Raw genomic sequence first — 57671 nt, 5'->3', positions numbered from 1 at the left:
GGGAACAGACTATAAAGTTAATATAGATGGTAAAGATTATACTCCGCAAGAAATATCTGCAATAACTTTACAAAAATTAAAGGCTGATGCTGAAGCTTACTTAGGTCAACCAGTAACAGAAGCTGTTATAACAGTTCCAGCATACTTTACAGATGCTCAAAGACAAGCAACTAAAGATGCAGGTAGAATAGCAGGTCTTGATGTTAAGAGAATAATAAACGAACCAACTGCAGCAGCTCTTGCTTACGGTATGGATAAGTTAGATCAAGAAAAGAAAATATTAGTGTTTGACTTAGGTGGAGGAACATTTGACGTTTCGATACTTGAAATAGGAGATGGAACATTCGAAGTTTTAGCTACTGCTGGTAACAACAGATTAGGTGGAGACGACTTTGATCAAATAATAATAGATTATTTAGCTGAAGAATTTAAAAAGGCTGAAGGTGTAGACTTAAGAAATGATAAAATGGCTCTTCAAAGATTAAAAGAAGCTGCTGAAAAAGCTAAAAAAGAATTATCATCTACAATGTCTACAAATATAAACTTACCATTTATAACAGCTACAGCTGAAGGTCCAAAGCATATGAATTTAGACTTATCAAGAGCTAAGTTTGATGAATTAACTTCTAACTTAGTTGAAAAAACTATGGAACCAACAAGAAGAGCATTACAAGATGCAGGATTATCTACATCTGATATAGATGATGTATTATTAGTTGGAGGATCAACTAGAATACCAGCTGTTCAAGAAGCAGTTAAGAAGTTTATAGGAAAAGAAGCTCATAAAGGAATAAACCCAGATGAATGTGTTGCTGCAGGTGCTGCTATACAAGCGGGTGTTTTAACTGGAGAAGTTAATGATTTATTACTTCTTGATGTTACTCCTCTATCTTTAGGAATAGAAACTATGGGTAACGTAATGACTAAGATAATAGAAAGAAATACAACAATACCAACTAAGAAGTCTCAAGTATTCTCAACTGCTGCAGATAACCAAACTGCTGTTGATATACATGTACTTCAAGGTGAGAGAAGTATGTCTTATGATAATAGTACTTTAGGTAGATTCCAATTAACAGATATACCACCAGCACCAAGAGGAATACCTCAAATAGAAGTTACTTTCGATATAGATGCTAATGGTATAGTTCATGTTACTGCTAAAGATCTAGGAACAGGAAAAGAGCAAAAGGTAACTATAACTTCAGGAACTAATTTATCTGAAGAAGAAATAGAGAAAAAAGTAAAAGAAGCTGAAATGAATGCTGAAGCTGATAAGCAAAAGAAAGATAAAATAGAAGCATTAAATCAAGCTGATTCTACAATATATCAAACAGAAAAAACATTAAATGAATTAGGTGACAAAGTAAGTGCTGACGATAAGTCTGCAATAGAAACTGCCATATCTAATTTAAAAGCTGTTAAAGAAAAAGAAGATGCAACAGCTGAAGATATCAAGAAAGCTATGGATGAAGTAATGAATAAATTCCATAAAGTTTCTGAACAAATGTATCAACAAGCTGGGGATGAACAACAAGCTCCAGGACAAGAGCAAGCAGGATCAGCACAAGATGATAATGTAGTAGATGCTGACTTTACAGAAGTAAATGATGAAAAATAATTTACACAAATAGAAGTATTTGTATATAATAATATATATTAAAAGAAAAGAGTATCTTTTCTAAAGCAATAATTGCTTAAATAGAGATAATAGCTTGTAGTTTGATATTCTACAAGCTATTGTTTTGTAAAATGAAGGTGGTGGCAAAATTTGAGTACTAAAAGAGATTATTATGAAGTCCTTGGCGTTGATAAAAATGCAGACGCACAAGCGCTTAAAAAAGCATATAGAAAAATGGCGATGAAATATCATCCAGATAGAAATCCTGATAATAAAGAAGCTGAAGAAAAATTCAAAGAAGTAAATGAAGCATATGAAGTTTTATCAGACGATACTAAAAGAAGAACTTATGATCAATTTGGCCATGAAGGTGTAAATGGTCAAGGTGGATTTGGCCAAGGTGGATTTAGTGGTCAAGGATTCGGCGGATTTGAAGATATATTCGGAGACATGTTTGGTGATATATTCGGTGGAGGATTCGGCGGAGGAAGGGCTAGAAGAAGAGGTCCAGAACGCGGAGCTGATATTAGACAAGACGTAAATATAACTTTTGAAGAAGCTGCATTTGGTAAAAAAATGTCTATAAAAATAAATAGAAGTGAAGAGTGTAGTGAATGTAGCGGAAGTGGAGCTAAACCTGGAACATCAAAGAAAACTTGCCCTACTTGTAATGGAGCCGGTGAAGTTAGAACAGTACAAAGAACTCCATTTGGAAATATAGCAAGTTCTAGAACTTGTAGTGAGTGTAATGGAGAAGGCGAAGTAGTTGAATCTCCATGTAGTAAATGTAATGGACAGGGAAGTACTAGAAAAGTTAAGACTATAGAAGTTGATATACCAGCGGGTATAGATGATGGTCAAATGATAAAACTTTCAGGTCAAGGTGAACTTGGGAGTAAAGGTGGACCAAGAGGAGACCTTTATATAGTAGTAAATGTTAAATCTCATCCATTATTCACTAGAGAAGGAAATGATATCTACTTCGATATGCCAATTACATTTGTTCAGGCAGCATTAGGAGATGAGATAGAAGTTCCTACATTAGATGGAAAAGTTAAATATACAGTACCAGAAGGAACTCAAACTGGAACGGTATTTAGATTAAGAGAAAAAGGTATACCAAGACTAAGAGGAAACTCTAGAGGAGATCAATATATAAAAGTAGTTGTTGATACACCAAGAAAATTAAATGAAAAACAAAAAGATATATTAAGAGAATTCGCTAAAGAGTGTGGAGAAGAAGTTCATGAGAAGAAAAGAACTTTTGGTCAAAAAATCGAAGATATGTTTAGAAAAAAGTAAAAAGAAGTTCTAGGATATTTTCCTAGAACTTTTTTACACTTAAGGAAACTAAATTACTTCAATAACGATAAATAATTACTACACATAAGTAATATCCACTAACTTGGGGAGCGTAAAAAAGCTTTAGAGTAACGGATTAAGATGAAGTGTAGCGCCAACACAGTAGCTTAAGCGAAGCGAATTTTTTATATAAAGGAATATGTTACTCTACTAAATCATAATATATTTTAAGATGCTATTTTAGAATATAAAGGTGGGGGATGTATGGATACTTTATTTATAGAAGGTAAAGAAATTAAGACAAAGGAAGAACTTCATGAATTTTTAAAAAATAAATTAAAACATGAGTGCAATATAGAATTAAGTGAAGTTAATAATGAAGATTATTCTAGAGGAAAAAAACATAAGAACGTTCAGCACCAAGGACCTAAGCAAGTTTGTCTAAAATATATGTTTCCATATAAAATAGAGTTAAATCCAGGTGGTAAGCAGATGATATTTGGAGTATTAGTAGATGGCCATGGTCATCCTGTAAGAAATGCTATAATAAACTTTGAACTATCCGATTACGACTTAGGAACAATGACTTTTAGCCCAGCAATAAGTTTTGGAGATGGATGTTTTTTTACAACATTTATAGCTGAATGTTCTGGTAGCGGATGTATAAAAATAACTGCCCACGGAACAAATCTAGATAAGGTTATTCCTATCAAAGTAGAATATAACAATTGTTATTAAAGTGCTGATAATATATCAGCACTTTAATTTTTATATACTAAAATATGATTTTTTCGTTTATTGTTATACTTTGAGGTGATGATTTATTAGCTATTAGATTATGTAAAACTTTACCCGAAGCATATCCTATTTCATGAGGATTTTGCTCTATTACAATAGGCTTGCATGGAAGAAAATCCATGTATTGCTCAAATTCATTGTCATATAGAATAAGTTCTATATCATCAGGACACTTAAGACCTAGAGAATAGATTATTTTAATTAAGCTAAGTCCTGTCATTCCTCCATCGCAAATTATAGCTGAGATATCTTTATTTTTAGATAAAAAATTTTTTAATAGTTGAGTTCTATTTTCTAATTCGAATGGAAGAGTTAATTTTAACTGATCTCTTAATCCAACACTAGAACTTAAAGCTTTTTCATATCCATGTATTCTTTCACATACAGAGGATGCAATTTTAGGACTAGGACTAATAAAACCTATATTAGTATGGCCTTTATTAATTAAATACTCAGTGGCATTAAAAGCAGAATTAAAATGATCACTAGCAATATAGCTTATATCTAAACCTTCTAATTTTCTATCTATTAATACTGTAGGAAACTTATTAAGAGAAAGTTTTAAAATTTCAGGATTATATATTTGGTTATCACTAGGGAAAATAATTAAACCTCTACAATTCATATTTAAAGCTGTTTTTATAAGTTCTTTTTCTTTATCTTGGTCTGTATCGGTAATCATTAATACTAACTTAAAATCATTAGATTCAAGATATTCCTTAGCTCCATTTATTATATTTATAGCAAATCTACTATCTATCCATGGTATTAACATGCATATAATATTCTCATTTTTAGAATTAGAAATCTTAATAGAGTCTGTTGTATTTTTTAAAGATTTACAATGGGAATTTATATTATGATTTATAAAAGTTCCTTTTCCTTGAAGCCTGTAAACTAGACCTTCATTTTGAAGGGACTTTATTGCGTTTTTAGCTGAAATTCTACTTGCATCAAATTTAAGAGCTAATTGATTTTCAGATGGAAGTTTATAATTTGGAATATCTTTATTTTTATCAATAAGATCTAGTAAATATTCCTTAATTTTCATATATAATGGAGAATTTTTATCATTCATTAGCAAAGTTACCTCCTTGATATATACCAACAATATCAACTTAATATACAACTTTAAAAAGCATTATTGACTATAAAAAACATTGTTGATACAGTGTAATTAAGATAATTATACATGTATATTATTAAAGAATAAATAAATAAAAATATATCAAGTATATCAACTTGTATAAATTTTAAGTAGAAACAATAAAATATGACACTTAAAAAATTAAGTGCCATATCTGATAAATCAAAAAGTTTTTATTATAAAGATATAAAAGATAGAGTTTGGATTTGGCTAAGTATAGCTTGAGATAAGTTATCTATTTTATATTTTTCAATATCCATATCTTTTAAAGCTAAAAAAGTCAAAAATGCATTTACAGTAATTTTTTCATAGATATAAAAGTAAGTATTTTTATCTTTTAAATAGTCTTTATTTTTAATAGACTCATTTATAAGAATTAATTCATCTATAGTTGTAAGCATAACTGCTTTAACTGTAGTAGATTCCATATCCATATTACTTAAGCTTAAATTTTTATATTTATCACTAGCGAAATTATTAAGCTGAAGAAGAGTTTTATAAATATCTTTAGAGTTTGAATTTTTTAACTCTTCCCTAGTTTCTTTAGATATAAGATGAGCTCTTTCTTTTATTTGATTAATGTTTGATTTATAAAATTGAATTAAAGAATTAAATTTTTTATTGTCTTCTAACTCTTTTTCATTATTTTTTAATTCTAAATTACTATATTTTTTTGATACTTGTTGTAAGTCATTAAATAGTTTTATTGATTCAAGCTTATTCATACTAAATACCCCCAATGGTTGATTCGAATTAATGTTTATAGTAATTAGTATAAGGTATGGATTAAATATAATAAAGAAAATGTTTTCATAAAACTGTAGATTTTAAAGTTGAATATAAGATAAGTATAGAAAAAGTTAGATATTTGAACTTTTACTATTAAAATCATTAATATAATATAGAATTAAGGAGTTAATCAAAGAATTAAATTACTTTTCTAAAAAGTGATATATAAATAAATTAAAATATGATAAAGTTAAAAGTTTTTAAGGAGGAAAATATGTATTTTGTTGGAGTTGACATTGGGGGAACAGGGATTCAAGCTGGAATAGTTGATGAGTTTGGTAAAATTCTTTTTAGAAAAGAGTGCAAAACTGATATCGATGGTGGATTTGATAAGGTAATGGATGATATAAATACTCTAGTAAGGAGTTTATTAGAGGAGAATAACTTAAGTATAAACACTATAGAATCCATAGGTTTTGGTGTTCCAAGCTTTATAAACAAAACGGGATTAGTAACCTGTGTAAATTTAGGATGGTTTGAAGTTGATTTTATGGGTGCTTTAAAAAGAAGATTTCCTGAAGTTAAAGTTAATGCTGAAAATGATGCTACAGTAGCTGCACTTGGTGAAGCTAAATTTGGAAGTATGAAAGATGCTAGCGTTGCAGTTATGTATACTCTAGGTACTGGAGTTGGTGGTGGAATAATAATAAATGAAAAAGCATTTACAGGGGCTCACGGTATGGGATCTGAAATAGGTCATGCAATAATAGGAGAAAACTATTTTGATTGTAACTGTGGAAATAATGGATGTCTAGAAACTTTTTGCTCAGCAACTGCAATTATAAAGTATGCTAGAAAGCTAATAAAAGAAGGTAGAAAAAGTATAATACTAGATTTTGTTGAAGGTGATCTAGAACAAATAACTGCTAAGATTGTATTTGATGCCTATAGACAAGGTGATGAAGTAGCCATAAAGATAATTACTAGATTTAAAATGTATTTAGCTAAAGCGATGGCTAGTATTATAAATATATTAGATCCAGAGATTATATCTATTGGCGGAGGAGTATCTAGAGCATCTGATATCATACTTAAAGATATAGAACTAATTATAAGAGAGTATGTACTTTATAGGAATGAAGAGTTTGCAAAAGTTGTATGTGCTACTTTAGGGTCTGATGCGGGAATAATAGGAGCAGCATTTCTATAATATAAATATTTAAACTTGAGAAACGTGTTGGCGATATGAGCAAAGTAAACTTTATAATAAACAGCTATACTCATATTATAAAAACTGCACTAAATAAGTATATATGTGTAGAAAATTGACATTGAAAACGTTTCTAAATTATAATCGAAATATGAATAAGAAAACTTATATAAAAAGGTTTTAGGGGAGGACAATATGTTTTATACAATAGATAAACTTAGAAATAGAATACATGAGTTAGATAATTATAGATATAGAGATTTAATAGAGCTTGAATACTTTAATACTAAATTAAATGGTGATAGAGATATAAATCCTGAAATACCAACAGAATTTGATGGAGTAATAAGAACAGGGGAAACTTGGAAAGGTAGAGATTTATACCTTTGGATGAATAAAGTTGTAGAAGTACCTAAATCTTGGGGAGAAAATAAGGTAGTTGGTATATTTGATTTTGGGGAAACAGGAGCGGGTAACAACTCAGGGTTTGAATCGTTATTTTATTTAAATAATAAGCCATACCAAGGTGTTGATAGCAACCATAAAGAAGTATTTTTCCCAGAAGGGACTTCAGGAACTAACTTAGAGTTAATGTTTAGACTATGGACAGGACTTGAAGGTGGAGGAGTAAAAAGAGATCAAGAACATCGTATAAATAGAGCACAAATTGCATGGCTAGATGAAAAAATGGATGATTTATATTATAATGCAATGGTAATTTTAGAAACAATAGGGGAGTTAGATGAGTACTCTGTAGATAAAGTTAATTTAACAAAAATACTAAATGATGCTTTTAAATTTATAGATTGGTCTTACCCAGGAAGTGAATCATTCTATGAATCAGCTCATAAAGCAGCAGATTATTTAAATGAAGAAATAGATAAAATAGATAAGCACTCAGTAGTTAATGTAACTTGTATAGGTCATACTCATATAGATGTTGCATGGTTATGGAGATTAAAACATACTAGAGAAAAATGCGCTAGATCATTTTCTACAGTACTTAGGCTTATGGAAAGATATCCAGAGTATGTATTTTTACAAACACAGCCACAATTATATGAATATGTAAAAAATGATTATCCGGAATTATATGAAGCTATAAAACAAAAAGTAGCAGATGGTTCATGGGAGATTGATGGAGGTATGTGGTTAGAAGCAGATTGTAATATACCATCAGGAGAATCATTAGTTAGACAATTATTAGTTGGTTCAAGGTTCATAAAAGAAGAATTTAACAAAGATGTTGAATATTTATGGTTGCCAGATGTATTTGGCTATTCATGGGCTTTACCTCAAATATTAAAAAAATCAGGTATAAAAACATTTATGACTACAAAAATAAGCTGGAATCAATACAATAGAATGCCACACGATACATTTAACTGGAGAGGTATAGATGGTTCTGAAATATTAACTCACTTTATAACTACTCCAGAACCATGGAGTCAACCGGGATCATGGTTTTACACATATAATGGAAGGCTTACACCAAAAACTGTAAAAGGTGTATGGGATGCTTATACAGATAAAAACTTAACTAAAGATCTTTTAGTTTCTTATGGATTTGGAGATGGCGGTGGTGGTGTAAACCGTGAAATGCTAGAGTATAGAAGAAGATTAGATAAGATGCCAGGACTTCCAAATGTTAAAACAGGAAAAGCAGGAGAGTATTTCAAAGCTTTAAGAGAAAAAGTAGAAAATACTAACGAATATGTTCATACTTGGGATGGAGAATTATATTTAGAGTATCATAGGGGAACATATACAAGCCAAGCTTATACTAAAATGATGAATAGAAAATTAGAACTTTTATATAGAGAAACTGAATGGTTAGGAGCTGTAAATTCATTAATAAATAATGATTGGGCATTATATCCAAGTACTAACTTACTTAAAGGATGGAAAACTATACTTAGAAATCAATTCCATGATATAATACCAGGCTCTTCAATTACAGAAGTTTATGAAGATGCAAAAATAGAATATAAAGAAGCTGAGGATTTAGCACTTGATGCGAGGGATGAATTTAATAAAACGCTAGTGAATGAAAAAGAAGGAACTTTTACAGTTATAAATAATGCTAACTGGGATAGAACTGAAGTTGTAGAAATAGAAACTGATTTAGTAGGTAATTTCTATGATGAAGATGGAAATAAGTTAGAAGCACAAAAAGAAAAAGGAAAGTATATAGTAAAGGTTAAAGATGTTCCTTCAACAGGATGGAAAAGAATAACTTTAAAGGAAGAAGCTATAGAAGAAAATGGAGAAGTATTTAAATATAGTAAGTATGAAATAACTACTCCTAACTATAAAATAAAATGGAATGAAGTTGGTCAATTAACTTCTATATTTGATAAAACTAATAATAGAGAAGTATTAGCTAAAGGACAAAGAGGAAATGTTCTACAAATGTTTGAAGATAAGCCAATGGCACATGAAGCTTGGGATATAGATATCTATTACCAAGAAAAAATGAGAGAAGTTACTGATTTACAAAATATAGAGTTAATAGAGTGTAAAAACCTAAAAGCAGTTGTAAGATTTAGCTACAAATATATGAATACTACTATAAACCAAGACATGGTAGTGTATGCAGATAATAGAAGAATAGACTTTGTAACTAATGTTGACTGGAGAGAGCAAAAGCAATTATTAAAAGTAGCATTCCCAGTAGATGTAAGAAGTACAATGGCAACTTATGATGTTCAGTTTGGTAATGTTAAGAGACCTACTCATTGGAATACAAGTTGGGATATGGCAAGGTTTGAAACTGTAGCTCAACAATGGGTAGACTTATCTCAAAGAGATTATGGAGTAAGTTTATTAAATAACTGTAAGTATGGTCATGATATAAAAGATAATGTAATAAGATTAACATTATTGAAATCAGCTACTCATCCAGATCCAGTACAAGATCAAGGAGAGCAAAACTTCACTTACTCATTACTTCCACATAGCAAAGACTTCATTGAAGGTAATACAGTTAAAGCAGCTTATGAATTAAATCAACCATTAACTTATATAAATGGATGCATAAGAGAAGATATACCAAATAAGATGTTTAACTTCAATGATGCGTATGTATTAGTTGATGCTATAAAGAAATGTGAAGATGAAGATGCAGTGGTTATTCGTTTGCATGAATATGCAGGAAGTAAGCAATATGTAAATATAACTAGTGGATATGAAATAAATGCATGGCAAGAAACTGATTTAATGGAAAGAGCTATAGAAGAGTTAAGAAATGAAAAAGAAATAAACTTAACATTAACTCCTTATGAAATAAAAACAATAAAGATAAAAATGAATAAATAAGCTAACTATTTTAAATTTTATATATACTCCAAAGGTAACTTTCTTACTTTATACTAACTACGGTAAGGAAGTTACCTTAACTCTATAAAATAACAAAATTCAAATAAATATTATAAAATGGGGGACTAAAATAATGAGAAAAAAAGCGCACATAATATCTCATACACATTGGGACAGAGAATGGTATTTACCATATGAAACTCATCATATGATGCTTATAAAAACTATGGATACACTTTTAGATACTTTTGAAAATGATCATGAATTTAAATATTATCACTTAGATGGTCAAACTGTTTTATTAGAAGATTACCTAGAAGTAAGGCCACAGAGAAGAGAATTATTAGAAAAAGTAATAAAAGAAGGAAAATTAAAAATAGGTCCATGGTATGTATTACAGGATGAATTTTTAACTAGCAGTGAATCGAATATCAGAAATTTACAATACGGTCATAAAGATGCAGGAAAATATAACAAAGACGTAGCTAAGGTAGGATATTTCCCGGATTCTTTTGGAAATATGGGGCAAGCTCCTCAAATATTAAAACAAGCTGGGATATATACTGCAGCATTTGGAAGAGGTGTAAAGCCAACAGGATTTAATAATGAAGTAAGTGCAGATGATAAATTTGAATCACCATATTCAGAAATGTATTGGGAATCACCAGATGGATCAAGAGTATTAGGTATATTATTTGCAAATTGGTATTGTAATGGAATGGAAGTTCCTGTATATGCTGATGAAGCAAAGGAGTATTGGGATAAAAGACTAAATGATGCATCAAAGTTTGCATCTTCTAATCAATTATTATTTATGAATGGGTGTGATCATCAACCAATACAAACAGATTTATCTAAGGCAATAAATACTGCAAAAGATTTATACGATGATATAGAATTTGTACATTCTAATTTTGATGACTATGTAAAAGAATTAAGAGAAAATATGAATGATGATTTACAAGTTATAAAAGGAGAGCTTAGAAGTCAACAAACTGATGGATGGTATACATTAGTAAATACTGCTTCAGCTAGAGTTTATTTGAAACAGTGGAATCAATTATGCCAAACTTTATTTGAAAAAGTAGCTGAACCATTAGCAACTATGGCACACAGCTTTGGATTTGAATATCCTCATCACTTATTTGAATATGGGTGGAAATCTTTAATGAAAAATCATCCTCATGATAGTATATGTGGTTGTAGTGTAGATGAAGTACACAGAGAAATGGTAGCAAGATTTGATAAAGCAAAAGACGTTGCAAAGTATATAATAAATGAAAGTTTAATGTATTTAGGTAGTCAAATTAATACAGAAAAATTTTTACAATTAGGTGAAGAAGTACATCCGTTTATGGTAGTAAATACTACAGGATATGATAGATGTTCAGTAGTAGCTACTGATATTAAGCTTTATAAAAAGTATTTCAGAGAAGGTCATCCTAATGAAATAGCTAAGGAAATGAGGAAGGTATCATTACCTAAATTTAAAGTAGTAGATATAGATGGAAATAAAATAGATGCAAAAATAACTGATTTAGGAATAAAGTTTGATTATGATTTACCAGATGATAAATTCAGACAGCCATACTATTGTAGATTAGTTAGAGTAGAACTTGAAACTAAAAATATAAAATCATTTGGATGGGATACATATGCTTTAGTAAAAGATGATGAAAGTATAGACAATGAATCTAAAAATTCATTAGTAAACGAAAATACATTAGAAAATGAAAATATAAAAGTTAAAATAAATGAAAATGGATCAGTTAATATACTAGATAAAAATACTAATAAAGAATTTAAAGACTTATGTATATATGAAAATACTGGTGATATAGGGAATGAATATATTTATATGAAACCAGTTGGAGAAGTGCCTTTAACTACAAAAGATATAAAAGCAGATATAAAAGTAGTTGAGGACTTACCTTATAAAGCAGTAGTTGAAATTATTCATAATTTTGAAGTACCATCTAGTGCAAATGAATTATTAAATGAAGAGATAGAAGAAGTTTTAGAATTTAAACATAGAAAATCTCAAAGACTTAAAGAAACTGTAACATTAATAATAAAGACAACTTTAACGTTAGAAAAATCATCTAAAGGATTAAAAATAAAATCATCATTTAATAATATAGCTAAAGACCATAGAATGAGAATGTTATTTGCTACAGATATAAAATCTGATGTTCATTTTGCAGAATCTATCTTTGAGGTAGCAAAAAGAAGTAATACTACTTATGAAACTTGGGAAAATCCAAGTAACTGCCAACATCAACATAGTTTTGTAAATGTTCATAATGAAGACTATGGTATTACAATAGCAAACAAAGGTTTAAACGAGTATGAGATGTTAAATGATAAAAGAAATCATATAGCTGTAACTCTTCTTAGAAGTGTTAGAGAGCTAGGAGACTGGGGAGTGTTTGAAACTCCCCAAGCACAGTGTCAAGGACAATATGAAGCAGAATTAGAAATTATAACTCATGGACGAAATATGTATGAATCATTTAGAGAAGCTAACATGTTCCAAGTGCCAGTAATCACTAAACAACTAGATCTTAAGGCAGATGGAATAAGTCATAATTATAATTTATTAGACATTGAAGGTAAGGAGATAATGTGGTCTACATTAAAGTTAAATGAAAATAATAAGACAATACTTAGAGTATTTAATGCATCAGATGAAGATTCTTCATTAAATATAAATAAGTGTGAAATAAAAGGTAAAAAGTACAAAACAAATATATTGGAAGAAGATATGAAAAATATCATAGAAGATTCAATTAGTTTAACAAAATCTGAAATAGCAACGATAGCTATAGGAAATTAGTAAAAGGCTGTCTTAAAAGGCAGCTTTTTTATATACTATAAAATTTAAGAAATATGAGCAAGATTAATTTTAAGGAGATAATATGTTTATGGAACCATTATTTTTAAAGCCTTTATTTATGTATAGAATATGGGGCGGAAGCGAGTTAAAAAATAAATTTAATTACGATATTCCATCTGATAATACAGGGGAATGTTGGGCTATAAGTTCTCATGAAAATGGAGATTGTGAAATACAAAATGGAAAGTATAAAGGAAAAACATTATCTAGAGTTTGGAATGAAAATAGAGAATTATTTGGGAATATAGGAGGAGAAAAATTCCCTTTACTTACTAAAATATTAGATGCAAATGATAATTTATCAGTTCAAGTTCATCCAGATGATAAATACGCTAAAGTAAATGAAAATGGAGAACTTGGAAAAACAGAATGTTGGTATATTATAGATTGTGATGATGATGCAGAGATGATATTTGGACATAATGCTAAAAATAAAGAAGAATTACAAAAAATGATAGAAAACGATGAGTGGGATAATCTTCTTAGAAGAGTTAAAATTAAAAAGGGAGATTTTTTCTATGTTCCAAGCGGAACTATACACGCGTTATGTAAAGGAACCTTAGTTTTAGAAACTCAACAAAACTCAGATACTACATATAGAGTTTATGATTATGATAGAGTTGATAATGATGGAAATAAACGTGAATTACATGTACAAAAATCAATAGATGTTTCAACAGTTCCTCATATCGAAGATAATAATAACTATAGTGTAGTTTCAAAGGATACATATAAATGTACAACTTTTATAAGTAATGAATTCTTTAGTGTACATAAGCTAGATATATTTGGAGAATGTAAATTTACACATGATAAACCATTTACGTTATATAGTGTCTTAGAAGGTAGTGGTAAAATACATTTAGACTCTAGAGAATATTTATTAAATAAGGGAGTTAATTTTATATTACCATTTGAGATAAAAGACTTTAAAATAGAAGGTAATATGGAAATAATTTGCTCTCATATTTAATATTTGAAAATAAAGGTTTTAAGTTTATTATAAAATAGGCTTAAAACTTTTATTTTAATATATTATAATGTAACTAGGGAAAATGTTTTATACTGAAATGATAATAAACAAAAATACAACTGGGGTGATTTTATGAAATTAGATGGAATACTAATCAATTTTTGTGAGTGGATTTACAGATTTTTAATACTCAACTTTCTATGGGTTGCATTTACCGTAATGGGAGGTGTAGTACTAGGTATTATGCCAGCAACAGTAACAACATTTTATATACTAAGAAAGTGGGTTCAAGGCGAGTTAGATATACCTATATTTAAAACATTTAAAGATGTATATATAAAGGAATTTAAAAATACTAATAAATGTGGTCTGTTTTTTGTTGGTGTATTTATATTTTTAGCAATGGATCTTAATATTTTATATAAAATGGAAGCTTTATATTCAACAGCGCTATATATATTAGTAATGGCAGTATTATTCTTTGTAAGTGTAGCATTTATTTACTTCTTCCCTACATATGTGCACTTTGAATTGAGTATAAAAGATTATATAAAGAACTCATTTATACTAGCATTAACTAGTCCAATGCAAACAGTCCTAATAGGAATAGGATTTGGATTAATTTATTATTTTGTAAAAGGTAGTCCAGGATTAATTCCATTTTTCTTTATGGTTATACCGTCTTATTGGGTAATGCATATATTATACAAGAGATTTTTACATTTAAAGAAAACTCTTAGCGCATAGGGAGTGGCGACTTGAAAAGACTATACACTAAGTATATAAAAAATAAATTATTCAATAAAATGTTACTTATATATTCAGCTATAACCATAATATCTATATTTTTACTAGCAAATATATTTTTAAGTTACTATATAGAAAATGAAATTCAAAATGAGCTAAATATCCATTCAGAAGTAATATTTAATATAGAAAAAAGATTTGAAGAACAAAATACAATCAGTAATTCAATTATAAATGGTGTAAATACGCAATCGGATGTAACAAATGAAATTCAGGTTTTAACAACATCATCATATGAAGAATATTTAAGTTATAAATTAGACAGATTCTCAATTAGAAGCAAAACTCCAATTGATTTAAAGTACTTGCTAGATACGATGCTATCTAATAGAAGTGATGTTTTAGCAGTAGTAGTTAATGATAAGGATAAGGAATATAAAAGTGAGATAGTCTTAAATCATAATAAGTGGTACAACTTAAAAAAGCAAAACTCATCGATGAGAAAAATTACAAAGCCTATAAAAAATGTAGATTCTATGTATACAATAGGGTATCTGGATATATATTTTGATATAAATGAATTAAATAAAATACTAAAAAACACAAACTTAAAGGGAGATTTAGTTATTTGTGATGAAAATAAAGATATAGTATTTAGTTCAGATAAAAATATTAAAAAAGATTACATTAAAAAAATAGGACAAGAAAGTTATTCGCCAAAAAATAATACTATACATGTTAAAACTTTGCTTGATAATGAGCCTATAATTAGCCTTAAAGAGGATGCTCAAACCAAACTTAAATATATAAGTTTAATAAATAATGAAGCCTTAGGTATAAAAAGTATTGTATTAAAAATAGGAATTATATCTTTAATATGTATTCTAACAATAATATTAATTACTTATTTTATAATACAAAGATATTCATTAAAATTAAAAAAAATGATGCGATGTATAGACGAAATTAAAAAAGGGAACTTAGATGCGAGATTTAATATAGAAAAAGAAGATGATGAGTTAGACATGATAGCTATGGGAATAGATAAAATGAGTGAAAGTCTACAATATAATATAAATAAAAATTATATATCTCAGGTTAAACAAAAGCAAGCAGAAATAAATGCACTTCAAGCACAGATAAAGCCTCATTTTTTATATAACATGTTAGAAGTTATAAGAATGTGTGCACTTTCTAGTAAGAATACAGAAGTAGCAGGTATGATATACAGTTTAGCAGGTATGTTTAGGTATTCTACTTATAACAATGGAAGTATGGTCTTATTAAGTGAAGAAATAAAATATTGTAAGATGTATTTAAATCTATGTTGTACAAGGTATAAAGGAATATTTGACTATACTATAAATATTGATGAAGAATCAATGGATTATATAGTACCAAAATTTATTTTACAGCCAATAGTTGAAAATGTTATAAACCATGGTATAAGAAAAGATCGAAGCGATAATAAGATACAAATAGACGTAATAAAGTTAAATGAAGATATTGAAATCGTTATAAAAGATAATGGGGTTGGAATAAATGAAAAAGTCTTATTAATGATTAAAGAACAACTTGTAAAAAACCTACAAAAAACAAATTCAATAGGATTAATGAATATAAATAACAGATTAAAATTAAAATTTGGAGATAGCTATGGGTTAGAAATCAGTAGCAAAGAGTTTGAATGGACTATTGTAAAAATCAAGCTACCAATTTTAAAGGATGGGGATGAAGATGTATAGTGTATATTTATTAGACGATGAGCCATTTATATTAGAAGGATTAAGATACATCGTTCCTTGGGAAGAATATGGTTTTAATATTGTTGGAAGTGCAGGTAATGGAGAAGATGGATTTAATGAGATAATAAAATGTGATATTGATTTAATAATAACAGATATAATGATGCCTAAAATGACAGGTTTAGAATTAATTAGTAAATTAAAAGAAGAAAATTATGATACTAACTTTATAGTACTTAGTGCATTTCAAGAGTTTAAATACGCTAAACGTGCTATGAATATGGGTGCAGAAAATTATTTACTAAAACCGATAGATACAGATGAATTATCTGAAAACTTAAAAAATGTATACAAAAATATAAAACTAAAAGAAAAAAATATACTAGATAAAAGCATAGTAAAAAATAACCTACTATTAAAATTATTAACTGAAGAATACGAAGAAAGTACTACAAGTGATTTAGAGGAATTAAATATAGTATTTAAAGAAGATAATTATTGTGTAGCTATGATAGAGCTAAGTGACATATCTTGCGATATAAGCATCATATTAAAAGAAAAAATAAAAAATAATAAATTTATATACTGTATAAAATCTAAATCTAGAGCTTTACTAATTGTTAATGAAAAAAATAAAGATATATTAACAAGTGAATTATCTCAACTTAAAGCCGATATAATGAAAGAAAGCAATTCTTTAGTTTATATAAGTGTAGGCAAATATGTAGATTCAGTTAAAGATATATACAAAAGTTATAAAGCTTCATTAGAAATTAATGAATATAAAATGATATGTTCAGATAAATCGTGGGTTAAAATTTATAAAGAGCAGGGATTAAAACAAAATGATACGTATATAGAGTTTGAAGAGTTAAAAAAAATGTTAGTAAATAAAGATATATCTAAAACTTCAGACTACATTAATCAAATTTTTAGAGAACTAAAAAGTGAAGAAGATTTAACTCCAAAACAAATTAAAATGAAATCAGTAGAAATATTTTTAAATGTCTATAATTATTTTAATGAATCTAAAATTATAAAAGATTTGCATAAATATTTTGAATGTATAGTAAATAATCATAGTACTGTAGATGAAATAGAGCTTCAATTAATTAATATGCTTAAGCATATACAAACTAAATTAGAACAAGCAAACGAAAGCATAAGCCCTGTTATATTAAAGTTACTAGAGTATATAGAAGATAATTATAAACATGATTTAAATTTAAAAGAAATAAGCGATAAATTAAATATTAATGCTATATATTTAGGCCAGTTATTCCAAAGAGAAACGGGAACATTATTTTCAGATTATATAAATAACTTTAGAGTTAATAAAGCTAAAAAATTATTATCAGATACAACTCTTAAAGCTAGTGAAATAGGGATTTTAGTGGGGTATACCAATAAAAATTATTTTTATCGTAAATTCAAAAATATTGTTGGAGTAACTCCAAGTGAGTGGAGAAAAATTAATTTATAATTATAAATTAATTAAAAAAGGTTGGTAATAAGTTATTACTAACCTTTTTTATGTGTTTTATAAAAAATAGTTTCGGAAAACGTATACTTAGTAAGATTTGTGTAGCTAATCTAATAATTGTAAACTTTAGAAAACATTTGCCTGATGGTAAAATATAAGTAAAGAGAGGGGTGGATATAGTGAAAAAATTTCTAAAGAAATTATGGAAAAACAAATCATGGCTATTGATGGTTTTACCAGGAACTATATGGTTATTAATATTCTCATACTTACCAATGTTTGGTACAGTATTAGCATTTAAAGACTTTAAAATAAGTTCGGGTGGATTTATAGAAAGTTTAATTAATAGTAAATGGGTAGGGTTTGATAACTTTGAATTCTTATTTAGTAGTGGAGATGCATTTAGAATCACTAGAAATACTGTTGTATACAATTTAGTATTCATACTATTAGGACTAATATTTGCAGTATTTGTAGCTATAGCACTTAGCGAAATATCGAATAAAAAATTGGGGAAAATATATCAAACTAGTATGTTATTCCCTCACTTCTTATCGTGGGTTATAGTAAGTTACTTTGTATTTAGTTTCTTAAGCTTTGATAAAGGAATGCTTAATTCAGTATTAGGCGCATTTGGGGTAGATCCTGTGTCTTGGTATAGTGAACCGAAACATTGGCCAGGAATACTTGTATTTATGAATATATGGAAAGGTGTTGGATATGGAAGTATAGTTTATTTAGCGGCAATAGTAGGTATTGATAAAACTTATTATGAAGCAGCGACAATAGATGGAGCTAGTAAATGGCAACAAATAAAAAATATAACTATACCTTTAATAGTACCTTTAATGATAATACTTACAATAATGGCAATCGGAGGAATATTCAGATCAGACTTTGGATTATTCTATCAAGTACCAAGAAACTCAGCTGTTTTATATCCTGTAACAGATGTTATAGATACATATATTTATAAAGGACTTATGAATATGGGGAATATAGGAATGAGTACAGCAGCAGGTTTATATCAAGCTATAGTAGGATTTATATTAATAATGGCTACAAACTTTGCAGTTAAGAAAATAGATCCTGAATATGGTTTATTCTAAAATAGAAGGGGGAGAGGCATTTATTTGCCGATAAAATATGGATTCACAAGCAATTAAAAAAGATGCAAAAAAGCCAGTACGCTCTTCTAAGAAAAAGAAAAAGGCTTATAATGAAGGGTTTACAGGTATAACAAATATAATAACAAACATAATATTAGCGATATTCTCAATAGCATGCATATTCCCATTTGTATTTGTTATTGTAATATCTTTAACATCAGAACAATCGTTAATACAACATGGGTATTCTATATTCCCAAAAGAGTGGAGTTTAGATGCTTATAAATATTTAATTGAATCAGGTGGGCAATTAGCTCAATCTTATATAGTAACAATAATTGTAACAGTATTAGGAACTTTAATAAATGTAAGTATGGTATCTACATATGCATATGCAATATCTAGACCAAACTTCGCATTTAGAAAACAGTTTATGTTCTTAGTATTCTTTACTATGTTATTTGGAGGAGGTATGGTTCCTTCATACATAGTTATGACTCAAGTATTAGGTCTTAAAAATACTATATGGGCATTAATATTACCGCTAGCATTTAATTCATTTAACATAATAGTAATGAGAACATTCTTCCAAAAGTCTGTTCCAGAGTCAATAATAGAGTCAGCTAGAATAGATGGTGCAAGTGAGTTTAAGATATTTATAAAGATGGTTATACCACTAGCTCTACCGGGTATAGCAACAATAGCATTATTCTCTACATTAGCATATTGGAATGACTGGTTTAATGCAATGCTATATGTTGATTATCAAGAATTAGTTCCACTACAACACATGCTTATGAAGATAGAAAAGAATATGGAATTTATAAGGCAAAATGCAATGTTAAGTGGACAAGTTATGTCAACATTACCTCAAGAATCTGTTAGAATGGCAATGGTAGTAATATCAACATTACCAATAGCATGTACATATCCATTCTTCCAAAAATACTTTATAAGCGGATTAACTATAGGTGGGGTAAAAGAGTAATAAAATATACATTAAAAAAATAATAAGTGGGGGATTTTATTATGAAATTCAAAAAAATATCTAGTTTATTTTTAGCAGTAACAATAGCATCATCAGCGATACTTACAGGATGCTCAAGCACTAAAAAGTCTGATGAAGCTAAAAAAGGTAATGGAGACAATGTTGAATTAGTGTGGTATATGATAGGAACTCCACAACCAGACCAAGCAAAGGTTATGGAAGAAGTAAACAAATATACAGCGGAAAAAATAGGTGTCACATTAGATTTAAGAATGGTTGACTGGGGTGATTATGGTCAAAAAATGCAAGTTATAACTTCTTCAGGTGAACCATTTGATATAGCATTTGCAAGTGACTATGCATTAAATGCTCAAAAAGGAGCTTACTTAGAAATAAGTGATTTATTAGAAAAGAATGGAAAAGAATTAAAAGAAGCTATAAATCCTTTATTCTTAGAAGGAGCTTCTATAAATGGAAAATTATACGGAGTGCCAGCTAATAAAGAAGTTGGACAACAAATGGTTTGGGCTTACAATGCAGATATGGCAAAAGAGATTGGTGTAGATATGACTAATGTTAAAACATTAGAAGATTTAGAAAAAGTATTAGAAGTAGTTAAAGCTAAAAAGCCAGACTTAAAAATGCCTATGTCAGCAGGATCAACTTTTGTACCATATATGCCATATGATTTATTATTAGGAGAAAATTTACCATTTGGTATAGCTTTAGAGGGTGATACAACTAAGGTTGTAAATATATATGAACAAAAAGATGTTAAAAAGACTTTAGATACATTAAGAAGATTCTACCAAAAAGGATTTATACATACACAAGCTTCAACAGATACAGATCCACATGAAATGAGTGTTCAAAACTGGTTTGTTAGAAAAGAACAATATGCACCAGGTGCAGGAGAAATGTGGTCTTCAAATGCAGGATATCCAATTAAATATAGTGAAATGCATGATCCTTTAACTATAAATAACTCTGTTACAGGTTCTGTAATGTCAATATCAGCAGCATCTAAACATCCAGAAGAAGCTATGAAATTCTTAAACTTATTAAATACAGATGAGTACTTAAGAAACTTAATAGATAGAGGAATAGAAGATGTTCACTACAAGACTAATGAAGATAAAACTATAACTAAAACTGAAGAAGCTAAAGCTTATAACATGCCTTCTTGGGCTTTAGGAAATGTATTTTTAACTAAAAACTTCGATACTGACCCTAAGGATAGAATAGAACAATATGAAAAATTCAATGAAAAAGCAGTGGCATCTCCAACATTAGGATTCTATGTAGATACAACTGATATAAGTACAGAATTAGCAACTATATCTAATATAGTTCAAGAATTTAAAGCTCCATTATTCACAGGATCTGTAGATACAGATAAATACTTAGGAGAATTAAATAAGAAATTAAAATCTGCTGGGATTGATAAAGTTATGGCTAATATACAAGAACAATACAACAAGTGGATGGCAGATCAAAAAAAATAATAAATAACTAATAAAATAACATTAAATTTATATATCAAGGTATTCTTCTACAAAATAGTAGTAGAATACCTTGATTAATATAGGGGGACAAAATGTATAACTCAATAAATGTATTAGTACAAGAAGTGAAAGATAAGCTAAAAGATGATGTAAAACTAGGAGAAATGTTTGAAAAATGTTTCTTAAATACTATAAATACAACTGTTAAAAGAATGAATGATGGTACAACATATGTATTAACAGGGGATATACCAGCTATGTGGTTAAGAGACTCTGTATGCCAAATTAGACCATATTTAGTTTTAGCTAATGAAGATGAAGAAATCGCTGATATGATAGAAGGGTTAGTTGAAAGACAATTTAGATATATACTAGTTGACCCATATGCAAATGCATTTAATGAAGATGCAAATGGTATGGGGCATCAAAGTGATTTAACCAATATGAAGCCTGAAATATGGGAGAGAAAATATGAGATAGACTCTTTATGCTTCCCAATACAATTAAGTTACTTATTATATAAAAATACGGGAAGAACAACTCAATTTAATGAAACTTTTAAAAAGGCAGCACATACAATAATTGATTTGTGGAAAGTGGAACAAAATCATGAAGAGAACTCTCCATATATATTTGAAAGACTTGATTGTCGTCAATTAGATACATTAGCAAGAAGTGGTAAAGGGCCAATGCATAAAGAAACAGGAATGACTTGGTGTGGGTTTAGACCAAGTGATGATGCGTGCCAATATAGCTACTTAGTACCATCTAATATGTTTGCAGTAGTAGTACTAAATTATATCGATGAAATCGCTAAAGAAATATTAAATGATGGTGAACTATCTAAATGCGCAAGAGAATTAAGTGATGAAATAAATGAAGGAATACAAAAGCATGCAGTATATAACCATCCAAGATGTGGAGAAATATATGCATATGAAGTAGATGGATTAGGCAACTACAACTTAATGGATGATGCAAATCTTCCGAGTTTATTGGCGATACCATACTTAGGGTATGCAGACTTAGATGATGAAAAATATGTTAATACAAGAAACTTCATACTAAGCACTGAAAACTCAGAGTTCCATATAGGAAAATTTGCATCCGGTGTAGGAAGCCCTCACACTCCTGAAGGTTATATATGGCATATATCACTTGCTATGCAAGGCTTAACAACTAATGATATGAATAAAAAGAAAGAATTATTAGAAACTATGAAAAATACAGATGCAGGAACATATTTAATGCATGAAGGATTCCATCCAGATGACCCAAGTAAATTCACAAGAGATTGGTTTTCTTGGGCAAATATGATGTTTTGTGAATTAGTATTAGATTACTGTGGGATAAAAGTTAAAAAATAAAAGTTATAAAAGCTATATAGCTATAGGTATAGTTATATAGCTTTTTTTATAACATAGATCGATTAAGTTAATTAAGAGAATTTTATGGAGGAGTTAACATGAATTATAAATTTCCAAATGATTTTTGGTGGGGAAGTGCATCATCAGCAACGCAGATGGAAGGTGCATATAATATTGAAGGAAAAGAACAAAATATATGGGACTACTGGTATGAAATAGAACCAGAAAAATTTCACAATAATATAGGTCCTTATAATACTAGTAATTTTTATTATAAATATAAAGATGATATAAAGTTAATGAAAGATTTTTCACATAATTCATTTAGATTTTCTATAAGTTGGTCTAGGCTTATAAATGAAGACCAAAGTGTAAATGAATACGCAGTTAAATTTTATAATGACGTAATAAATACTATGATAGAAAATAATGTAGAACCATTTATAAATTTATTCCATTTTGATATGCCTATGTATCTACAAAATATAGGAGGGTGGGAAAATCGGGAGGTTGTAACTTGTTATCAAAATTTTGCTAAAAAATGTTTTGAGTTATTTGGAGATAGAGTTAAAAAATGGTTTACTCATAATGAGCCGATAGTTCCAGTTGAATGTGGGTACTTAGGTCATTACCACTATCCATGTGTAGTTGATTTTAAAAGAGCAGTACAAGTTGGATACCATATAATGTTATCTAGTTCATTAGCTATTATGGAATATAAAAAATTAAATCAAGGCGGGGAAATAGGAATAATAATAAACTTAACACCATCATACCCAAGAAGTAATAGTGAAGAGGACTTAAAAGCGTCTAATATAGCTGATTTAATACTAAATAGGTCATTCTTAGACACATCTGTCTTGGGAGAATTTCCTGGGGAATTAATAGAATTTGTAAAAGAACAAAATCTGATGCCTGATTTTACAAAAGAAGATTTAGATATAATAAAACATAATATAGTAGACTTATTAGGAGTAAATTACTATCAGCCAAGAAGAGTAAAGGCTAAGGAAAGCAATGTTGAAGAAGGAGAACTTTTAACACCAGAATCATTCTTTGATTTTTATGATATGCCTGGAAAGAAAATAAACCCTCATAGAGGTTGGGAAATATATGAAAAGGGAATTTACGATTTATCTATAAATATTAGAGACAATTATAATAATATTCCATTCTTTATATCTGAAAATGGTATGGGTGTAGAAGGTGAAGATAAATTTAAGACAAATGGAAAAATAGAAGATGATTACCGCATAGAGTTTATAAGTGAGCACTTGAAATGGGTACATAAAGCACTTGAAGAAGGATGTAATTTAAAAGGATATCATTTATGGACATTTATGGATAACTGGTCTTGGTTAAATGCTTATAAAAATAGATATGGATTTATAGAGGTTGATATAAATAACGATTTTAAAAGAATACCTAAAAAAAGCGCTTATTGGTTTAAAGAAGTTATAGAAAATAATGGATTTTAATTTTGAAAATTTACAAAACATGGGGGAATTATGTACTATATAGTTTTTGATATTGGAGGAACATCTATAAAATATAGTTTAATGAATAAAGAAGGAGATATGATAGTTTCTAATTCTTTAAAAACACCTAATCAAGGTAAAGGGAAAACGCAAAAGATACTTGTAGATATAATAAATGAATATAAAAAATTATACAATATTGAAGGTGTAGCCATGAGTGTTCCTGGAGGTATTGACGATGATGGATATATTCATTTTATGGGACAAGTAACAGACTTTCAAGATATGTATCTTAATAGGTACATAAAAGAACATACCGGACTTCATTGTGCTTACGATAATGATGTTAACTGTGTAGCAATGGCTGAAAAATATATGGGAAATGCAGTAGATAATAAAAACTTTGTATGTATAACTATAGGGACAGGAATTGGTGGAGGTGTATTTATAAATAACCAATTATATAGAGGATACAGAGGTATGGCTGGAGAATTTGGGATAAATATATTAGAACATAGAATATCAGAATTAGAAAATTTAGAGTATAAAACTTTTAGTAGATTAGGTTCAACATACAATCTAGTATCAAAAGTCAATAATCTTAAGGGGACTAACCTAGATGGCAAGGAAGTTTTTGAATTAGCTGAAAATGGAGATGTAGAAGTCCAAAAGTTGATAGAAGATTTTTATTTCTCGTTAGCAGTTGGTATTTATAATATTGTTTATAGTTTTGCGCCAGAGAAGATTTTAATCGGTGGAGGATTAAGTGTAAGAAATGATTTAGTTGAAAATATAGAGAAAAAATTAGAACTTTTAAATAAAGATATTCTAAAATTTGTCAAAATTGATACTTGTAAATTCCAAAATGACTCAGGTAAAATAGGAGCTTTATATAATTATATTAATAAATATAAGATAGAAACTTCAAGTAGCTAGGTTTATCTATAAAAAATACAATAGAAATAAGTTGCTGGTTTTAAGTTAGAAAAAGCGAATTATAAATGATAAATATAATTCGCTTTAATATATAAAATAATCAATATGGGGAGGAAACCTATGAAACACAGAAAGTTTATTTCATCAGCAATAGCTGCAATGATGCTTTTTAGTGCTATACCAAGTACAAGTTATGCAATATTAGAATCAGATATAGAAGTACAAGAAAAAACAGGACAACCATTTTCATCGTATTGGTATCCAAATGAATTATTAAAGTGGAACCCACAAACTGATAAAGACGCAAAGTTTAACGTTGGAACAGTACCTCTTCAAGAAAGAACAGATGGAGAAAAATTAAAGAACTCACAAAGTGAAGATGCTAAAGTTATATCTTTAGCTATAGCTAATAAAACAACTAGCTCTACTCCATCTCAAGGAAAAGATAAATTTGATGGATACAATTTTAGTTATTGGCAATATATAGACACACTAGTTTCATGGGGAGGATCTGGTGGAGAAGGTCTAATATTAAGTCCAAGTGCAGACTTAATAGATTCAGCTCATATTAATGGAGTTCCAGTTTTAGGAACTGTATTTTTCCCACCACTAGAGTATGGAGGAAGATATGAGTGGATGGAGGAGTTTTTACAAAAGAGTAAAGATGGAACATTCCCTATGGCTGATAAGCTAGTTGAAGTAGCAAAGTACTATAATTTTGATGGATGGTTTATAAATCAAGAGACAGGTGATAGAGAAACTATTAAACCTGAGCTAGCAAAATTAATGAAGGAATTTTTAGCATATTTACAAAAGATAAAATCTGATAATATGGAAATTATTTGGTATGATTCTATGATTGATGATGGAAGAGTATTTTGGCAAAATAGGTTAAATGATTATAATAAGGATTTTTTAGGAACTAATAAGAAAACGTTATCAGACGGGATGTTCTTAAACTTCTGGTGGACTAATGAAAAGTATGGAGCTGTAGATCCTGAAAATACTCAAAATAGAATTCCTTATACTGTAACGGGTAAAGAGTTAAAAGAATCAGCTAAGCTTGCTAAGCGAATGAAAAGAAGCCCATACGACTTATATGCAGGAGTTGATGTACAAGCTGACGGATATAATACAAAAATTAAATGGGATTATTTATTCCCAGAAGGTCAAGATGCAAATACATCTTTAGGATTATACTGCCCTTCATGGACTTATGATTCATCAAAAGATTTTGACGAATTTTTGGCAAAAGAGAATAAGTTCTGGGTAAATGAAAGTGGAGATCCAAGGGAAAAGGGTGAAGACGATTGGAAAGGTATATCTAACTACATAGTAGAAAAATCTCCTGTAACATCTTTACCATTTGTAACAAATTTCTCTATGGGTAATGGTAAGTTCTTTAATGTAAATGGAAAGCAAGTTTCAGATGATGAATGGAACCATAGAGGCATGATGGATGTAATGCCAACTTATAGATGGGTAATAGATAATAAGAAAAATAACTTAAGTGCAGATGTAGATTATACTGATAGTTTCTATGGAGGAAATTCTATAGCGCTTAGAGGTAAGTTAGAAAATGGTGGAAAAAGTACTATAAAACTATATGCTTCAGAAGTAGATTTAACTTCAAACACAGAGATATCTTTAAAATACAAATCAACTAATGATAAAGCTAAGCTTAAGTTAGAATTAGTTATTAACGGTAAAAAGAAAACTGTAAACCTAGATACTAAGCAAACTGGAAATTGGAGTGAATCTAAAGCCTCTTTAGGTAAATTTGCAGGTGAAGAATTGGAGGAAATATCTCTAGTTATAGAAGGTAGATCTAGATCAACTAAGTACAAACTTAATTTAGGAGAATTGTCTATAACAGATGGAAATAAAGGTAATGATGTTTCTAAAATATCTAATTTAAAAGTAGAAGATTTTAAAGTTATAGATAATTATTATGGAAATGTTAGATTAACATGGGATAAAGGAAGTAATGATGTAAGTCATTATGAAATATACATAGAAGATAGTAAAGGAAATAAAGAACTAATAGGAGCAACTCCAACAAATGCATTCTATGTAAGTAATATAGAAAGAGAACTTACATTAGATACACAGTCAACTTTTATAGTAAAACCAGTAAGTAAGCTTAACCAAACTAACCTACAACACGAAGCAAAAGTAAATGTTAAGTGGCCAAAACTTGAAACTCCTAAAGCTAATTTTGAAATTAGCTCACAAATTGTAGCACCAGGAGAATCAATAACTTTAAGTGATAAGTCATTAGCTAAAGATAATGTTAAGTGGAAAATTGAAGGACTACATAAAAATGAAGAATTAAGTGGTGAAAAAATAACTGTTAAGTTTGATAAACCAGGAGTATATTCTGTAACTCAAATAGTATCAAATCCAGCAGGAGAAACCATTAATAAAAAAGATGATTTTATAGTTGTAAGTAATCAAGCTAAAGGTGGGCTTTCAAACTTAGCCCTAAATAAAGAAGCAAAAGCCAATGCCCAAGTTAATGATGGGGAAGCTGCTAAATTTGCATTTGATGGAAAATTAAGTAGTAAGTGGTGTGCATTTGGAGAAAAAGGTAACTGGATAGAAGTTGACTTAGGGAAAGAAATGACTATAAAGGAACTAAGAATGAGCCATGCACAAGCAGGTGGAGAAGCTAGAAATTTAAATACATCTGAGTATACTGTAGAAGTTAGCAAGGATTCAAAAACATGGACTCAATTAAAAGATATAAAAGGAAATACTGATGCAGTATCTAAAGATGATTTAAACTATGAATTAGCAAGATATGTAAGAGTTAAAATAAATAAATCAGAACAAGGATCAGGTGGAGCAACTAGAATTTATGAAATAGAAGTATTAGGTTTAGACGCTAATAAAGTTACGGTTATAGATAATAAACAATCTTTATATAAATTGAATGAGACTATACAAAAAATAGAGGAAGAATATAAAAATTTAGGAATAAAAGATGAAAGCTTTGAATCTATATTAAGAAAAGCTAAAGAAGTGATAGATAAAGTGGAAGTAGAAAAGGAAGAAATATTAAAAGTTGAATCTGATTTAAAAACATCTTTTGAAAATTTAAAAAATCCGAAAGTAGTAAATGAAAAAGTTGAAATAGTAAAAGAGAATTAAATAATTTAAATATTTAAGTAAGCTGATGTATATTATGCATCAGCTTATAAGGTTATATAGTGGAGGGATGACATGTTTGGAAAAATAAAAGATTATAACATTAAAGATAATATTGTAAATATAAAATTTGAAAATATTGATGTAAAAATAGAAATTATAAATTCTTATATAGTAAACTTTTTTGTGCCTACATTAAGGGAGAAGAGAAAGTCTAAAGCAATTGAAGATTTTAAGATAGAAAAATGCAAATTTAAAGTTACAAATAAAGAATTATATATAGAGATAAAAACTAATGATTTAATTATAAGGGTATATGATAACTTTAAAACAGATATATACAATAAAAATGGAAAATTGATATGCGAAGACTATAGGGGAGATAGGGAACCATTTATAAAAAACTGTGCGGGTAGATTAGATATAGCCATGCAGGAAGGCCATAAACCAACAGATCATGTAGAATACAAGGTATTTATCCCTAAAAAATTAAAAGAAGAGATGTATTTTTATGGATTTGGTGAAAGAACGGGTCATTTAAATAAGAGAGGGTGTCATTATATTAATTGGAATACAGATGACCCAACTCCTCATGGTGAAACATATGAAAAATTATATAAATCAATACCATTTTTTATAACTTTAGAAGATAAAGAAGCTTTTGGAATTTTCTTTGATAATACTTTTGAATCTCATTTTGATTTAGGAAAAGAAAATTCGAATTATTATTACTTTGCGTCATTAGATGGAAACATCGATTATTATTTTATATATGGACCAAGTGTCGATAAAGTAATAAAAGGATATACATATTTAACTGGAAGTACTCCACTTCCTCAGCTATGGACTTTAGGATACCAACAGTGTAGATGGGCGTATTGTCCTGAAAGTAATGTAGTTGATATAGCTAATAAATTTAGAGAAAAAGATATACCTTGTGATGCACTATACTTAGATATAGAGTATATGGATGATTTTAGAGTATTTACATGGGATAAAAATAAATTTAAAAATCCTAAAAAAATGATAGAAAATCTTAAAGAAAATGGATTTAAGTTGGTTACAATAATAGACCCTGGTGTTAAGGTAGAAAAAGGTTACTCTATATATGATGAAGGTCTAAAAAATGGATATTTTGCAACAGATAAAAATGGAATAACATATACTAACTGGGTATGGCCAGGTAATTCTGTTTTTCCAGATTTTATGAATAGTAAAGTTAGGAACTGGTGGTCAAATAATCAAAAAATACTTCTTGAGGATGGAGTAGCTGGAGTTTGGAATGATATGAATGAACCAGCAAGTTTCAATGGGCCACTTCCAGATGATATCAAATTTAATGAAGATGGCGATATTTTAGACCATAAAGAAATTCATAATGTATATGGACATATGATGAGTAAAGCTACATATGAAGGAATAAAAAAACATACAGATAAAAGACCTTTTGTAATAACAAGAGCATGTTATTCAGGAACGCAAAAGTATTCCACAGTTTGGACTGGAGATAATCAAAGTACTTGGGAACACCTTAGAATGAGTGTGCCAATGCTTATGAATTTAGGTCTTAGTGGAATGTCATTTTGTGGTACAGATATAGGTGGGTTTGGATATGATGCTACATCGGAGTTACTTAGTAGGTGGGTTCAAGTTGGTGCATTTACTCCATTATTTAGAAATCACACAACAATTTATTCAAGAGATCAAGAACCTTGGGCATTTGATAAAAAGACAGAAGATATTTATAGAAAATATGTAAAGTTAAGATATAAGATACTTCCATATATATATGATAATTTCTATAAAGGAGAAAAGGATGGACTTCCTCTAATAAGACCTGTTTTACTACATTATCAAAATGATGAAAAAACATATGAAATAAACGACCAATTCCTTTGTGGTGAAAATATAATGGTAGCTCCAATACTTGAACAAGGTAAAAAGGCTAGAATGGTATATTTACCAAAAGGGAGTAGATGGATAGATTACTGGACAAAAGAAGTGTATGAAGGTGGAAAGTATATAATAAAAGAAACTCCCATAGATATATGTCCAATATATATTAAATCAGGAAGCATAATACCAAATTTCCCTCAAATAAATTATATAGGTGAAAAAGAAATAGATACTTTAGTTTTAGATATATACTTAGATGAAAATAATTTTGAGTATACTCATTATCAAGATGATGGAGAGTCATTTGATTATAGAAATGGAAAATATAATTTATACAAGATATCTGTAGAAAATAAAGATAAACTAATTATTAATATTGAACTAATTAATAATGGATATAGTAAGAAGTATAGTAGCTGTAATATAAACATCAATGGAATAGATTATGGTAAAATTATATTAAATTATAATGAAAAGCTAATGAACTTTAGTATTTCTAAGAAATAAAATAATATAATATAACAACTATTTAAAAAGCTATAGATTAATAATATATAAAACTACTTTTCTTGTATTTTAAAGGAAAAAGGTAGTTTTAATTTTAAAGTATTTATATTTATATGCTACATTTAGAGTTATAATTGTAGGGTATTGTAAAATAGATTAAAGAATGATATTAAAGACAATAATAATTATGATATAATAAAATTTATGAAAATAAGACAATTAAACATAAGGATGGTGCTTAATAAATGAAATGGGCTGAAATAACAATAAAGACTACAACTGAAGCAGTTGAAGCCATAACTAATATATTATATGAACAAAATGTAGGTGGAGTATCAATAGAAGACCCTAAAGACTTTAAATTCCAAAAGAAAAATGAGTATGACTGGGACTTTGTAGAAGAAGAGATATTCAATAGTGGATATGATGGAGTTATAATAAAAACTTACATAACTGAAGAAAGAGACGTAAGTGAAGACTTAAATTTAATAAGAGAGAAGATACAAGGACTAAAAGAGTTTGGAATAGATATAGGAGATGCAATAGTTGAGCTTTCTCAAGTTGATGAAGAAGATTGGGCTAATGAATGGAAAAACTACTACAAACCAACAAAAGTAGGTCAAAGAGTAGTTGTAAAACCAACATGGGAAGAATATAAAGCTGAAGAAGAAGATTTAATAATAGAATTAGATCCAGGTATGGCTTTTGGTACAGGAACTCATGAAACTACAAGTATGTGCATACAACAATTAGAAAAATATGTTAAAAAAGATTCAAAGGTATTTGATATAGGTTGTGGAAGTGGGATACTTGCAATAGCTGCAGCAAAATTAGGAGCAAAGGAAGTAACAGCCGTTGATTTAGATGAAGTAGCTGTAAAAGTATCTAAAGAAAACATAGAATTAAATAAAGTAGAAGATAAAGTATTCGCACTTCATGGAAATTTAACAGAAGTTATAAAAGATAAAGCAGATATAGTAGTTGCTAACATAATAGCGGATATAATAAAAATATTAGCTAAAGATGTTGCTAACTTTATGAAAGATGATGCAGTGTTTATATCATCAGGTATAATACATGCTAAAGTTGATGAAGTAAAAACTAGCCTAGTTGAGAATGGATTTGAGATAATTGAAGTTCAATCTTTAGGTGAGTGGAATGCTATAGTATCAAAACTTAAGTAGGTGAAATTATGGATAGATTTTTTGTAGAAAAGAAAAATATAAGTATTGAAAATAACACATGTATCATTGAAGGTGAAGATGTTAAACATATATCTAAAGTTTTAAGATGTAAAATCGGAGAAGAATTAGAAATATGCGATAATGATAATAAGGAATATATATGTGAAATAACTAATATAGATAAAGATAATGTTACTTTAGATATATTAAAACATATTGATATAAAAAGAGAATCAGATTTAAAGGTTAAATTATATCAAGGATTACCAAAAGGTCCTAAAATGGAAATGATACTTCAAAAACTTACAGAAATTGGAGTAGACGAAATAATACTAGTTCAAACAAAGAGAAGTGTAGTTAATGTTTCTGATAAAAAGGAAGATAAAAAAATTGAGCGTTGGGAAAGAATAATATACGAAGCGGCTAAACAAAGTAAAAGAGGGAAGATACCTAAGTTAAGAGGTATATTAAGTTTTAAAGAAGCTTTAGAAGATATGAAGGAAAATGACTTAAATATAGCTCCTTATGAAAACGAAAGAACAAAATCGATTAAAAAAGCTTTAAAAGGTGTAGATATAAATAATATAGGTATTTTTGTAGGTCCTGAAGGTGGATTTGAAGATAGTGAAATTGCATCTATAGAAGAAATTAAAGGACAGGTAGTCTCTCTAGGGCCAAGAATATTAAGAACAGAGACAGCGTCAGTAGTAGCGTCGTCAATAGTTTTATATGAACTAAGTGACATAGGAGGTAATGAATAAAGTGAAAAAGGTAGCTTTTTATACACTAGGGTGTAAAGTAAATCAATATGAAACAGAAGCAATGCTTGAAATGTTTAAAAAGGAAGGATACATTCAAGTTGACAGTGAAGAATTTGCAGATGTTTATGTAATAAATACATGTACAGTAACACATATGAGTGATAGAAAATCACGTCAATATATAAGAAGGATGAAAAAGAAAAATCCAGATGCAATAATAGCTGTTGTTGGGTGTTATTCTCAAGTATCTCCAGAAGAAATATTAGATATTGAAGAAGTAAACTTAGTAATGGGAACTAATGAAAGAAGAACAATAGTTGATGAAATTAAAAAAATAGATGCAAGTAAAAAAGTAAGTACAGTTGATGATATAATGAAGGTTAGAGCTTTTGAAGAAATAGAAATAAGCCAATCTAATGGAAAAACTAGAGCATTTATGAAAATACAAGATGGATGCGATAGATTTTGTAGCTATTGTATAATACCTTATGCTAGAGGCGGTAAGGTAAGAAGTAGAAGTTTAGAGAGCATATTAGAAGAAGTTAACAAATTAGTAAGTAATGGATATAAAGAATTTGTTTTAACAGGAATACATGTTGCTTCTTATGGAAAAGACTTAAGAGATGAACAAATAAATTTATTAAATGTAATAAAAGAAATAAATAAAGTTGAAGGTGTAAAGAGAATAAGACTAAGCTCAGTTGAGCCAGTTTTATTTACTGATGAGTTTGTAAGCGAAGTTTCGAAAATGGAAAAAGTGTGCCCACACTATCATTTATCATTACAAAGTGGATGTGATGAAACTTTAAAAAGAATGAATAGAAGATATACTACAGAGGAATATAAAGCTATAGTAGATAGATTAAGAGAAAATATACCTAATGTGGCAATAACTACTGATGTAATTGTAGGGTTTCCGGGAGAAACTAATGATGAATTCAATAAGACTTATGAATTTTTAAAGGATATAGAGCTTTCTCAAATGCATATATTCAAATATTCTCCAAGAAAAGGTACACCAGCTGCAACTATGGAAAATCAAATAGATCCACAAATGAAACAATTTAGAAGTGATAAGCTTTTAAATTTAAACAAAGAAAACTTTAATAAGTTTGCATCTAAGTTTATAGGTGAAGAACTAGAAATACTATTTGAACAAAGTGTAGTTGATAACATGTATGAAGGTTTAACTACTAACTATATAAGAGTAGTTGTTCCAAGTGAAAAAGACATACAAGGTGAAATACTAAAAGTTAAGATAATTAATGTTAAAGACCAGTATGTAGAAGGAATATTAGTATAGTATATAGAACTATAGAGAAATTTTATATGGGGAGGAATTAAAATGAGTTGTATATTTTGTAAAATAATAGAGGGAGAAATTCCGTGCAGTAAAGTCTATGAAGACGACTTAGTTTTAGCATTTAATGATATAAATCCGATAGCGCCATATCATATATTAGTTATACCAAAAAAACACTATGAAAGTGTAGTAGATATACCTGAAAATGAAATGGAAATCATGGGACATATTCATAATGTAATTAATAAAATAGCTAATAAAAAAGGATTTAATAAAACTGGATTTAGAATTATAAATAACTGTGGAGAAGATGGCGGACAGGAAGTTAAGCATGTTCACTACCATATATTAGCTGGCAAAAAGCTACCTATGTATGAAATAGAGAAAAAATAGTCTAAATTTAAAAATTAAAATCTTATTAAATAAAAATACTTGAAAAAAATAAAAGATTAGTTTATAATAAACAAAGTGTGAGGTTGTAATGCATATTATGCAGATATAATCGTAGTTACAGTCCCAGCATAATTCGCGCTATCGGAGGGAGGGAAAAAGAAATGTCAGAAGTAAGAGTTAGAGAAAATGAAACATTAGACAGCGCTTTAAGAAGATTCAAGCGTTCATGTGCAATGTCTGGCATCATGTCTGAAGTTAGAAAAAGAGAGCACTATGATAAGCCAAGCGTTAGACGTAAGAAAAAAGCAGAAGCTGCAAGAAGAAAAAACGCTAAGAAATAGTAAAAAAGAAATAAAGAGGTGAAGGGAATGTCCCTTAAAGAAAAGTTACAAGAAGATTTAAAATCTTCAATGAAGAACAAAGATACAGTTAAAAAGTCTGTAGTAACTTTAATAAGAGCTTCTATAAAGCAATACGAGATTGACAATAGAGTTGAACTTGGCGATGAGGAAATTATTGATATAATTTCTAAGCAATTAAAGCAACGTAAGGATGCTTTAACTGAATTTGCAAAAGCTAATAGAGAAGACTTAGTAAAAGAAACAGAGGCTGAAATCGAAGTTTTAAAAGAGTACCTACCTCAGCAATTAAGCGAAGAAGAATTAAATGAAATAGTAAAATCTACTATATCTGAAGTTGGAGCAACTTCTATGAAAGATATGGGAAAAATAATGTCAGCTATAAAACCGAAAACAAAAGGAAGAGCTGATGGCAAACTTATAAATGAGTTGGTTAAAGCTAACTTACAATAGATTAAAAGTCTAGAGAGAAATCTCTAGGCTTTTTTATGTATTACTAAATATTTTAGCGAATATGTAAGTGATATGATAAGGTATAGTTTTATAGTAATTAAATTTATAAATAATGAAAGTAAAACTTGGAATAATGATATAGTCTTGTACATATTTATTAATTAAATAAGAATATGAAAGAGGGGAAAATTTTGATTATATCAGTAAAAGAAGTTAGAAATTTTCTAATAAGTATATTAATACCACTAGCAATTGGTTATGCTAGTAGTTTTATATCACAAATACTTTCAGGAGTCGATATAGCTACATCTTATTCTCAATTAATAAAGCCAGGATTTGCACCTCCAAGTTTTATTTTTCCTATAGCTTGGACTATAATTTACATACTAATGGGGATATCCTCATATATTATTATGAAAAAAGATTATAAATCTACCAAAGTTAAAGACGCTATGTTTTATTATTGGCTACAACTAGGTCTTAACTTCTTATGGAGTATACTGTTTTTTGGACTAGATTTAAGGTTTACAGCGATGGCAGATTTAATTATTATGATTGTAATAATAATAACAATGATTTTTAAATTTTACAAATTAAATAAAAAAGCTGCATATTTAAACATACCATATCTTCTATGGACTTTTTATGCATTATTTTTAAATTACTTTATATGGACAATAAATAGATAAAATAAAAATACTGAGATATGCTCAGTATTTTTATTTTTAAGTAATTAATAATAGTTTTGTAATTATATTTAAAATAATGATATTTCCTTTATATTAAGATATCTAGCATCCACTGTAATATACAGACCCTTATTAAGATTTATCTTACCCTTATCACCTTTATAATTATATTTAAGTTTATAACTTTCAATTGTATCCATATATGTTGAAGTATTTGTATAGCTATCATCAAGCACTAAATCAGAGTACACATCTTTAAATTTTTCTTTAACGTAATCATTAGCAAAATTTATAGCGTCATTTTTATCTATAGATGGAGCGATTTCAACAAAATTATCTGAAATTTGGGACATATAAAAAACAGATGGATCTTTATCCATAACTCTAATTTTAAAAGATTTATCATTTGATTTAAAAAAGAATTGATAAAATTTATTTTCGGGATTATTCTCAAAAAAAATTTCGTATTGTTCAGAAGAGATTATATTATCTAGTAAAGAGTAATCAAAAAAGAAATCAATAGCATCTATTGAAATATCTCTAATAAAGTCTATTGAAATATCTTTAGGTATATTTTCATTATTGTATTCACTTACCATATAAAAAAAGCGGTAATTAAGTATATGAGAATCTATCTTAAAATAAGGTGTAGTATTGTTTATTTCAAAGTTACGTTTTTCGTTTTGTGTAATTGGACAAAAGCAGTGTATAAAGGATATGAAATTAAAATAACTATTAATTAATCCTTGTACAAGTCTAAAAGAATAAGGATTAAAAGAGCATTTCTTTAAGTCTTCAAGCTCAGATAATATATTAAAGTTAAATTTGAGCAATTTGTGTAGTCTATCTTCATTGGATTTTTCGAGTTTTAAAGGCTCTATATCATCTATACTTAACCGCTCATATGAAATATATTCGTACAAATGACATATAACCTTAATGTTTCTTAAGTTCTCACTTTTCATATCAGATAAGAAATTCAAGTATTGATATGAGTTTGAACTTATTAATGTATTTAGTAAAAAGTCTACGCATATACATTTTTGAACTATATTCACAAAGGTGTTTTTCATGTAACCATCCTTTCTAATAAAATTTATTGATATATTCTTATTTTATTCTAAACATATATATAAGTTTACACACATATTTAAATAAGAGAGTATTATAAAAAATAGTAATTAGTAAGCTATCATTTAAATAAAATTTATAATATATAAAAAATATAATAAAGATGTAGTATATATCAATTTTAAGGATTAAAAAGTAATTTAAGAAAAATTATGAACATAAAATATATTAAGGGGGGATATGGATATGGTAGATATATCAACTGACCTGCAAGTAAACCAACCCACAGTAACTATTGTAGGTAATACATTTGTAAGTGTGGAAAATTACTTATCTATAATAACTTATGAAACTGATTTAATAAAAATAAAAACTAAAGTAAAGTCAATTAAGATATCGGGAGATAAACTTTCACTAAAATATATTACTGATGGGGAAATAGGAATAAAAGGAATTATATATAGTGTAGAGTATACAGATTAGGAGGAGATTGAATTGATAAGTTACATAAGAGGATATTATGTAATAACTGTAGAGGGAATAGGTGTAGAACGTTTTTTAAATCACCTTATGAGAAATGGAATAAAGGTATATGATGTTACCAGAATAAATAGTAATAAAATTCAGTTTAGTGTGGATAGGCAGGATATGAAGGAGTTTAAACAAGTATATAGAGGTAGTAACTATGATGTTAAGGTCAAACAAAAAACAGGTTTGCCATTCCTAATAAAAAGAATATATAAGCATAAAGGTTTATGGGTTTTCGCTATTATATCTTTAGCACTTTTAATTATGACATCTCAGTTTGTAACGGATATATACATACAAGTTCCAGAAGGTATAAAAAAAGAATCATTAAGGAAAGAACTATACGATGCTGGACTTAAGCCTGGTGTCTATAAGAAGAATATAGATAGAAAAGAAATAAGGGATCAAATAATGTTAGCATTTGATGAAGTAGCATATGTATCTATAAATGTTAAAGGGACAAATATATTTGTAACTGTAACGAAAAAAGCTGAGAGTTTAAAGTCAACGGATGAATCAAATTATTGTAATATAATAGCTCAAAAAAATGGTATAATAGAAAAGGTAATACCAAGAAGTGGAAGTCAGATTGTAAACGTTGGAGATATAGTTCAAAAAGGTGATGTTCTTTTAAATGGAGCAAATACAAAATCAGTACCAGAAGTATGGGCAAGCACATTTTATGAGGTTTCAAAAAGTGCAAGCTATGAAGATGTAGAAAAAGAAAAAACTGGAGAAAGTAAAAAAGTATATAGTATAAGTTTTTATGATAAAAACTATACAATAAGAAGAAATATAAACTATAATAATTATGTTATTGAAAATAAAGAACATAAACTTTCTATTGGAGACTATACTTTTCCTTTAAAAATAAAAGTAAGTACTTTCTATGAAACAAAGAATGTTAAAGTTAAAAAAGATAAAGAAAAACTTAAAAAAGAACTTTCTGAGAATGTATTAAAAGAACTAGAATACATAATACCAGCTTCTGCAAGAATAATAGATGTAGATCACGATTATAAAGTTAATAAAAATATATTAGAGTATAGAATTACAGTTCAAGCGTCTGAAAATATAGCAAAACTTTATCCTCTTAGTAAGTCAGAGGCAGAACAGATAATAAAAGAACAAAATAATTCTACTGATACAGAAGAACCACTTCCTTCAAATCCGGGGAAAAGACCAATAAATGATATAAGAAATGAATTTGAGGATAAAAATAATAGTAAAGAGCAAAATGATACTAAAGATGAAAATTAATTATCTTATTCAAGGAGGCATACTAAATTGATAGTACAAAAGAAGTTTATAATTTCAGAAGAAAAATTTGAAAGAGAGCTGTTTGGAAATTTTGATGAAAATATAAAATTGATAGAAGAAACTTTAAATATAGATGTAATACTAAGAGAAGGTAATATAGTTTTAATGGGGCAAGAAAAGAACGTAGATGAAGCATTAAAGCTTATGAATGAGCTTCACCAAACTGTATCAAATGGAAAAAGCTTAGATAAGCAAAGTATATCATACTCATTATCTTTATTATTAGAAGGAAAAGAAGAACAACTTAAAGAACTTGAAGATGTTATAGTTGTAACTAAAAAAGGAAAACCGGTTCAACCTAAAACATTAGGGCAAAAAAAGTATATAAATCTTATAAAATCAAATGACATAACTTTTGGTATTGGACCAGCAGGAACGGGAAAAACATATTTAGCTGTTGCGATGGCTGTAAAAGCATTTAAAAGAGATGAGGTAAGTAAAATAATATTAACTAGACCAGCAGTAGAAGCAGGAGAAAATTTAGGTTTTTTACCAGGAGATTTAAAGGAAAAGGTAGATCCATATTTAATACCATTATATGACGCTTTATTTGATATGCTAGGTCCAGAAAAATTTGTTAAGTACTTAGAAAGAGGTACTATAGAAGTCGCGCCTCTTGCTTTTATGAGAGGAAGAACATTAGACAATGCATTTATAATATTAGATGAAGCTCAAAATACAACGCCAGAGCAAATGAAGATGTTTTTAACTAGGCTTGGATTTGGATCAAAGGCAGTAGTAACTGGAGATTTAACTCAAACAGATCTACCGAATAAGAAAAAAAGTGGACTTTTACAAGCTACAGCAATATTAAAAGATGTAGAAGGAATTGGATCTATAGCTTTAAGTGACAAAGATGTTGTAAGACATGAGCTAGTTCAAAGAATAATAAGAGCTTATGAGAAGTTTGATAAAGAAGAAGAAAAGAAAATGAGTAAAAAATAATATAAATTTTAAACAAAGGAAGAAAAATATGGAACTTATAATAGATAATAGACAAGATAAAATACAGGTAAGTGAAGAGTTAATAGAGAAAATAGAAGATATAATTGTAGAGTGTTTAGACTATGAAGGATATGATGATGATTATGAAGTTAGTTTATCATTTGTAGATAATAAAGAAATACATGAATTAAATAGAGAATATAGAGGCGTAGATAGAGCTACGGACGTGCTATCATTTCCCCTCTTAAGTGATGAATTTGATATAGAAGTCGAAGAAGAGTCTCTAGGTGATATAGTAATATCTTTAGAAAGAGCTTTTGAACAAAGTGAAGAATATAATCATAGCTTTGAAAGAGAAGTGTGCTTTTTAGTTTGTCATAGTACATTCCATCTTTTAGGATATGATCATGATAATGAAGAAAATACAAAAGAAATGAGACAGAAGGAAGAATATATATTAAACAAGCTAAACATAACAAGGGAGTAATTTATGAAATCTAAAAAAACTCGTCAGGGGATAATTAAAGCATTTAATGCGGCAATAGAAGGTATTATATATACCTTTAAATTTGAAAGAAATATGAAAATACATTATTTTGTTGCCGTATTAGTGTTTGTAGCAAGTTTATTTTTTGATTTATCAAGGGTAGAAATGCTTATATTAATATTTTCTATAAGTTTAGTTGTAATATCAGAAATGTTTAATACAGCTATAGAAAAAACCATTGATATGATAACCGAAGAATATAATGTGCTTGCTAAAATTGCTAAAGACGTTGCTGCTGGTGGAGTACTAATTGCAGCGCTAAATTCTGTTGTAGTTGGATATCTATTGTTTTATGATAAAATAACTGATATATCAGTACGACTAATGTACACTATTAGAGAATCGGAACCTCATATAACATTAATATGTATTGTATTAGTACTTATAGCTGTAGTAGTAGTGAAGGCTATGACCTCAACAGGTACTCCTTTAAAAGGAGGAATGCCTAGTGGACACGCAGCGCTTGCATTTGCTATGGCTACAGGAATTACATTTATGACTGAAAGAGTAGTTGCATCAACACTAGCCTACTTAATGGCAGTGTTAGTTGCTCAAAGTAGGATAGAAGGAAAGATACATACTTTTTGGGAGACTGTAGCAGGTGGGATTTTAGGAACTCTAATAGGGATATTAATATTCCAAATGAGTGTTTTTTACATAAAATAATATATAATATTAAATTTAATGAATTATAATAGAAAAAGAGTGTATAATGTTTATAAAAGAAGTCTTTAAGACTTCTTTTTATGTTATAATGGAACGTACTAGATAAAAAGATTAATATTAAATTATATTAAATTAAGAATATTTATTATCTATTTTTTATAATATAAATCTATAGATAATAAAATGAATATAAACTAGATAAATATAAATCAGATAATAAAAAATTTATAAGACACAAAAGAAAATGATAGGAGAAGCGACAATATGTTTAAATCAGGATTTGTTAGTATAGTAGGAAGACCAAATGTAGGGAAATCTACTTTAATGAATAATGTAGTTGGAGAAAAAATAGCTATAATGAGTGATAAACCTCAAACTACAAGAAATACAATACAGGCAGTTTATACAGATGAAGAATGCCAAATAGTATTTTTAGATACACCAGGAATTCATAAGCCTAAAAATAAATTAGGAGAATTTATGGTAAAATCTGCTACTGATGCATTTAAAAATGTAGACTTAGTATTATATGTAGTAGATGATTCTAAAAAAATAGGACCAGGGGATAGAAAAATAATAGATGATCTAAAAAATGTAAAAACTCCTGTAGTTTTAGTTATAAATAAAATGGATCAAATTGAAGAACAAGATTTATTTGATATGATGAAGATGTATCACGCTGAAGGTGTGTTCAAGCAAATAGTACCTATATCAGCACTAAAGGGAAGAAATGTTAAGGAGCTATTAAAGGTAGTTCAAAATCATTTAGAAGAAGGACCTAAATATTTCCCAGATTATATGATAACAGACCAACCAGAAAGAGTATTAGTATCAGAATTAATAAGAGAAAAAGTTCTTCATTATATACATGATGAAATACCTCATGGTGTTGCTGTTGAAATTGAAAAAATGAAATCAAGAAAAGATAAAGAAATAGTAGATGTTTCTGCAGTAATATATTGCGAAAGAGACTCTCATAAAGGTATAATAATAGGTAAAAATGGTAGAAAACTAAAAGGAATAGGTAAATCAGCAAGAGAAGACATGGAATTACTTTTAGGATCTCAAATAAATCTTCAATTATGGGTTAAAGTTAAGGAGAATTGGAGAAATTTACAAAATTACGTAAGTAATTTTGGATATACTGATAAATAAAGGTGGATTATATGGATAGGAAACAAGAGGCGTCCCAGGACTTATTGAGTGAAGTCAAAATATTAATTGAAAATAATAAAATATTAGAATTAAGAGAATTACTTGAAGAGTATCATATAATAGATATTTTTGACATAATGGAACATTTAGAGGAAAGTATGAAAATAAAATTATTTGAAGTCCTTCCTCTTGATATGGCAGCGTCTATACTAGAAGAAAGTGATGTTGAGTTTTTTAGCACAATACTATCAAAAATAGATGTAGAACATAGAAAAAATATACTAGAATTAATGTCTCTGGATGATATGGCTGATATATTAAGTCAGCTTGAGGAAGAAGAAAGAGAGAGAATAATGGAACTTTTAAGTAAAGAAGATGCAGATGACTTAAAAGAACTACTAATATATGAAGAAGAATCTACTGGTGGAATAATGACTACCGGATATATAGAAATAAATGAAGAAATGACTGCAAAAGAAGCAATAGAACACATGAGAGAAAATGCCGAAGATGCAGAAACTATTTATTATATATATGTAGTAGATAACGATGAAAGACTAGTAGGAGTATTATCTTTAAGAGAATTAATAACTTCTAGAGATTCTAATATTATAAAAGATTTGATGAGTGAGAATATAATATCAGTTTTCGTAGACGAAGATAGAGAGGAAGCTGTAAGATTAGTATCGAAATATAATTTAATAGCAATACCGGTAATAGATAGAGATCAAAAATTAAAAGGTATAATAACTGTAGATGATATAATTGATGTTATAGAAGAAGAAGCAACAGAGGATATGTATAAATTTGCGGGTTCTTCAGAACATGAAAGAGATACAGTGGAAAAAGTAAACCCAATGTTAAAAGACCAAATTTCATCATCAGTTAGAGGAAGGATGCCATGGCTTATAATAACACTAATTGGAGGATTATTATCTGCAATGATGGTTTCTAACTTAGACTTTATAATGAATCCTACTTATGCAATTTTAGTATTTTTCATACCAGTTGTTATAGGTATGGGTGGAAATATAGGAACTCAATCTTCTGCACTTACTGTTATGGCATTATCAAATAAAGATTTAGAATTTAGCAATGTTATAAGGGAAGGTATAGTAGGTCTTATTACAGGAGTTATATGTAGTATAATACTTGCTATTGTTGTATTTATATTTACTAAAGATATAGATATTGTCCTAGTTGTATCTTTATCATTATTTATAAATATGATAGTTGGAGCAATGATAGGAGCGTTTATACCAGTATTTTTAAAAAAATTAGATTTAGATCCATCAATAATTTCAGCACCAGTTATAGCTACAGTCCTTGATATAACTGGGATAGCAATATACCTTGTCATAACTACTGTATTATTGTCAAAAATTGTTTAATAACTTTATGTATTATTTACCCTCTTCTTACTAAAAATATAGTATAAATGTAAGGAGGGGGTTTTTAAAAATGAACAATTTATGTTGGGAAGTTTTTAAAAAGACGGGTAGTATAGAAGCATATATGTATTTAAATGACTTCAAAGGCCTGCATGAAGAAAATGAAGATATAAGGGAGATAGATACCGACTATGATAATCTTGAACACCCAGGGGATAGTACTTAAAGCGGTAAGATATGAAGAGAATGATGTAATATTAACTTTGTTTACTAGAAAGCTTGGAAAAGTAGCTGCTTTAGCGAAAGGAGCTAAGAGAAATAAAAGTTCTTTCCTTTCATCATCGCAGCTCTTCTCTTATTCTAATTATACTTTAAAAAAACAAGGTAATATGTATAGAGTAAGCCAAAGTGATATAATAAAAAGTTTTTATGATATATCTTATGATATAGATGCATTTTCATACGCTACATATATTACAAAACTAGTAGAAGGATCTACATTAGAAAATCAGACAAATAATAGACTGTTTATACTACTGGCACAAACCCTACATTTATATACTCAAAATGATGTAGATAAACAATTTATAACTAGAGCTTTTGAGATAAAGTTTTTAGATTATATAGGATTTAAACCTGTAGTAAATAGGTGCTGTAGTTGTGGAAGTAAAGATTTAAAGACACCTGTTTTTAATGTAGACGAAGGTGGCACATTATGTGGAATATGTAGTGAACATACTGAAAATAATTTAAAAATTGACGTAACTACTGTGAGGCTTATGGAATATATATTAAGTAATGATATATTGAAGTGTAGTAAGGCAAAAGTTTCAAAATATATAACATATGAATTGGGAAAGATATTAAATAAATATCTAAATACCTATATTGATAATGTAAATTTAAAATCATTATATCTATTACAAAATATTCAAAATAATAAGGGAGTTGATACGGATGAATAGTAATATAACTATTGAACAAATGGATGCAGTAATATCAAGAGTTCCAAATGCTACTTATGCGCAGGTTAAACAAGCACTTATAGATTCGAATGGAGATGTAATAGAAGCAGTTATTGCGTTAGAATCTATAAACCCAATAAGTAAAAAAACAAAGCAAGCTAGACAAAAAATTGAAGAGGTTTTTAATAAAGATAACGAAGACATGAAAGAATTTAAGGAACAATTTGGAGAAGATTTTGCTCATGTAAAAGAACAAGTAAAAGAGTTACTTAAAAAAAGTAGTGTTATAAGAGTTATGGTAGAAAAAAATGATAAGATTATAATGAATATACCTTTAACAGTGGGAGTTGTAGGTTTAGCACTAGGACCATTAGTGACTTTAGTAGGATTATCAGCAGCAGTGTTAGGAAAATATAGAATAAAAATTCAAAATGAAGATGATGGAACTATTGTTGACTTAGGAGAATTAAACGAAGAGAAACTTAATATGCTAAAGCAAATGTTAGCGAACACAGCAAAAGATGTAAAAGATGTTGTAGTAGACAATAAAAAAGATGACAAAGATATAACAGATGAGCTTATCAAAGAAGACAATAAAAAAGATATAAATAATTAAATAGAGTATAATTTACTTACTTATATCTACATTGACAAAATTTATAGAATTTGATATTCTAAAAGTTAGAAAAGAGCTATTTAAAGGCCTTTCGTGTAGACGAAAGGCTTTGTTATATTATAGGAAAGTGAAATTTTTATTATAGGAGGTATTATTATGAATTTTCAAAATATGATACTTACGCTACAAAACTACTGGGCTAATCAAGGATGCATAATGATGCAACCATATGATGTTGAAAAGGGTGCGGGAACGATGAACCCTAACACATTTTTAAGATCATTAGGTCCAGAGCCTTGGAAAGTTTGTTATGTAGAGCCATCTAGAAGACCAGCTGATGGTAGATATGGAGAAAACCCTAATAGACTATATCAACATCATCAATTCCAAGTAATACTTAAGCCATCACCAGATAATATACAAGAATTATATCTAGGGAGTTTAGAAGCTATAGGAATAGACCCAAGTGAACATGATATAAGATTCGTTGAAGATAACTGGGAATCAACTACTGTTGGAGCTTGGGGACTTGGATGGGAAGTATGGTTAGACGGGATGGAAATAACTCAGTTTACATATTTCCAACAAGTTGGTGGTATAGAGTGTGAGTTAGAAACTGGAGAAATTACATACGGATTAGAAAGACTTGCAATGTATATTCAAGAGGTTGATAGCGTATATGACCTTAAATGGAACGATGAAATAACTTATGGTGATGTATTTAAACAATCTGAATATGAAAACTCTATGTATGCATTTGAAGAATGTGATGCAGATATGTTATTTAATCTATTTGATACATATGAAAAAGAAGGATTAAAGCTTATGGAAAGAGGACTTGTAGTGCCAGCATATGATTATGTATTAAAGTGTTCTCATACGTTCAATACATTAGATGCCAGAGGAGCTGTAGGTGTTAGTCAAAGAGCCTCATTTATAGGAAGAGTTAGAAATATGGCTAGAAATGTTGCAGCTGCATTTGTAAAACAAAGAGAAGAATTAGGATATCCTCTTTTAAAGGAAGGTGATAGATAATGAACAACTACCTTTTATTTGAAGTTGGTGTTGAAGAATTACCATCAAGATTTGTAAGTAGTACTCTACAACAAATAAAAAATAACTTAACAAAAATGTTTAATGAAAATAGAATTGAATTTAATGAAATAAATACTTATGGAACTCCAAGAAGATTAACTTTTATAATTGAAGGAATAAGTGAAAAACAAAGTAATTTAGAAGAAGAAGTAAAAGGTCCATCTAAAAAAATAGCATTAGATGCTGATGGAAACTTTACAAAACCTGCACTTGGATTTATGAAGAGTAAAGGTCTTAAAGAAGAAGACGTAGTGTTTAAAGTTGTAGGTAAAGATGAATACATATTTGGAACAATAAGACAAGCTGGCAAAGAAACTAGTGAAGTTTTAAAAATTATATTACCAGAAGCTGTAAAAAACGTAACATTCCCTAAAGCTATGCGTTGGGGTGGTAAGAATATGAGATTTGCTAGACCTATAAGATGGATGGTTACTTTATTAAATGATAATGTATTAGAATTTGATTTAGAAGGTATAAAGTCATCTAATATTACTAAGGGTCATAGATTCTTAGGACAAAATGAATTTGAAGTTAATTCGCTACAAGATTACTTAAATAAATTAGAAGAAAACTTTGTAATATTAGACCAAGATAGAAGAAAAGACATTATAAGAAAACAATGTATAGAAGTTGCTAATTCATTAGGTGGAGAAGTTGAATTTGATGAGGATTTACTTGAAGAAGTAACTCATTTAGTTGAATATCCAACAGCATTTTATGGAGAATTCAATGAAGACTATGCAAAACTACCTAAAGAAGTTGTAACAACTCCAATGCAACAGCATCAAAGATATTTCCCTGTTGTCAAAGATGGTAAGTTATTACCTAACTTTATAGCAGTTAGAAATGGTAATGATTATAGAATAGATAAAGTTAAAGAAGGAAATGAAAAAGTTTTAGTTGCAAGACTTGAAGATGCACTATTCTTCTATAAAGAAGATACAAAGAAGAGCCTAGAAAGCTATAGCGAGAAATTAAAGAGTGTGGTATTCCAAGCAAAACTTGGAACAGTGTATGATAAAACTTTAAGAATAGAAAACTTAAGCGCTAATATAATTGACTTATTAAACCTATCAAATGATAAAGAAGATACTAAAAGAGCAGCTGCATTATGTAAGTCTGACTTAGTTACAGGAATGGTATTTGAATTTACTGAGCTTCAAGGTATAATGGGTAGAGAATATGCTAAAGTTAGTGGAGAAAATGAAGCAGTTAGTGAAGCTATATTTGAACACTATTTACCTAGATTTGCAGGAGATATACTTCCTAAAACTAATGCTGGTATAGCTTTATCTATAGCAGACAAATTAGATTCTATAGCAGGATTCTTTGCAATAGGAATACAGCCAACAGGTTCACAAGACCCTTATGCTTTAAGACGTCAAGCATTAGGTGTTTTAAATATATTAATGGATAGTAAATTAGATGTTAATTTAGCTGATTTAGTTGAATTAGCTCTTAATAATTACTCTAACTTAGAATTTAATAAAGAGGAAGTAATAGCTTCTATTATGGAATTCTTTAAAGAGAGAATAAAGAACCTATTCAGAGATTTAGGAATAAGATATGATGTTATAGATGCAGTATTAAGTTCTAAACTAAATGATATATCAGATATGCATTTAAGAGCAGAAGAACTTAATAATTGGCTAGATAAAGATGAATTAGTTGAAATGTTAACAGCATTCAATAGAGTATCTACATTAGCCCAAAAGGCTGTATCTAGTGAAATTAATGAAGAACTGTTAAAAGAGGAAGCAGAAATAGCTTTATATAAAGAATTTAATAGTACAAAAGATAAAGTTGAAGAATTATTAAAAGACAAAAAGTATAGTGAAGCTCTAGATTCTTTTGCATCATTAAGACCATCAATAGATACTATGTTTGATAGTGTTATGGTAATGGATAAAGATGAAGCTATAAAAAATAATAGATTAGGTTTACTTAAACAAATATACGATACTATGTTAAGTATATGTGATCTATCTAAAATAGTATATAAGTAATAAAATAAGATCTAGGAGATAATCCTAGGTCTTATTTTTATAGTTCGAACATTTAAATTTAAAGTATTTCGCCCATAAAGTAGCTTAAGTAAATCTGACTTTAAATCAAAATATCAAAAAATAATTATATGTATATTAAAATTTTTATATTTTAGTAAAAATTTAGTATTAAATTGGTTACTATGTACAATAATGTATTATAATATTATATAGTATAAACAATTTAGCTACATTATTTAATATATAACCCCAATAAATATATATTAGATACACTAATAAAGTGATAAGAAAAGAAAAAGTATAACATTTATTTATAAAAAGTGTTTACAGAATGGTATATACAGATATATAATGTAATATATAAGATGAAATCTGTAAAAAGTATAGCACAAATGAAAGAAGGTGAACATTATTCAACTTAACCAAAGACAATTAAAAATAATTGACATAGTAAAAGCTAATGAGCCTATAACAAGTGAATGTATTGCCGCTAACTTAAATGTAACTCGTGCTACACTAAGGTCAGACTTAGCTATATTAACTATGACAGGCATATTAGATGCAAGACCTAAAGTTGGATATTTTTACTCGGGAGTTAGCGAAATTAATTTAATAGGAAATAAAATAAAAGATAAAAAAGTTAAAGATATAATGAGTATGCCTATTGTTGTTAAAAAAGACACAAGTATATACGATGTTATAGTAACAATGTTTTTATCTGATGTAGGAAGTATATTTATTATAGACGACGATGAAAACTTATGTGGGATAGTATCTAGAAAAGATTTACTAAAAGCAACTATAGGTGGTGGAGATATAAATAAAATGCCTATAGGTATGATAATGACTAGAACACCAAATGTAATAACTGTAAGTCAAGAAGAAGGAATTTTAGTAGCAGCTAAAAAGATAATAGAACATGAAGTTGATTCCATACCAGTAATTGAAGAACATGAAGATGACCCTAATCAAGCTAAGGTTATTGGAAGAATGTCTAAAACTAACATAACAAAGTTATTTTTAGAGTTAACAGACAATTAAGGAGGAATATATGGAAAATTTAATTATATATGTCATATCAGATTCAGTTGGTGAAACTGCACAGCAAGTAACTAAAGCTGCTATATCACAATTTAGCATGGAAGATAATTATGAAATTAGAAGATTCCCTTATGTTACAGATAGAGGATTTTTAAAGGAGATACTTAATAGCGGAAAAAATGAAGATGCCATAATAGTATATACCTTAGTGGATGAAACTTTATTAAATATAACAAAGGAATTTTGTCAAATAGAAAGATTAAGCCATATAGACTTAATGACACCTTTACTTAGAGAAATATCAAATAAGACAAATATCAAGCCTAAAAGAGAGCCTGGAATAATAAGAAAGCTTGATGAAAGCTACTTCAAAAGAGTAGAGGCTATCGAATTTGCCGTTAAATATGATGATGGAAAAGACCCAAGAGGTATATTAAAATCAGACATAGTTTTACTTGGTATATCAAGAACATCTAAGACGCCACTTAGTATGTATTTGGCAAATAAGAATATAAAGGTAGCAAATGTACCTTTGGTTCCAGAAATACCAATACCAAAAGAAGTATTTGAAATAAATCCTAAGAAAATAATAGGTCTTACAAATACTCCAGAAAAGCTAAATAGAATAAGGCAGGAAAGATTAAAAGCATTAGGACTATCTAGTAATGCAAGTTACGCAAATCTAGAAAGAATACTTCAAGAGTTAGACTATTCAGAAAAAGTAATGAAAAAGGTAGGATGCCCTGTTATAGATGTTTCTAGCAAAGCAATTGAAGAAACAGCGGGCATTATAATAGATATAATGAAAGAAAATGGAATTAAAGTCCACAAAGATGGCGAGAAGTAGTGTATAAATAAAAATCTATAATATTAATCGATGGGGGATTAAATGATGGAAGCTAAATATGTTTATAGTTTTGATGAAGGTAACAAAGAAATGAAATCTTTATTAGGAGGTAAAGGTGCTAACTTAGCAGAGATGACAAAGATAGGACTACCTGTTCCTAATGGTTTTACTATTACTACTAAAGCATGTAATGATTATTATGATAATAATGAGACAATAAGAGAAGAAATAATAGCTGAAATAGAAAGTCAATTATTAGGATTAGAAAAAGAGTTAAATAAGTCACTAGGATGTAGCAAAAATCCATTATTATTGTCAGTTCGTTCAGGAGCAGTATTCTCTATGCCTGGTATGATGGACACAATACTTAACCTAGGACTTAATGATACAAGTGTAGTAGCACTAGCTAAGGCTACAAAAAATGAGAGATTTGCATACGATAGTTATAGAAGATTTATACAAATGTTTTCAGATGTAGCTATGGGAATTCCAAAATATAAATTTGAAAATATATTAGATAAAATAAAAGAAAGTAAAGAATATAAATTTGATACAGATTTAAATATTGATGATTTAAAAGAATTAGTAAAAGAATATAAAAAATTATATAAAAAAGAAATAAAAGTAGATTTCCCAGAAAATCCAAAAGAGCAATTGATGCTTGCTATAAAAGCTGTATTTAAATCATGGAATAATCCAAGAGCAGCAGTATATCGTAGATTAAATGATATACCTCACAACTTAGGGACAGCCGTGAATATACAATCAATGGTATTTGGAAATATGGGAGAAACTAGTGGTACAGGTGTTGCATTTACTAGAAACCCATCTACTGGAGAAAATAAATTATTTGGAGAATTCTTGCTTAATGCACAAGGTGAAGACGTTGTAGCCGGAATAAGAACTCCTAAAGATATATCTACATTAAAAGAAGTTATGCCAAGTGCATACGATGAATTTACGAAAATAACATCTATACTTGAAAATCATTATAAAGATATGCAAGATATAGAATTTACTATAGAGAGAGAAAAGTTATATATACTACAAACAAGAAACGGTAAAAGAACAGCTAAAGCATCTATAAATATAGCTGTAGATTTAGTTAAAGAAAATATTATAGATAAAAAAGAAGCTATAATGAGAATAGATCCTAAGCAATTAGACCAACTTCTTCATCCAAGTTTTGAAAACGAATCTTTAGAAAAATCAACAGTTATAGCTAAAGGACTACCAGCATCACCTGGAGCAGGTAGAGGAAAGGTTTACTTCAATGCACAAGATGTTGTTAGTGCTAAGGAAAGAGGAGAAGAAGCAATACTTGTTAGACTTGAAACATCACCTGAAGATATAGAAGGTATGGTATGTGCAGAAGGTATACTTACAGCAAGAGGTGGTATGACATCTCATGCAGCTGTTGTAGCACGTGGTATGGGTAAATGTTGTGTAGCTGGATGCTCAGATATAAAGGTAGACGAGTTTAATAAAGAGATAAGAACAGAGTTAGCAGTTATAAAAGAGGGCGAGTATATTTCATTAGATGGGTCTAGTGGATGTGTTTATTTAGGGGGAGTTAAAAAGACGGATGTAGCTTTAAGTGGAAGTTTTGAAATATTAATGGACTGGGTAAATGAATATAAAGACATAGCAGTAAGAACTAATGCAGATAATCCAAGAGATGCAAAAGCTGCTATTAAATTTGGAGCAGAAGGTATTGGTTTATGTAGAACTGAGCATATGTTCTTTGATGAAGATAGAATACCTGCTGTAAGAGAAATGATATTATCTAATACACTAGAACAAAGATTAAAAGCATTAGATAAATTACTTCCTATGCAAAAAGAAGATTTTATAGAAATATTTAAAGTTATGGATGGAAAAGAAGTTAATATAAGATTACTTGATCCACCTCTTCATGAATTCTTACCTCATGATGATGAATCTATAAGTGCTCTTGCTAAAACTATGAATATAGAAGTAAGCGAAATAAAAAGAAGAATAGTAGATTTAGAAGAATTTAACCCAATGCTTGGCCATAGAGGATGTAGACTTGCTATAACATTCCCTGAAATATATGAAATGCAAGCAAAGGCTATAATATATGGAGCAATAGAAGCTACTAAGCTAGGGGTAAAAGTAATTCCTGAAATAATGATACCTTTAGTAGGAGAAGTAAAAGAATTGAAAGTAATAAGAGAAATGATAAAAGAAACTATGGATAATATAATAAAAGAAGAAAATGTAAAAATAAATTACACAATAGGTACAATGATAGAAGTTCCAAGAGCATGTTTAACAGCAGATGAAATAGCACAAGAAGCAGATTTTTTCAGCTTTGGAACTAATGATTTAACTCAAATGACTTTTGGATACTCAAGAGATGATGCAGGAAAGTTCTTAGGGGAATACGTAAATAATGAGTTATTAGAAAAAGATCCATTTGAAGTACTAGATCAAAATGGTGTTGGAAAGTTAGTTAAAATGGGTGCTAAGTTAGGAAGAGAAACAAAGCCAGAATTAAAAATAGGAATATGTGGAGAGCATGGAGGAGAACCATCTTCAGTAGAGTTCTGCTATAAGCTTGGACTTAATTATGTATCTTGTTCACCATTTAGAGTTCCTATAGCAAGACTTGCAGCAGCACAAGCAACTATAAAAAATAAATAATTTAAATATAAACTCCTTTATAAAATAACTTATAGAGGAGTTTTTTTAATGTAACATCTAGAATATACATTTCATAATATATAATGATATTTTGAAAATCAAATTCAATGGGGGATATAAAATGATAAAATGTCCAAGATGCGGAAAAGATGTTTCATCAAGACCTGGAACAATATGCCCAAGATGTGGGCTTAAGGTATCAGAAGTAAATCAAAAGGTAAGATGTCCAGAACCAAGTTGTAGAGCGTTAGTATCTAGAAGATTAGAATACTGTCCAAAGTGTGGATGTAAGCTAAAAGGATATAAATTTTCTGAGATTATGAAAATGGCAAGATGTAAAATTGATGAAACTTTTTATGATAAAGAAAAATAGGTTGCTAAAAATTAGCAACCTATTACGGTCTTTCAATATCCCAACCGAAATATCCATTTTCTTTTTTATAATATTTTAATATAGCATCAAATTTATCACCTTGTTTAGAAGTTAGTGATTTAACTTTTGCTGATCCGTTTTTAAGTATACTTTTTACCATAGTCTTATTAGGTTTCTTTTTGTAGTATTCTAAGAATTTATCATTTTTCCATATTGCAAATTTACATTCTTTGTAATTATTACATATATATCCTTTGCCAATTTCAACAACATCTCCTTGACAAATAGGGCACTTTCCTAATGATTCATTTTTAGTATCGGGTGATTTTGAAGTATTCTTATTTGAAGATTTAGAATCAGTTTTTTTAGATGATTCTTTAGTAAATTTCTTAGTTTTAGGGTTATATGTATAGTTTTCTGTACTAATATTTTTAGGCCTATCTCTTTTTATAAGTTCTACATTTTTAACAATAAAACTCATTATATTAGTTAGATACTCTTTTCTAGTGAAATTTCCTTTTTGAATATCACTTAAACTTTTTTCTAGCTTACCAGTATAGTCAACGTCAAATAAATCTTTAACAGGGAATATTTCAACTAAATTTTTTCCTAAATCAGATATAAAATATGATTTACCTTTTTTGCCAACATATCCAACTTGCATAATTTTTTTAATACATCAGCACGAGTCGCAGATGTACCTATAGAGTAGCCTGATAAGACAGCAGTATCTTCTTCAGATACATTTTTACCACAGTTTTTCATAGCCTTAAGTAAAGTATCTTCAGTATAAGGCTTAGGTGGAGTAGTTTGCTTGGTTAAAGTTTTTATATCTATTATATCAACAACATCTTTGTTATTTACCATAGGAAGTAAATCATCTTTTTCTTCTTTATTATAAACTTCTAAATAGCCTTTAGTTTTAAGGACTTTACCTTTAGTTAAGAAAATATGTCCATCAACATTTGTTTTAATCTCAGTATTTTCATATTCAGCAGGAGGCATAAAGTTTGCTATAAACCTATCTTTAATAGCATTATAAACTATAAGTTCATCAGCACTTAAATTATTAGGTATTATATAAGTAGGTATAATAGCACTATGGCTATCTACTTTAGATGAATCGAAAACTCTTTTTGTTTTAGAAAACTTTACTTTATTCTCATATTCAAGTCCTGCCTTTAATTTGTCTAAAGCTTGTGATACTTTTGAAGTTAAACTTTCTTCTAAATAAATAGAATCGGTTCTAGGATATGTTATATATCCACCCTTACCTTTTCCTTCATAAAGTGACTGACATACACTTAAAACCTTATCAGATGTAAAATTTGCATGTTTGGATGTTATATATCCTTGCAAAGATGTTAAACTGAAAAGCTTAGGAGCATATTCCTTAGACATGGTAACTTTTTTATCTTCTATAGTTCCGGTATTTGAAGTTATACTATCGATAACTTTATTTGCTTCTTCAATTGTATCAAATTTACTTTCTTTACCTTTTATGTACTTTCCTTTGTATTTCCCATTATCACACCTAAAATTACCTTCTATCTCATAATAAGTTTTAGGTACAAAGTTTAATATTTCCATATCTCTATCATAAACCAATTTTACAGTTGGAAGTATGACACGACCAATATTAAGTAACTTTCCATTACCATATTTTAATGTAGCAGCAGATGTAAAATTAATACCAATTAACCAGTCAGTAATAAGTCTAGTATATCCTGCTGCTTGTGAATTTCTCATTTCAGAGTCATCTTTTAAATTGTTAATACCTCTTGTTATATCTTCAGGTGTCCATTCATTAACTAAGATTCTTTTAATAGGTTTTTTGTTTTTGGCAAGCAAAAATATAAGGAAAGATATTAACTCTCCCTCTCTATCGTTATCTGTTGCATTTATAATATATTCTACATCGTCTCTATGTAAAAGTTTTTTTACTATATCAAATTGCTTTTTCTTAGAACTATCTACTTTAAATTTAAATTTATCAGCAGGTATGAATGGAAAATTATCCATCTTCCATGATCCCGAATATCTATCTTTGTCGTAATCCTTCATATCATATAAACCAACTAAATGCCCAACAGCATAAGTAATTATATAACCATTTCCCTCGAAGTATCCATCACCTCTAGTTTTAGCACCTAAGAAGGATGCTATAGTTTTGGCAACAGATGGTTTTTCCGCTAATACTAGTTTCAATAAATATAAACCTCCTTTATAAAGTGCATAAAAGTTTTTTAACAACTTTAAATATATTATCACAAAAAAAGAAAAGACTGCAAGGCAGTCTATACATTATAATTAAAATTATTGTTTTTATTAGTTAGGCCTTTTAGATAGCAATCAACAAAACTGTCAGCTAAAAATTCATCCATTAAAGTTACAAAAGCTATATGATTTGTATTATCAGGATTATTTTTTTTCAAATTGTAATTTAAAATAGAACCAGATATAGTACAAGATGATAGCGGATTTATATAAATTCTTTGAGTGTCAGATAAAGATGTAAAAATCTCAAAACATTTTGAAGTATCAATTAAATATGTATGGTCTATTAAACCTTTTAGTTCTGGAAATTTCATATATAAATCATAAGATAAATCTAACTCACTACATTTAAGATGATTTTCCTTATATCCACCAAGTATAATATATACATTATTTTTAGAAATAGATTTAAATGATAAAATTAAATTTTTAATAAATTCATTTACTTCAATAGGTAAATATAGATACAGTGGATTAGTATCATTTATAGTAATATTAAAATCATCTAGTAAGTCAATTAAATCATAAGTATTAAAATTGTTATTATTAAAGTTTAAACTATTGTAAATTAAAAATAGGTTGCCATATAACCTTTCTTCATAAATACTTTCTAACTTTTGTTTCATCCAAGGAACAGGTAATAAATTCATGAAATACCTCCTAAATAAATATAATTTCTAATAAATAGAATATATCTCTCTTTAATATAATTAATATTATGTATATAATAGTTAAATAAGAATAAAAAAGGAGAGACTAAAATGTATACATTAAAGATAAAAAAACTAAGCGAAGAAGCAATAATACCAAACTTTGCTCATCGAGGTGATGCTGGTATGGATTTATATTCTATAGAAGAGGTGGTTATTCCTTCAAGTGAGACAAGACTTATAAAAACTGGAATATCAATCCAACTACCTAAAAATACAGAAGCTCAAGTAAGACCAAGAAGTGGTATGGCTCTTAAGCATTCAATTACAGTTTTAAATACACCTGGTACTATAGATGAAGGATATAGAGGTGAAATCTGTATAATACTAATAAATCATGGCAAAGACGAATTTGTTGTAACTAAAGGGATGAAAATTGCTCAAATGGTAGTTAAACCAATATATGATATAAATATAGAAGAAGTTAAAGAACTAGATAATACAGAGAGAGGTCAAGGTGGATTTGGATCTACTGGATTTTAAATAAAAGTATGGCTAAAAAGAAGAGTTAAATATTAATATTTAACTCTTCTTTTTTTATGTATAAATATGTAATTTATGTCAGTTTTTTACAAATTAGTATTTGTATAGACAAAAAGTAACAAATTTGCAATAATAATATTATAGATTAAAATGAAATAAAAAATATTTATAAAATTAAACAGTATACATACCAAGCTTGAAGCGTAAATAGAACATAATTGTAAAGTAAGCTGATTTAAATATATTAGATTGCTTTATATAAATATTATTAAAATTTGAAAGGAGTTGAGTTAATTACAGTATATTAAGTCTGTAATAATTTATTATGAACATAAGCAAAAAAGAAGCAGTTGCTACATTGGTAGCTACATCTATAGTTCTACCAATGTCGGTAACTATAGCAAGTGCAAATGAAAATAGTGTACAAGCGATAAATATAGAATATAGAACAATAACTGGAAATTCAGTAAATTTTAGAACAGGTCCAGGGACAAATCATTCATCTATGGGTAAATTAAATAAAGGTAATACTGTAGAGTATATTGGTAAAAGTGGTGCATGGGTAAACGTTAAGCATAATGGAAAAGTAGGATATGTACATGGAGATTATGTATCTACATCTAATAACACTTCAACAGATAATACTATAAAATCAACGAAAGTAGTAAATGGAAATTCAGTAAACTTTAGAACAGGCCCAAGTACAACTAACTCATCAATTGGTAAGCTAAATAAAGGTACAGAGGTAGGGTTTATATCAGAATCTAATGGATGGTCAAAGATAAGCTATAATGGAAAAATAGGATATATGTCGAGCCAATACTTATCAAATAAAGGGAATACACCATCAGAAGATAATTCTGTAAAATCAACAAAGATAGTAAATGAAAATTCAGTAAACTTTAGAACAGGCCCAAGTAC

The 57671-nt window shown here is 28.5% G+C and carries 47 protein-coding genes and 1 pseudogene (1 of these 48 running past the window's edge); 43 read left to right on the top strand and 5 right to left on the bottom strand.

Annotated elements, in window-relative coordinates; translation table 11 throughout:
- From dnaK to JWF52_RS01460, 3 genes are all read left to right on the top strand, one after another.
- A protein-coding gene (dnaK, locus tag JWF52_RS01470) for a molecular chaperone DnaK (protein ID WP_208331584.1) crosses the window boundary here: on the top strand, positions 1–1621 show its 3' portion. Its footprint begins 218 nt before the window's first position; only the last 1621 of its 1839 coding nucleotides appear in the window; its start codon lies beyond the left edge, outside the window; the stop codon is at positions 1619–1621.
- 150 nt (positions 1622–1771) lie between these two features.
- Entirely contained in the window at positions 1772–2923 is a 1152-nt protein-coding gene (gene dnaJ / locus JWF52_RS01465; RefSeq protein WP_208331583.1) for a molecular chaperone DnaJ, read from the top strand.
- A gap of 264 nt (positions 2924–3187) precedes the next feature.
- Positions 3188–3661, top strand: a complete 474-nt coding sequence (locus JWF52_RS01460) for a hypothetical protein (protein ID WP_208331582.1) — start codon at positions 3188–3190, stop codon at positions 3659–3661.
- A 37-nt stretch (positions 3662–3698) separates the two neighbouring features.
- Here JWF52_RS01460 and JWF52_RS01455 read toward each other — a convergent pair whose 3' ends face one another.
- Complete coding sequence (locus JWF52_RS01455; RefSeq protein ID WP_208331581.1) at positions 3699–4799, bottom strand: GntR family transcriptional regulator; 1101 nt, start codon at positions 4797–4799, stop codon at positions 3699–3701.
- 245 nt (positions 4800–5044) lie between these two features.
- Positions 5045–5593 carry a hypothetical protein gene (locus tag JWF52_RS01450; RefSeq protein ID WP_208331580.1) on the bottom strand — a complete coding sequence of 183 codons (549 nt, stop codon included), beginning with the start codon at positions 5591–5593 and terminating at the stop codon, positions 5045–5047.
- A 278-nt stretch (positions 5594–5871) separates the two neighbouring features.
- Between JWF52_RS01450 and JWF52_RS01445 the strand changes: the two genes are divergently transcribed.
- The 22 genes from JWF52_RS01445 (at position 5872) to JWF52_RS01340 (ending at position 36047) form a co-directional block, all read left to right on the top strand.
- Positions 5872–6807: an ROK family protein gene (locus JWF52_RS01445; protein WP_208331579.1), complete on the top strand. Its 936-nt coding sequence runs from the start codon at positions 5872–5874 to the stop codon at positions 6805–6807.
- A 195-nt stretch (positions 6808–7002) separates the two neighbouring features.
- Complete coding sequence (locus JWF52_RS01440) at positions 7003–10125, top strand: alpha-mannosidase (protein WP_208331578.1); 3123 nt, start codon at positions 7003–7005, stop codon at positions 10123–10125.
- Between the two features lie 133 nt (positions 10126–10258).
- On the top strand, positions 10259–12961 hold the full coding sequence (locus JWF52_RS01435) for an alpha-mannosidase (protein ID WP_208331577.1): 2703 nt from the start codon (positions 10259–10261) through the stop codon (positions 12959–12961).
- A gap of 88 nt (positions 12962–13049) precedes the next feature.
- Positions 13050–13994 carry a mannose-6-phosphate isomerase, class I gene (manA, locus tag JWF52_RS01430; RefSeq protein WP_353654850.1) on the top strand — a complete coding sequence of 315 codons (945 nt, stop codon included), beginning with the start codon at positions 13050–13052 and terminating at the stop codon, positions 13992–13994.
- Positions 13995–14126: 132 nt separating this feature from the next.
- Positions 14127–14741 (top strand): YesL family protein, encoded by a 615-nt coding sequence (locus JWF52_RS01425; RefSeq protein WP_208331575.1) that lies wholly within the window; start codon positions 14127–14129, stop codon positions 14739–14741.
- Between the two features lie 11 nt (positions 14742–14752).
- Complete coding sequence (locus tag JWF52_RS01420; protein WP_208331574.1) at positions 14753–16486, top strand: sensor histidine kinase; 1734 nt, start codon at positions 14753–14755, stop codon at positions 16484–16486.
- The gene (locus JWF52_RS01415; RefSeq protein WP_208331573.1) at positions 16479–17969 is read left to right on the top strand and encodes a response regulator transcription factor; all 1491 of its coding nucleotides are present in this window, start codon (positions 16479–16481) and stop codon (positions 17967–17969) included. Before JWF52_RS01420 ends, JWF52_RS01415 begins: the two co-directional genes overlap by 8 nt.
- 227 nt (positions 17970–18196) lie before the next feature.
- The gene (locus tag JWF52_RS01410) at positions 18197–19078 is read left to right on the top strand and encodes an ABC transporter permease (RefSeq protein ID WP_208331590.1); all 882 of its coding nucleotides are present in this window, start codon (positions 18197–18199) and stop codon (positions 19076–19078) included.
- Positions 19079–19115: 37 nt separating this feature from the next.
- Entirely contained in the window at positions 19116–20066 is a 951-nt protein-coding gene (locus JWF52_RS01405; protein ID WP_208331572.1) for a carbohydrate ABC transporter permease, read from the top strand.
- 41 nt (positions 20067–20107) lie between these two features.
- Positions 20108–21571, top strand: a complete 1464-nt coding sequence (locus JWF52_RS01400) for an ABC transporter substrate-binding protein (protein WP_208331571.1) — start codon at positions 20108–20110, stop codon at positions 21569–21571.
- 92 nt (positions 21572–21663) lie between these two features.
- Positions 21664–22938, top strand: coding sequence for a glycoside hydrolase family 125 protein (locus JWF52_RS01395; protein WP_208331570.1), 1275 nt, complete (start codon positions 21664–21666; stop codon positions 22936–22938).
- 98 nt (positions 22939–23036) lie between these two features.
- The gene (gene gmuD, locus JWF52_RS01390; protein WP_208331569.1) at positions 23037–24416 is read left to right on the top strand and encodes a 6-phospho-beta-glucosidase GmuD; all 1380 of its coding nucleotides are present in this window, start codon (positions 23037–23039) and stop codon (positions 24414–24416) included.
- A gap of 30 nt (positions 24417–24446) precedes the next feature.
- Positions 24447–25352 (top strand): ROK family protein, encoded by a 906-nt coding sequence (locus JWF52_RS01385; protein WP_208331568.1) that lies wholly within the window; start codon positions 24447–24449, stop codon positions 25350–25352.
- A gap of 120 nt (positions 25353–25472) precedes the next feature.
- The gene (locus JWF52_RS01380; protein WP_208331567.1) at positions 25473–28505 is read left to right on the top strand and encodes an endo-beta-N-acetylglucosaminidase; all 3033 of its coding nucleotides are present in this window, start codon (positions 25473–25475) and stop codon (positions 28503–28505) included.
- Positions 28506–28577: 72 nt separating this feature from the next.
- Positions 28578–30905 (top strand): glycoside hydrolase family 31 protein, encoded by a 2328-nt coding sequence (locus JWF52_RS01375; protein WP_208331566.1) that lies wholly within the window; start codon positions 28578–28580, stop codon positions 30903–30905.
- Positions 30906–31150: 245 nt separating this feature from the next.
- On the top strand, positions 31151–32089 hold the full coding sequence (gene prmA, locus JWF52_RS01370; RefSeq protein ID WP_208331565.1) for a 50S ribosomal protein L11 methyltransferase: 939 nt from the start codon (positions 31151–31153) through the stop codon (positions 32087–32089).
- Between the two features lie 8 nt (positions 32090–32097).
- Positions 32098–32850, top strand: coding sequence for a 16S rRNA (uracil(1498)-N(3))-methyltransferase (locus tag JWF52_RS01365; RefSeq protein ID WP_208331564.1), 753 nt, complete (start codon positions 32098–32100; stop codon positions 32848–32850).
- Positions 32843–34153, top strand: coding sequence for a tRNA (N(6)-L-threonylcarbamoyladenosine(37)-C(2))-methylthiotransferase MtaB (mtaB, locus tag JWF52_RS01360; protein WP_286183942.1), 1311 nt, complete (start codon positions 32843–32845; stop codon positions 34151–34153). The genes JWF52_RS01365 and mtaB overlap by 8 nt, the downstream gene beginning before the upstream one ends.
- Before the next feature lie 42 nt (positions 34154–34195).
- On the top strand, positions 34196–34546 hold the full coding sequence (locus JWF52_RS01355) for a histidine triad nucleotide-binding protein (protein ID WP_208331562.1): 351 nt from the start codon (positions 34196–34198) through the stop codon (positions 34544–34546).
- 161 nt (positions 34547–34707) lie between these two features.
- Positions 34708–34887 carry a 30S ribosomal protein S21 gene (gene rpsU, locus JWF52_RS01350; RefSeq protein ID WP_021125460.1) on the top strand — a complete coding sequence of 60 codons (180 nt, stop codon included), beginning with the start codon at positions 34708–34710 and terminating at the stop codon, positions 34885–34887.
- A gap of 27 nt (positions 34888–34914) precedes the next feature.
- On the top strand, positions 34915–35358 hold the full coding sequence (locus tag JWF52_RS01345; protein WP_208331561.1) for a GatB/YqeY domain-containing protein: 444 nt from the start codon (positions 34915–34917) through the stop codon (positions 35356–35358).
- Positions 35359–35549: 191 nt separating this feature from the next.
- Positions 35550–36047, top strand: coding sequence for a TspO/MBR family protein (locus tag JWF52_RS01340; RefSeq protein ID WP_208331560.1), 498 nt, complete (start codon positions 35550–35552; stop codon positions 36045–36047).
- A 68-nt stretch (positions 36048–36115) separates the two neighbouring features.
- Here JWF52_RS01340 and JWF52_RS01335 read toward each other — a convergent pair whose 3' ends face one another.
- On the bottom strand, positions 36116–37120 hold the full coding sequence (locus tag JWF52_RS01335; protein WP_208331559.1) for a hypothetical protein: 1005 nt from the start codon (positions 37118–37120) through the stop codon (positions 36116–36118).
- A gap of 244 nt (positions 37121–37364) precedes the next feature.
- On the opposite strand from JWF52_RS01335, the gene JWF52_RS01330 reads away from it, so the two are divergent.
- The 16 genes from JWF52_RS01330 to JWF52_RS01255 all read left to right on the top strand — a co-directional run bounded on the left by JWF52_RS01330 (position 37365) and on the right by JWF52_RS01255 (position 53280).
- Positions 37365–37601: a YabP/YqfC family sporulation protein gene (locus JWF52_RS01330; RefSeq protein WP_208331558.1), complete on the top strand. Its 237-nt coding sequence runs from the start codon at positions 37365–37367 to the stop codon at positions 37599–37601.
- A gap of 12 nt (positions 37602–37613) precedes the next feature.
- Positions 37614–38906: a sporulation protein YqfD gene (gene yqfD, locus JWF52_RS01325; protein WP_208331557.1), complete on the top strand. Its 1293-nt coding sequence runs from the start codon at positions 37614–37616 to the stop codon at positions 38904–38906.
- Between the two features lie 30 nt (positions 38907–38936).
- A complete protein-coding gene (locus JWF52_RS01320) occupies positions 38937–39911 on the top strand; it encodes a PhoH family protein (RefSeq protein WP_502711240.1) in 975 nt (324 codons plus the stop codon).
- 28 nt (positions 39912–39939) lie between these two features.
- Complete coding sequence (gene ybeY, locus JWF52_RS01315; protein WP_208331555.1) at positions 39940–40398, top strand: rRNA maturation RNase YbeY; 459 nt, start codon at positions 39940–39942, stop codon at positions 40396–40398.
- A gap of 3 nt (positions 40399–40401) precedes the next feature.
- Entirely contained in the window at positions 40402–41124 is a 723-nt protein-coding gene (locus tag JWF52_RS01310) for a diacylglycerol kinase (RefSeq protein WP_042275590.1), read from the top strand.
- A gap of 264 nt (positions 41125–41388) precedes the next feature.
- Positions 41389–42279, top strand: coding sequence for a GTPase Era (gene era, locus JWF52_RS01305; RefSeq protein WP_208331554.1), 891 nt, complete (start codon positions 41389–41391; stop codon positions 42277–42279).
- Positions 42280–42290: 11 nt separating this feature from the next.
- Positions 42291–43670, top strand: a complete 1380-nt coding sequence (gene mgtE, locus JWF52_RS01300) for a magnesium transporter (protein ID WP_208331553.1) — start codon at positions 42291–42293, stop codon at positions 43668–43670.
- Positions 43671–43740: 70 nt separating this feature from the next.
- Complete coding sequence (locus JWF52_RS01295; protein ID WP_208331552.1) at positions 43741–43896, top strand: YqzL family protein; 156 nt, start codon at positions 43741–43743, stop codon at positions 43894–43896.
- A complete protein-coding gene (gene recO / locus JWF52_RS01290) occupies positions 43862–44635 on the top strand; it encodes a DNA repair protein RecO (RefSeq protein ID WP_208331551.1) in 774 nt (257 codons plus the stop codon). Before JWF52_RS01295 ends, recO begins: the two co-directional genes overlap by 35 nt.
- Positions 44628–45251: a DUF4342 domain-containing protein gene (locus tag JWF52_RS01285; protein ID WP_208331550.1), complete on the top strand. Its 624-nt coding sequence runs from the start codon at positions 44628–44630 to the stop codon at positions 45249–45251. Before recO ends, JWF52_RS01285 begins: the two co-directional genes overlap by 8 nt.
- A 156-nt stretch (positions 45252–45407) precedes the next feature.
- Positions 45408–46286, top strand: coding sequence for a glycine--tRNA ligase subunit alpha (gene glyQ, locus JWF52_RS01280; RefSeq protein ID WP_042275581.1), 879 nt, complete (start codon positions 45408–45410; stop codon positions 46284–46286).
- Positions 46286–48352 (top strand): glycine--tRNA ligase subunit beta, encoded by a 2067-nt coding sequence (glyS, locus tag JWF52_RS01275; protein WP_208331549.1) that lies wholly within the window; start codon positions 46286–46288, stop codon positions 48350–48352. Before glyQ ends, glyS begins: the two co-directional genes overlap by 1 nt.
- A 411-nt stretch (positions 48353–48763) precedes the next feature.
- Positions 48764–49393: a transcriptional regulator CcpN gene (ccpN, locus tag JWF52_RS01270; protein WP_353654851.1), complete on the top strand. Its 630-nt coding sequence runs from the start codon at positions 48764–48766 to the stop codon at positions 49391–49393.
- A gap of 10 nt (positions 49394–49403) precedes the next feature.
- Positions 49404–50240 carry a pyruvate, water dikinase regulatory protein gene (locus JWF52_RS01265; RefSeq protein WP_208331547.1) on the top strand — a complete coding sequence of 279 codons (837 nt, stop codon included), beginning with the start codon at positions 49404–49406 and terminating at the stop codon, positions 50238–50240.
- A gap of 42 nt (positions 50241–50282) precedes the next feature.
- Complete coding sequence (gene ppdK, locus JWF52_RS01260) at positions 50283–52907, top strand: pyruvate, phosphate dikinase (protein ID WP_353654849.1); 2625 nt, start codon at positions 50283–50285, stop codon at positions 52905–52907.
- 121 nt (positions 52908–53028) lie between these two features.
- Positions 53029–53280 (top strand): zinc ribbon domain-containing protein, encoded by a 252-nt coding sequence (locus JWF52_RS01255; RefSeq protein ID WP_208331546.1) that lies wholly within the window; start codon positions 53029–53031, stop codon positions 53278–53280.
- A gap of 22 nt (positions 53281–53302) precedes the next feature.
- Here JWF52_RS01255 and JWF52_RS01250 read toward each other — a convergent pair.
- A pseudogene (locus tag JWF52_RS01250) lies at positions 53303–55551 on the bottom strand (DNA topoisomerase).
- Positions 55552–55577: 26 nt separating this feature from the next.
- Positions 55578–56207 carry a hypothetical protein gene (locus tag JWF52_RS01245; RefSeq protein ID WP_208331545.1) on the bottom strand — a complete coding sequence of 210 codons (630 nt, stop codon included), beginning with the start codon at positions 56205–56207 and terminating at the stop codon, positions 55578–55580.
- A 111-nt stretch (positions 56208–56318) separates the two neighbouring features.
- On the opposite strand from JWF52_RS01245, the gene dut reads away from it, so the two are divergent.
- Positions 56319–56750 carry a dUTP diphosphatase gene (gene dut, locus JWF52_RS01240; RefSeq protein ID WP_208331544.1) on the top strand — a complete coding sequence of 144 codons (432 nt, stop codon included), beginning with the start codon at positions 56319–56321 and terminating at the stop codon, positions 56748–56750.
- A 325-nt stretch (positions 56751–57075) separates the two neighbouring features.
- The coding region (locus tag JWF52_RS01235) for an SH3 domain-containing protein (RefSeq protein ID WP_208331543.1) at positions 57076–57671 on the top strand (596 nt) is incomplete at its 3' end.

The sequence above is a fragment of the Clostridium sp. CCUG 7971 genome (assembly GCF_017590215.1).
Taxonomy (GTDB): Bacteria; Bacillota; Clostridia; order Peptostreptococcales; family Peptostreptococcaceae; genus Faecalimicrobium.
Note: the sequence above shows the minus strand (reverse complement) of the source record. Positions and strands in the feature narration are given on the sequence as shown.

Excerpts from the sequence above, each read along its gene's own strand:
- JWF52_RS01460 (WP_208331582.1), top strand. The coding sequence starts at position 3,188 with ATGGATACTTTATTTATAGAAGGTAAAGAAATTAAGACAAAGGAAGAA.
- JWF52_RS01455 (WP_208331581.1), bottom strand. The coding sequence starts at position 4,799 with ATGAATGATAAAAATTCTCCATTATATATGAAAATTAAGGAATATTTA.
- JWF52_RS01450 (WP_208331580.1), bottom strand. The coding sequence starts at position 5,593 with ATGAATAAGCTTGAATCAATAAAACTATTTAATGACTTACAACAAGTA.
- JWF52_RS01445 (WP_208331579.1), top strand. The coding sequence starts at position 5,872 with ATGTATTTTGTTGGAGTTGACATTGGGGGAACAGGGATTCAAGCTGGA.
- JWF52_RS01440 (WP_208331578.1), top strand. The coding sequence starts at position 7,003 with ATGTTTTATACAATAGATAAACTTAGAAATAGAATACATGAGTTAGAT.
- JWF52_RS01435 (WP_208331577.1), top strand. The coding sequence starts at position 10,259 with ATGAGAAAAAAAGCGCACATAATATCTCATACACATTGGGACAGAGAA.
- manA (WP_353654850.1), top strand. The coding sequence starts at position 13,050 with ATGGAACCATTATTTTTAAAGCCTTTATTTATGTATAGAATATGGGGC.
- JWF52_RS01425 (WP_208331575.1), top strand. The coding sequence starts at position 14,127 with ATGAAATTAGATGGAATACTAATCAATTTTTGTGAGTGGATTTACAGA.
- JWF52_RS01415 (WP_208331573.1), top strand. The coding sequence starts at position 16,479 with ATGTATAGTGTATATTTATTAGACGATGAGCCATTTATATTAGAAGGA.
- JWF52_RS01410 (WP_208331590.1), top strand. The coding sequence starts at position 18,197 with ATGGTTTTACCAGGAACTATATGGTTATTAATATTCTCATACTTACCA.
- JWF52_RS01405 (WP_208331572.1), top strand. The coding sequence starts at position 19,116 with ATGGATTCACAAGCAATTAAAAAAGATGCAAAAAAGCCAGTACGCTCT.
- JWF52_RS01400 (WP_208331571.1), top strand. The coding sequence starts at position 20,108 with ATGAAATTCAAAAAAATATCTAGTTTATTTTTAGCAGTAACAATAGCA.
- JWF52_RS01395 (WP_208331570.1), top strand. The coding sequence starts at position 21,664 with ATGTATAACTCAATAAATGTATTAGTACAAGAAGTGAAAGATAAGCTA.
- gmuD (WP_208331569.1), top strand. The coding sequence starts at position 23,037 with ATGAATTATAAATTTCCAAATGATTTTTGGTGGGGAAGTGCATCATCA.
- JWF52_RS01385 (WP_208331568.1), top strand. The coding sequence starts at position 24,447 with ATGTACTATATAGTTTTTGATATTGGAGGAACATCTATAAAATATAGT.
- JWF52_RS01380 (WP_208331567.1), top strand. The coding sequence starts at position 25,473 with ATGAAACACAGAAAGTTTATTTCATCAGCAATAGCTGCAATGATGCTT.
- JWF52_RS01375 (WP_208331566.1), top strand. The coding sequence starts at position 28,578 with ATGTTTGGAAAAATAAAAGATTATAACATTAAAGATAATATTGTAAAT.
- prmA (WP_208331565.1), top strand. The coding sequence starts at position 31,151 with ATGAAATGGGCTGAAATAACAATAAAGACTACAACTGAAGCAGTTGAA.
- JWF52_RS01365 (WP_208331564.1), top strand. The coding sequence starts at position 32,098 with ATGGATAGATTTTTTGTAGAAAAGAAAAATATAAGTATTGAAAATAAC.
- mtaB (WP_286183942.1), top strand. The coding sequence starts at position 32,843 with ATGAATAAAGTGAAAAAGGTAGCTTTTTATACACTAGGGTGTAAAGTA.
- JWF52_RS01355 (WP_208331562.1), top strand. The coding sequence starts at position 34,196 with ATGAGTTGTATATTTTGTAAAATAATAGAGGGAGAAATTCCGTGCAGT.
- rpsU (WP_021125460.1), top strand. The coding sequence starts at position 34,708 with ATGTCAGAAGTAAGAGTTAGAGAAAATGAAACATTAGACAGCGCTTTA.
- JWF52_RS01345 (WP_208331561.1), top strand. The coding sequence starts at position 34,915 with ATGTCCCTTAAAGAAAAGTTACAAGAAGATTTAAAATCTTCAATGAAG.
- JWF52_RS01335 (WP_208331559.1), bottom strand. The coding sequence starts at position 37,120 with ATGAAAAACACCTTTGTGAATATAGTTCAAAAATGTATATGCGTAGAC.
- JWF52_RS01330 (WP_208331558.1), top strand. The coding sequence starts at position 37,365 with ATGGTAGATATATCAACTGACCTGCAAGTAAACCAACCCACAGTAACT.
- ybeY (WP_208331555.1), top strand. The coding sequence starts at position 39,940 with ATGGAACTTATAATAGATAATAGACAAGATAAAATACAGGTAAGTGAA.
- JWF52_RS01310 (WP_042275590.1), top strand. The coding sequence starts at position 40,402 with ATGAAATCTAAAAAAACTCGTCAGGGGATAATTAAAGCATTTAATGCG.
- era (WP_208331554.1), top strand. The coding sequence starts at position 41,389 with ATGTTTAAATCAGGATTTGTTAGTATAGTAGGAAGACCAAATGTAGGG.
- mgtE (WP_208331553.1), top strand. The coding sequence starts at position 42,291 with ATGGATAGGAAACAAGAGGCGTCCCAGGACTTATTGAGTGAAGTCAAA.
- JWF52_RS01295 (WP_208331552.1), top strand. The coding sequence starts at position 43,741 with ATGAACAATTTATGTTGGGAAGTTTTTAAAAAGACGGGTAGTATAGAA.
- recO (WP_208331551.1), top strand. The coding sequence starts at position 43,862 with ATGATAATCTTGAACACCCAGGGGATAGTACTTAAAGCGGTAAGATAT.
- JWF52_RS01285 (WP_208331550.1), top strand. The coding sequence starts at position 44,628 with ATGAATAGTAATATAACTATTGAACAAATGGATGCAGTAATATCAAGA.
- glyQ (WP_042275581.1), top strand. The coding sequence starts at position 45,408 with ATGAATTTTCAAAATATGATACTTACGCTACAAAACTACTGGGCTAAT.
- glyS (WP_208331549.1), top strand. The coding sequence starts at position 46,286 with ATGAACAACTACCTTTTATTTGAAGTTGGTGTTGAAGAATTACCATCA.
- JWF52_RS01265 (WP_208331547.1), top strand. The coding sequence starts at position 49,404 with ATGGAAAATTTAATTATATATGTCATATCAGATTCAGTTGGTGAAACT.
- ppdK (WP_353654849.1), top strand. The coding sequence starts at position 50,283 with ATGATGGAAGCTAAATATGTTTATAGTTTTGATGAAGGTAACAAAGAA.
- JWF52_RS01255 (WP_208331546.1), top strand. The coding sequence starts at position 53,029 with ATGATAAAATGTCCAAGATGCGGAAAAGATGTTTCATCAAGACCTGGA.
- JWF52_RS01245 (WP_208331545.1), bottom strand. The coding sequence starts at position 56,207 with ATGAATTTATTACCTGTTCCTTGGATGAAACAAAAGTTAGAAAGTATT.
- dut (WP_208331544.1), top strand. The coding sequence starts at position 56,319 with ATGTATACATTAAAGATAAAAAAACTAAGCGAAGAAGCAATAATACCA.